The following is a 54,243-nucleotide window of genomic DNA, read 5'->3' as shown; positions in this document are numbered from 1 at the left end:
TTCCCGGAGTGGAGGCCTCCGACATCGAGCTTGAAATATCGGACACCCTGGTTCGCATAAGCGGTTTTCGCCGGGAATTCCCCAAGGGGCCGGACGTAAAGTTCCACCTGGCCGAGATCGCCTACGGCAGGTTTGAGCGCAGCATCCGCCTTCCTGTTCCCGTGGACCCGGAGCAGGCGTCCGTCTGCCTGGAAAACGGTTTTCTGCGCCTGACAATGGTGGCAAAAGGGGAGTCGGAGACTTACAGGATCAACATAACTGGATGAAAAAGCGCCTGCGCCCCCCTCTTGCCGATGAAAGCGGGGCGGCGGACCAAAAAGGGCCGGAGCCGACCGTATGAAGGACGCCTTTGCGGCCAGATGTTCCTCATGGAGTAAAACATGGGAGGAAAAATCATCAGGCTTTTTCTTTTACTGATCCTTCTTCTCGGTTCGACAGGCGGGCCGGCCATACCCGGCGACACGCCCCTTATCGAGCTGCCCTATGAGTTGCGGCCCTTTTCCGACATGACCGCAGATTACGATTCAAGCGCCAGGAACACGGAGGGAGACCCATACTTTCTCGTAAGCGGCCAGGAGTCGGTGCATCCGGGCAACATGGCGATACTGGGAATTTCCTCCCTGAACAATTACTTCGCGTCCGGGGATGCCGGGTTTCTGGAGGACGCCGAAACGGTGGCCGAAAACCTGCGCGAAAATTCCGTGATGGTGAACGGCGCGAGGCTTTTTTACTACGATTTCGCCTTTAATCTGCATGATGGGCCGGACGTCATGACGCCGCCCTGGTATTCCTGCTACGCCCAGGGCCTGGCCCTGGCCTTTTTTTCCAGGCTCTACGAATTTACGGGAGATGCCGGGCATCTTGAGACCGCCTCCCAGATTTATGCCTCCTTCCTGCTCAAAAAGGGGGAAAGCGACATCTGGATAACAAGCGTTGAAAACAACGAGACCTGGTTCGAGGAATATCCGCTGGAAAATCCCAGCCACGTCTTAAATGGCATGATCGCTGGCATCTTCGGTCTTTACGAGTATTTTTTGAACACCCATGACCCAGGCGTCGCCGAATTGCTGGGCAAAGCCATTTCCACCATCAAAAATCATGCTTATGATTACCGGAGGCCGGGCGAGCTCAGTTACTACTGCCTGGGCCACCGGGTGGTGGTGGGAGTCGAGTATCACCAGACGCACATAAAATATTTCGACCTGTTATGCCTCATCACGGGCGACGCTTTTTTCCAGAAGGCCGTCGATGATTTTCAGGACGACCTCAATGCCTGGCTTGACGAATTTTACGAGTCCGATTCGGCATGTTTCGTATCGAGCCTGTTTGCCGAGCGCACCACCCACGGTTTTTGATCGGACCAAGGAGGCACAATGACAGACGCCCCAGAAGACGCCCCGCCGCTGGCCAAGGACGGGCTTCCCGAAATATTGCCGATAATTCCCGTAACCGACGTGGCCCTTTTCCCCAAGATGCAGCTTCCCATGGCGGTGGCCCAGCCGGAGATGATCCAGCTCGTTGACGAGGCCATGCGCACCAACCGCATAATAGGCATTCTGGCATCCAGGAAAAAGGACGGGGAAGGCCAGCCCGCTCCGGACGACCTGTACCGGGTGGGCACTGCGGCCATGATACTCAAGATGGCGAAAATTTCCGACAGCTCGGCCCAGCTCATAATCCAGGGCATCACGCGCTTTTCGGTGACGGAGTTCATCAGCGACAGGCCCTTCATCCAGGCCAGGGTCTCCCCCCTTTTGGACAGGGGCGAGAACGATGTTGAGACCCAGGCCCTTCGGGGCAACCTCTTGAACCTTTTTTCCCGCATGGCCGAGCTTAGCCCCGTGATACCCACCGAAATGGCCGACTGGCTCAAAACAATGGAGGACCCCGGCCTTGTGGCGGACGTGGCGGCCTCGGCCACCCAGGAGGACATGGCCCGGAAGCAGGAGGTTCTGGAGCTTGCCGATATCAGGGAGCGCCTGAAGCTCGTGAACCGCATGGCGGCCCGGCAGGTGGAAATCCTTGAGATGGAGCGTAAGATTCACTCCCAGATCAAGGGGGACATGGACAAGAGCCAGCGGGAGTATTATCTGCGGCAGCAGTTGAAGGCCATCCAGTCCGAGCTTGGGGACCGGGACGAGAACAACGTGGAGATCGAGGAGTACCGCTCGAAAATCGAAGGCGGCGGGCTGCCCGAAGAGGCGAAAAAGGAGGCCCGGCGCGAGCTTGACCGCCTTGCCAGGATGCACCCGTCTTCCGCCGAATACACGGTGGCCTCCACCTACCTGGACTGGCTCACGAGCCTGCCCTGGAACACCCTGACCTCAGACACCATAGATATAAAGCGCGCCCAGGAAATTTTGGACGAGGACCATTTCGGCCTGGAAAAACCCAAGCAGCGCATAATCGAGTTCCTGGCCGTGCGTAAACTGAAGCCCGACTCCAAGGGGCCGATTCTCTGCTTTGCAGGCCCTCCCGGAACCGGGAAGACCAGCCTCGGAAAATCCATAGCCCGCGCCCTTGGCCGCAAGTTCGTGCGACTCTCCCTTGGCGGGGTGCGGGACGAGGCAGAGATACGGGGCCACCGCAGAACCTACGTGGGCGCGCTTCCGGGCCGCATCATCCAGGAAATCCGCCGGTCCGGGTCAAGGAACCCGGTCTTCGTGCTGGACGAGATAGACAAGGTGGGGGCGGATTTTCGCGGCGATCCCAGCTCGGCCCTCCTGGAGGTCCTGGACCCCCAGCAGAACGACACCTTTTCGGATCATTACCTGGATGTCCCCTTCGATCTTTCCAGGGTACTCTTTCTCACCACGGCGAACGTTTTGGACACCATCCCCCCGGCTCTCCTGGACCGCATGGAGGTGATAAGGCTTTCCGGCTACACCCAGGAGGAAAAGACCGCTATAGCCAAAAAATACCTGATTCCAAGGCAGCGCGAGGAAAACGGGCTTTTGGCGAAACAGATCAGCATAAGAGGCGGGGCGGTCACGGAGATCATCACCGGCTACACCAGGGAGGCCGGGCTTAGGAACCTTGAGCGGGAAATCGCCTCGGTGTGCCGGGGCGCGGCCAGAAAGATTGCGGAAGGCGGGGCCGAAAGCGTGATCGTTACCAGGGACGACGTGCGATCCTACCTTGGGCCCCGGAAGATTCCCCAGGAGGAAGCCTGCCGTTCAAGCGTTCCGGGCGTGGTCACCGGCCTTGCCTGGACCCCGGCGGGCGGCGACATCCTGTTTCTGGAAGCCGCCAAAATGCCCGGAAGCAAGGGCCTCACCCTCACCGGACAGCTTGGGGACGTGATGAAGGAATCAGCCATGGCGGCTTTAACCTGGGTGAAAAGCCATTCCGAGGCGCTGGGGCTGGAGAAGGATTTTTTCGACAAGCACGACATCCACATCCACGTACCCGCCGGGGCCATTCCCAAGGACGGGCCGAGCGCCGGGGTGGGCATGGTGACCGCCATAGCCTCCATAGCAACCGGAAAGCCGGTCAAAAAGGGCCTCGCCATGACCGGGGAGATCACGCTCCGTGGCCGGGTGATGCCCGTGGGCGGAATAAAGGAGAAGGTGCTGGCCGCCTACAGGGCCAAAATCCGGGAGGTGATTCTGCCGAAATGGAACGAGAACGACCTTATCGACGTTCCAGAAAACCTCCGGGAGAAAATCACCTTCCACTTCGTGGAGGAGGTTTCCGAGGTGCTTGACATAGCCTTTTCGGGCGGCGGTGGAAAGTGCTGAAGCGCAGCAATTGCCAAAGCAGGTAAGGACTTGCGGGGGAGGGAGGGCAAACCCTTTTTGAAAAAAGGGTTCTTCCCTCCCTCCCTTTCCTAAAAACTTTAAACCGTCAGCAAGTATCTCATCCTGTTAATAGGCAGAAGATCAGCGAAAGGAAGCAGAACAAAACATGTCAAACGATGAAATTGCGTCCGTGCCCTTCCGCCAGGGCGCGGCTTCGGTGGAAGGGGCGGAACTCGTATACATGGAATGGGGCCAGGAAGGCCCTCCGCTTTTGCTTCTTCATGCAACGGGTTTTTCGCCCCACCTGTGGCACCCGCTGGCAAGGGAGCTTTCAAAAAAATTCCGGGTGATCGCGCCGTATTTCTGCGCACACAGGGAATGCGACCCCTATGACGGCGGCCTTCCCTGGCCGACGCTTGCCCAGGACGTCACGTCCCTTTGCCGGTCCCTCGATCTGAAACGCCCCTTCGTCGCCGGGCACAGCATGGGCGGCACCGTGGCGGTGATCGCGGCTGCGGCCTGCGGCCTCAATCCTTCGGCCATAATCCTCATCGAGCCCATATTTTTGCCGCAGATTCTCTACACGGCCCCCTTGTCCGTGGAGCACCATCCGCTTGCCTCCAAGTCCATCAACCGCCGCAACCACTGGGAAAGCGCGGCGGATGCCAAGGCATATCTGCGGGGCAAGGCCCTTTTCGCCAACTGGGACGACGAGATGCTTGACCTCTACGTTTCATACGGCATGGAGGGCGCGCCCGAAGGCGGAATAACCCTGGCCTGCCACCCCAAGCGCGAGGCGGGGCTTTTCATGGGCGGAATGCGCCTCGACCCCTGGCCGCTCCTGGAAAAGGTGTCGGCCCCGGTGTTGGTTGTGGAGGGCGGAACCAGCGGCAACCGGGCCTACATCGATCTGAAAAAGGCGACTTCCATGTTCCCTGACGCGCAGTACCTGGAAGTCCCCGGCGCGGGGCACTTGGTGCCCATGGAAAAGCCTTCGGAAACCACCCGCATCATGACGGACTTTTTCACCGGGGCGGCCCGGTGAAGGGCCTTTGAATGCAGCCCGGCACAAAGCCTGGATAAAAACGATGAAGCGCAAGGAAGGCGAACGGTGCGGGAGCAAGCGTACTTTTCGTACGTGGCGGACCGCGCCGTGAAGCCTGACACAGCGATTCGCGTTTTTAGACGGGCGCTTAGAAAGTTTTGTTGTTCCAGCCGAAGAGAGCCCCGTCTAAAGGGTTGAAGTCTATGAAGGCCCGGTCGGGCGCGACTCCAAGCTCCTTTTCCAGAAATCCGCAGATGGCCTTTGAAAGATCGGCGCAACGCTCCTTTTGAAGGTCGATGCTTTTAAGGCACGCCAGGGCCGCCGGAGCGTCAACGCTTCCTCCGAAACTCATGGATACCGAGTGGACGACGGCGGTCATCACGTAGGCTTCGGGCTTTCCCAGGGTCTTAGATATGAAGTCCGAGGCCTTTACGGCCAGGTCGTCGGCTGAAGTTTTATCCAGGGCCTTGCTGGTCTGAATGGAAAAATACGGCATGGCTCATCCTTTTCGTTTTTGGTGTTTGCCTTTGAATGCCCCTAAATGAGACAATAGCCGAAAAACCGCCTGAAAATCAATGGTGCCCGAAATGTCCCAAAAATGTCCCGCTTTGTCCATAGGCCCGTGGCGGCCCGGCGTCATAGGGCGCATAACCGCCCTTCACTCCACCTATTACCACGAACACTGGGGCTTCGACCTTTCCTTTGAAATCCAGGTGGCGGGCGAGCTTGCCGCATTTATGGACAATTTTGACCCGAAACGGGACTATTTTGGCGCGGCCTTTTCGGGAGGGGACTTCGCCGGGGCCGTGGCCGTTGACGGAAAGGACGCGCAAGGGCAGGGCGCTCGCCTTCGCTGGTTCATAGTGGACCCGAAGTTCCAGGGCCGGGGCCTTGGGCGCGAGCTTTTGAAGGAGGCTGTCTCCTTCTGCGACCGGGCAGGTCACGACAAAATGTTTCTCATGACCTTCAGGGGCCTGGACGCGGCCCGGCGGCTCTACGAGAAGGCGGGTTTTACGCTGGCGGAGGAGGAGGCCGTGGGCCAGTGGGGAAACGAGATCATCGAGCAGAAGTTCACAAGGCTCCGTCCGAAGGGATACTCGCCATGAAGCCGCCCTTGCGCCTGCGCGCGGTTTTTTCCGACAAGGTGAACCACGCCCAGAAAAAAATCTATCAGGCGGAAATCCACCTTGTGGCGGATTGGGACGAGCCCCTGGACAGGCCGCGTTTAAAAAGGGCGCTGCGATTGGTGCTGGACGCAGAGCCCGTCCTTGGCTGCCGGTTCCGGGACTCCTGGTTCCGCCCCTTCTGGGAGCGCCTGGACGAGAAGGCCCTGGACGAGGCTGAAATTCTCTCCGAGCCCGGCCCGGAAAGCGATGTCGAAGCCGCGTCCCAGGCCTTTTACGCGCAAATCATGGACCCGTCCGCCGGCCCCCAACTCAGGGTGCTCATCCTTTCCCTTAAGGGCGGCGGCGACCGCCTGATACTAAAAATATCCCATCTCACCTGTGACGCCGGGGGCCTTAAAGCGGTGTTCTACCGGCTTGGGGAGATTTACTCGGCCCTTTCCGCAAACCCGGATCACGCGCCTTCGCCCGCCACCGGCACGCGCAGCATGTCCCAGGTATATTTCAGGTTTCCTGTCCGGGAGTGGCTGGCCATATTCTGGTCCGGGCTCGTCAACATGTGGCGCATGGTGGCCCCCTTCCGCTCATACCAGTTCCCGTCCGGCATGGTGGAAAAACCGCCCCTGGTGTTCGTGTTCAGGCATCTTTCGCGGGAGAGGGTTTCGGCCTTTTCCGGCTACGCCAGGATGCGCGGGGCCACCCTGAACGACCTTTTGACCGCCGCCCTTTTCAGGGCCTTTGCCGCCCTGGAGGGTGGAAAGGTGAAGGGAAAGCTTCGGGTGGCCAGCACCGTGGACCTGCGGCGCTATCTTCCGGGGCGCAGAACCGGCGCGCTCTGCCAGGTGTCCGGGCTCTGGGCCGTGGGGATAGATTACAGGCCGGGCGAGGATTTCGCGGCCACCCTGGCCTCGGTCAAAAGGTCCGTGGACCCCCAGAAGGAGCGGTATTTCGGGCTTGGAATGATGATCGGCTTCTGGCTGATGGGGGTGGGCCAGCCCTATTTTCTGCCCAAGTTCACGATGAGAAACACCTTCGCGCTGGGGGTGAGGGACGGCAACCTGCCCCCGGCTTTCACCAACATGGGGCCGATAGAAAGGGAATCGTGCCGCGCCTGGGGAAAGGCCCCGGCTTCCGCCTTCCTTGGGGTGCCCACGGCCCGCCCGCCCTGGTTCGCGGTGGGGATGTCGGGCTACGACGGGAGCCTTTCCCTTTCCGCAGGTTTCTACCCCTCGGCCATTGCCCCGGAACGAATCGAGGCCCTGTTTGACGGAATCGAGGCGGAACTGAACGCGGCAATGGATAAAGCCGGGCAGTGAAAAGCGTTAGCCTTTATGACAGAAAGTGCTGCCAATGAAAATACAGGTTTTTATAATAATCGGTTTGCTGATACTGTTTATTATGCCACCTGACTTATGCGGAGCTGTTAAGAGGAAAGAATATACTTTCATCACTTTCGATTATGAGAGAATGCCAACTTCCAATGTAATTGATAAAATAATCATACCATATATGAAAGAGTTAACTGGTAATAAATATAATTTTAATATTTTATACACTGGTAATACGTATGATGATAAATTTATTTTTCATATTTTTAAAAATAAAAAAGTGAAAGTAACACGTGATGAAAAAAGAATTGTAAAATATATTGATGGCGGCTTTCTTGGTAGCGAGATGATGATAAAATTTTGTCCTGATATATCTGTTCTTACACTTCCATTTATTTTTAATTCTTATGATGAAATAAGATATATATGTAATATATTACGAGAAGATTTTAACAGTGAGATGTTGAAAAATGGATTTTTTATGCCATTTATTGTTGATCAAGGCTTTGAGCAAATATATTCAAATATTAGGCCTGTCAATAGTTTATCTGCATTTCGTAGTTTAAAATTTGGAAGTTACCAAGGCCCAATAGAAAAAATGGCATTGGAAAATATTGGTATTCAACATATTAAAGAAATTCAACGTTTTGAAATCGGATCAACGATTAGATCAGGCGAAATGAATGCCGGTATTGGCCAATGCCTGCATTTTGGTCTAGAATTTATTTCTGTAATACATTATTACAGCATGACAAATTTTCGAGTTATGCCTGCCGGAGCGGTGGTTTATACATCAGTATGGAACTCCATGGATCCTTTCCTCAGAAACACTATTATACAAAATCAAAAAATTATAGAAGACAGATATTGTAATGCGATACATGATGCAATAAGAAAAAAAATGGAAAGCATGGAAAAGTATGGTTTAAAAAAGGTCGAATTCAGAAAGGAAGAACTGTTAAAAGTAAAGGAAATAACCAAGCCTGTCTGGAACAACATGGCTGGCAAACTTTACTCAAAATTCATTTTGGGCAAACTTCTTAATGCATTATCCGAATACAGGCTGAGAGTTGCCAAATCGTAACTGCAAGCAGATATAATTTGGGGGTGGATGTGGTTTTTAGAAACAGAACCGGGGGTTTTCGCGTAATGGTGCGAAAGCCCCCGGTTTTGTTTACGATTCCGTGCGCCCAGGGCAAATGCCGCACGGGTGCTGTGAAGGAAGGCGCGGGAGCCGGGCTTGGCCCGGAGGTCCCGTCAGTCCTGGGGGACCACTTCCACGGTGATTTCGGTTTTCACATCGGCGAAGAGCTTTATGGGCACCTTGTAGGTTCCAAGGGCCTTTATGGGCTCTTCCAGGCGCACGGTGCTCTTGGAAAGCTCAAAGCCCATTTCCGCCAGTTTTTCCACGATGTCCTTCACCGCCACGGAGCCGTACAGGCGCTTGTCCTCGTGGACCTTGCCCGCGATCACGCAGGTGACGGAGGAAAGTTTGGCGGCGAGGTCCTGGGCGAAGGAGCGGTCCTTGGCCACCTTGGCCTCGTAGCGGATGCGCTTTCTTTCCAGGGCCTTCATATTGGCGTCGTTGGCGATGACCGCAAGCCTTTTGGGGAACAGGAAGTTTCGGGCGTAGCCGTCGGCCACGTTCACTTCCTTGCCTATGATTCCCAGGGTTTCTATGTTTTCGGTAAGAATGACCTTCATTGGTGGAGCCTCCCATTTTGCGCACCGGCGTTTTTTGCATCGCGCCGAAGCGGGGATGTTTCAAGCCTTTTTAAACTCGTTTCAGGGGCCATAAGCCCAAGCCTGACCGAGTTTTTCAATCCGTCTGAACAGGCCGCGCATCAAGCCTTGTCATCAGACCGCCTCAACAAGCCGGGCACCGAGCCTGATCAAAAACGATGAAGTGCAAGGCGTGCGAGCGAGCGGCGAGGGAGCGTACTCTTTTCGTACGTGACCGAGCCGGGACGCGATGCACAACGCAGCAATTCGCGTTTTTGGACAGGCGCAATGTCGCTACTCCGGGGCGGTGCCGACATAGGGCATCAGGGCTATGGACCGCGCCCTCATGATGGCCGTGGTGAGGGTCCGCTGATGCTTGGCGCAGGTACCTGAAATGCGCCTGGGGATTATCTTGCCGCGCTCGGTTACGAAGTGCTTGAGGGAGCGGGGGTCCTTGTAGCTGATGGCAAGGGTCTTGTCCGCGCAGAAGCGGCAGACCTTCCTGCGATGAAAAACCCTCTTGCGCTTTTTTACCGTGCGTCCGCCGCGTGATGGTGCTGGCATGGATGATGTCTCCTTTATATGAGCGGGCTTGGCCCGCCTTTCGAAACAGGAAAATTTCAGGGGCCGGTTTGAAAGAGCCGTCCGGTCCCCGGCAGGTTGACCCCGGAGTTATTCGGCTTCTTCCTGGGAATCGCCAAGGTCTCCCTCGTCGGAATCGCCGGAATCCCCGGACCGGAAAGAGTCGGCTTCGCGCCTGGCCCTCTCCTGCTGGATGGCCTGGGCCTTCTTTTCCTTTTCGGCGGCTTCGTCGGCCAGCTGTTGCTTCAAGGATTCCACGCTGATGTCGTCGGCCAGCTGCACCGTGAGGTAGCGGAGAATGCGGTCGTCGATGCGCATGACGCGTTCGAGTTCATGCACGAGGTTGCCCTTGGCGCAGTAATCCATCAGGATGTAATATCCGCGCTTTTTGCGATTGACCTCGTAGGCCAGCTTCTTTGCGCCCCAGTCCTCCACCGCTACGATGTAGGCTTCCTGGGTCTCCATGATTCCCGTGAATTTCGCGACGAGGCTCTTGCGCTCCTCCTCGGAAACATCGGGATCCGCGATGAAAATGGTTTCGTAACGTCTCATTACCCCTCCTTGTGGATATAGCCCCGCCCGAAGTTACAGGCGGAGCAAGGACGGCGCCGGGACTGTCCCGGCTTTGCCCGTGTGCGCCGTTAAGGCGCGTGTCGGAAAGAGGCGCCCGCCCCTTTCCGGGCGTACCGCAAAAATTACGGACGCCAAACCCGAATCAATTAGTCTGTCGTAAAGTTTGTGTCAAGCGGTTTTGACGGACGTTTCGACAGCCGTTTTAACAAAAAGCGCCGGGGACCGAACAATCCCCGGCGTTTCAGGCGGAAAAATTTTTTATTGGAGGGCGCTTACTTGGCCTTGGTGAAGAGGCTCCGGCTCCATGAGCGGTATCCGAAAAACACCCCAAGCCAGAACAGGACGCCCAGGCACCAGAGGATGACGCCTTCCGGGATGCTGGTCCATATCTGCCTGTACGAAAAAACCGTGTTGACCAGGGTGAAAAAGAGCAGAAACGGGAGAGGCTGCCACAGAAGGGCGGGTTTTTCCTGGGTGGTCACCTGTCGGGTGCGTGAGAGGATGTCCGCAAGGCCCGATTTTTCCTTTGAGTAGAAGCAGGCGAATAGGGCGAGACCGAAGGTGAGAATCTGGAGTGTATGGCCGATGAAGCGCATGAACCAGATGTCCAGGCCCTGGGCCTCCTGGCCGTCTTCAGTCACCACCCGGACGCCCGCGAGCTTCTGGCCCAGGGTCTGGCCTCCGGGCTTTTCGGATAAAACCTCTATGTAGATGGCGCAAAGGGCGGCGGCCACCAGTAGAAGCCCCCGTGCCGCCGGAACGCCCGGCAGGTTTTCGCGGAAGGTGGTGATGATGCCGCTGCCGCTGTGGGCCAGCATGTAAAGGTCTACGGGTATCCACATGCACAGGAAAAGGGAGGACGTGATAAAAAGGGTGTGGCTGGACGCCAGGATTCTTCTGCACAGGGGCGCAGCGGGCGCGCGGGCCGTTATCATCTCAAGGGACGGCCCCCGCCAGTGGTCCTTCACCTTGTCGGTTTCGGGCTTAAAAAGGCTTTGGGGGGCGGGCTTGGGCTTTTCGGCCAGAACCCTTTCCCAGGCTGCGGCAGTCTTGGATTCCTTTTCCGGCACGGGCAGGCGCTCGATCTTGGCCAGGGCCTCCGGGGTTTCCAGGGCCTTTCCAAGGCTGGTGGCGAGAGCTATGGGCTCCGGCTTTAAAAGGAGCGGGGCCGCACCCTTGAGGAAATCGTAGGTGGGCTTGTCCAGCATGACCTGTGGAGCCTGGTGAAGAAGGTGGTGCAGGAATTTCCTCAACGAGGAAAAAAGCATCTGGCATTTCACGTCCGGAAACTCGTTGAAGGCGATCTTGCTGGCGTCCACCAGAAAGGGCCTTCGCTGGCCCGCCAGAAAGAAGAAGACGAAATGCTGCTTGTCCTCGCCTGCGGCCTTGCTGAAAACGGTGGCGAGCCTTATGTCGGCGAAGTCCAGGTTGGGGTTGTCCATGCGGTTGGTGTCGAAACCCTGGTCCCATGCGCCTATGCGCGGCACCGTGGAGGGGGCGAAAAGAGGGTCGGCGGGAATCATGTTGAGGGGCAGAACCGCGATGGTTTTGACCGCCGGGGTCTTGGGCGTGAAGGGGGCTGCGTGGGCCGCCCTGCCTTCGGCCACCTGCATGGTGCACACGGCCCCCGCCTCCTCGAAGAGCTTCACGAAGGAGAGGGCGGTTTCAAGGTCCGTGCTCTGCCGGATCACCGCGCCCTTGGTTGCGAAAAGTTCGTCAACCTGAGGCGGTTCCAGGGAAAGGAGCTTTCCGAGGTTCCGCTTCACGTTTTCGCGGTTTTTCCCCGGATAGATGACCCCTGAAAAAATCACGTTGTACCGGCTTGCGCCCATTAGGATGCTCCGAGGGAGGCGGAAGAACAATTTTGATAATTATACCAGATACAACGGGATAGTCAACAGCGCCGATTTCAGTCAGCGGTTTCCGGCGCATCCTTTATTTTGACAGCCCCGGCGCGTCTTTCGCGGAAAAAATCCCGGATCAGGCCCTTGCATGGCTCTTCCATGACCCCGGCTGTCACCAGGGGATGATGGTTAAGGCGCAGGTCCTGGTGGAGGCTCGCGATTGACCCGGCCCCGCCCCAGCGGGGGTCGAAGGCCCCGAAAACCACCCGGTCCACCCGTGAGTGAATTATAGCGCTCATGCACATTATGCAGGGTTCGATGGTAGAGTAAAGTGCGCTTTTCACTAGTCGGTAGTTGCCGATTTCACAGGCCGCTGCCCTGATGGCCAGAATTTCCGCGTGGGCGGTGGGGTCGGAGAGCCCTATAACGGAGTTTCCGGCGGAAAAAAACCTGCCGTCGTCGAGGACCAGGACCGCGCCCACCGGGACCTCGCCCCGGTCCCCCGCCTTTTCCGCCTCCCTTAGCGCAAGGGCCATGAATTGAAGGTCGCGCTGAAGGGTTTCGGGCCGGTGGATGGGGTCCATCAGGGGCTTTCGGTTTTGGCGAAGCGTCAGGCCGGGGGATTTTCCAGGACGCCCGGCAGCTTTTCCACGAAGGCGCGGATTTCGTCCCTCACCCTTCTATAATGGGCCAGGGCCTCCTCCTCGGTTTTCGCGTCCTTGGCCAGGGCGGGCGGATCGTCGAAGCCGACGTGGCGCATCTTTATGGGCGGCGGCATCACCGGGCAGGCGGCCCTGGCGGAATCGCAGAGGGTTACGGCGTAATCGAAGGACTCGTCGTCGAACTCCGCCACGTGCTTGCTCCTGGCATTGGAGATGTCGATTCCGGCCTCGGCCATGACCTTCACTGCCAGGGGATTCAATCCGTGGGTCTCCACTCCGGCGGACCTTGCCTCGATGGAATCCCCTTTCAGCCGGTTGGTGAAGGCCTCGGCCATCTGGCTCCGGCAGGAATTTCCCGTGCAAAGAAATATGATGCGGAGTTTTTTTTCCATTTTGTCCTCAAGGTATTCTTCGGAGAGTGGGCCTCATGTCTTCCGGGCATTGCTGGAGAAAGTACTGGTCGGTCATGCCCGCGATGAAGTCGCGCACCATTTCCTCCGGCCTGTGGCCCGTAAGGTAGTCCTCGCTCTTTTCCTTCAGAAAGCCCGAAAAGATCACGCTTTCGCGCCTGTCGCGCACGATGTCTTCCAGGTAGCGCTCAAAAAGCAGGCCGAAGAGCTTTTTCAGGTCGAGATAGTGGAGCTTCACCTCCGGGTGCCTGTAGATGCGCTCCAGATTGAAAATCTTGAGCCTTGAAAGGGCCTCGCTCACCTCGTCGGAAAAGCCCACCCATATTTCGTTTTCGCTGGCGGTGATGACGTCGGTCACAAGGTTATGGACTATGGTTCCGTTGGAGTCGCCCAGAACCTTGACGCATCCGGCGGGTATGTCCGATCGATTTATGATGGAAAGCCGTATGGCGTCCTCGATGTCGCGCCCGATGTAGGCTATTGTGTCGGCAAGGCGCACCACGCAGCCTTCGGGGGTCATGGGAACCAGGAAGGCGGGCTCGCCCTTTACGGTCTTTTCCATCAGCCGGTCAAGCTCGGCGAATGTCCTTAAGGGGTCGCAGACAAGGCGCTTGTTGTGGACCTCGCCGTCGTGGCAGAGGATGCCGTCAAGGGTCTGGAGGCAGAGGTTCCAGCCCGCGCCCTGGCGCTCAACCCGGTCCAGGAACTGCACGCTCTGGATGTTGTGGAAAAACTTCCCTATGCCGTGTTCCTTGCACAGGGCCGAGAGGAAGCTCTCGCCGTCGTGGCCGAAGGGGGTGTGGCCGATGTCGTGCCCAAGGGCGATGGCTTCGATCAAATCCTCGTTCAGCCTCAAAAACCTGCCTATGGTCCTTGCGATCTTGCTTACGAGCTGAACGTGGAGGACCCGGTGGGTTATGTGGTCGTTGACGATCAGATAAAAGACCTGGGTCTTGTCTATGTAGCGGGCGTAGGCGCGGGAGTGGAGTATGCGGTCGGAGTCCAGTGAAAACTCCTGGCGGTAGCCCGACTCCACCACCTCCTCGGCCTTGCGCCTAAGGGCCTGCCCGTTCCGGGTGGCCCTTTTGGCAAGAAAGCCGTCCTGGTTTTCATCCAGGATGCGGCGGATTTCCGTCAAACGGCTCATCGGTGAATCATTCCTTCTATGTTGCTGTAGCGGGGGACCGCGAGTCCCGTTGTTCACCACTATCGTTATTGGGTATGGCTGTCATTGCCTGTCAGTGCGAAGAAAATTGCCATCCCCTGATTTCCTCTCCAAATTCATCCCACTTTTCTTGGGCTTGCTCCAAATCTTCTTTATCGCCCCATTTTTTATCAAGATTTTCCAGCAAATTATACTGAGGAACAGGCAGCCCGCCAATTGCTTCAGATAAAATATTATATGATATGAAACGAGCTACTTGATATATTATTATGTGGTAGCTTTTTAGTTGTGCTAAAGTTACCGATTTTTCTTCAGCGCTTAAAAGTTTTATTGTTTCTGGCGCTGCGGCATGGGCAATAAATTTATCAACAATGGTTTTAACGTTCTCGCATTTATCAATTTCTTTTTTGAACTTATATAGTATATCAACTTTGATAAACTCACCTCGACTTCTCATGCCAGGCTCTGTTGCGGCCAATAAATCAAAATTTTTATGACGTTCATTATGTAATAATTTATTCAAATCATCGCTCTCTGGCGTTAATTCGTAAGGAAGTCCGTTATAACATATATAATTTTCTCTAGTAATTAAGTCGATATGGTTTGAGATATCTTGAATAATTTTAGGCAATGAAATTACAGCGCGCTTTTCGTTTTCTTTGTTCTTTTTTTCATTAAGGCTTGATTTGTCAATAATTCGCCTGATACCAACAGTTTGCATTGTAACAAAACTCCTATCAAAAAAGTCTATTATATCGCTATTAAAACCGATACCTGATTTAGGATTATCTTCAGCAAGTCTTCGTAATTCATTGACAACTAAAAAAATGCCATAATCCCAAACCAATGAAACTATTTGATTTTCTATTGAATTTAAATCATTATATAACCATTTAAACCAATGTACCCTCTTTTTCCTAAATTTTCTTAGCGACTCCTTGTCGATAACATCACAGTCATTTATTTTACAATACTTGATTTTTCTATTTACAGGTTTTTTTGGTTTTCGTTTTTCCGGCATATTGTTCACCATTAATTCTTCCTCATCAGCTTGGCCACCGCCTGGTCGAGGCCGTCCAGGGTCAGCTCGAACATGGGGAAAACGTCACGGACAAGGGCTATTGTGCGGGTGTAGTGCCACATGCGGGAGGGCACGGGGTTCAGCCACACGTTGTGGGGGAAGGTCTCGGCCAGAAAGCGGAGCTGCTCCAACGATGGAATTCCGCTGCGCTCGTCGATGTACATGGAGCCGTCACGGGCCAGAAGCTCGTAGGGGGCCATGCTTGCGTCGCCAAGTATTATGAGCCGGGTGTCCGGGTCGCGGCGGGCGAGGTCGGTTATGCGCACGGCCTTTTTACGCCGGGTGGGGTCTTCCCAAACCGAGCCGTAGATGGTGTTGTGGAAAAAGTAGGTTTTGATGTCCTTGAATTGTGCGCGGGCGTAGTCGAAAAGGGTCTGGACCACCGGGATGTAGGGGTCCATGGACCAGCCGCCGTTGTCGATGGCGAGAATGATTTTCAAGCGGTCCTTCATGGAGCGCTCGAAGATGATCTCGATTTCGCCGCCGTTTTTGGTGGTGCGGTAGATGGTTTCATCCACGTTCACCCGGTCCTTGGGGCCAACCGGGATCATGTGCCGCAAGCGTTTGAGGGCCTCCGCGATGGTGGCTTCCTTCAAAAGCCCTTCCTGGGAGTAGTCCTTGTACCGGCGCTCAAGGGCCAGCTTCACGGCGCTCTTGTTGCGACTCTCGCCCCCCACCCTCATTCCGCCGGGGTGGTGGCCGGAGTGTCCCACCGGGCTTCTGCCGCCCGTGCCGATCCAGCGGTTGCCGCCCTCGTGGCGTCCGTCCTGGTCCTTTAAGCGGTCCATGAAATATTTGATCAGCTCATCGGGTGTGAACTTGGAAAGCTCCTCCTCCGTCATGCCCAGGGCCTGGGCAAGCTCCGCCGGGTCTTTCAGCCACTCGTCCAGAAGCGCCCGCACCGCCTCCGTGAGATCGACGCCCTCAAGGTCGCCAAGCTCCGCCCCCTCGAAATGATGGGCGAATAGCCGGTCGAACATGTCGAACCAGCGCTCGCTCTTGACCAGTATGGCCCGGCTTGCGGTGTAGAAGTCGTCCAGGTTTTCCACCAGCCCCTTTGAAAGGGCCTTCTGGAGGGTTAGAAAGGCCGTGGGGGACACCGGAACCCCGGCGTCGCGCAGCTCGTAAAAAAATGGGATGAACATGGCTCAGCAACCAATAAAGGGTAGTGTTATTCCTCTAAAACTCAATAACTTAAAGTTTTTTGGAAGGGGAGGGAGGGGGTGCGGGGGAGGTGAGGGGAGAACCTTTTTTTCAAAAAAGGTTTCCCCTCCCTCCCCCGCGAATCCTTTCCTCTTTTCCTAAAACCTGCTTCTTTTTCGCGTTGCCGCCTGGGCCTTGGCGAAGTCCGGGCTTTTTTTGAACAGGACTCCCAGGAAGGGCACGTCGCCGCCTTCCAGGGCCTTGGGGGAAAAGTCCGGGTCGGCGGACAGGGCCCGAATCCAGTTGATGAGTTCGCGGGTGGCGGGTTTTTTCTCCACGCCGTCCATCTCGCGGAGGGAGTAGAAGACCGATACCGCGCTTTCCATGAGGCGCTCGGCGATGTCCGGGAAGTGCACCTTGACTATTTTGCGCATCATCTTGGGGTCGGGAAAGGCTATGTGGTGGAAGTTGCACCGGCCAAGAAAGGGGTCGGAGAGGTCCTTTTTGGCGTTACTGGTGATGATGATGACCGGGCGGTGGCGGGCGCAGACGGTCCTGTCGGTTTCGATTATGTCGAACTCCATCTGGTCCAGGACATCCAGCATGTCGTCCTGGAAATCGGTGTCGGCCTTGTCGATCTCGTCTATCAGAAGCACGGTGCGGTGGTCGGCGGTGAAGGCCTGGCCGATTTTCCCCATGCGGAGGTACTCCTCTATGTCGGCCACGTTCCTGCCGGAGTCCCCGAAGCGGCTGTCGTTCAGGCGCGTTAGGGTGTCGTACTGGTAGAGGCAGTCCACGAGCTTCATGGAGCTTTTGACGTTCAGGATAAGAAGCGGCATCTGAAGGGCGTTTGCGATGGCGTGGGCCAGCATGGTCTTGCCGGTTCCGGGCTCGCCCTTCAAAAGGAGCGGCATTTCAAGGCTCATGGAAATGTTGACGATTTTCGCCAGTTCGTCGTCCAGGACGTAGCGGTTGTCACCGGAAAAGCGGGCAGCTTGAGTCATTGTTGATGCTCCGTTAAGCGATATTGTTTTCGCGCCGGATTCTCTCCGACAAAGATTTTGTCAATCCAAGAACCTTCATGGCGCTCTCGTAATCCAGCGACCCCAGGCCGCAGGCAGGGGTTATGAGCGAGTTTTCCAATATGAGCGACCGTTCGAGGCCAAGCTCCGCGATTTTTTGGAGGCAGCTTTCCCAGTGGCTGTAAAGGGAATCCACAGTGGCGTTTCTGATGTCGTTTTTATCAGCCGTGGGAACTATTCCCCAAGCGATGATTCCGCCTTTTTTCATGAATGTGCGGATGGAGTCGCCATAGGCCGCGAAGGGCTCGAAAAAGTTGAAAGCGTCGAAGTTCACTATGTCGATTCCGCTTTCCAACACAAGGGACCAGTCGGTGTTGCCGCAGACGTGGATGCCGCAGTACTCGCCGATCTCGTGCACGGCGGCTATGGGCTCGGCAAGGCAGGAGAGGGCGGCCTGTCTGGATATGGAGATGAGCGCCGATGAGCCGAAACCGGAGAGCCCCGGCTCGTCCAGAAAGATTATGACGGGAAGCCCGAAAGCGGCCAGCTTTTCGACCTGCCACCTCGTCTGAAGCGCGATGAGCTTTGCCGCGCAGTCGCCAAGGCGCTCATCGTAGAAAATGGCGCGGCCATCCTGGTCCGTAACCGAAACCGCCAGGGTGAAGGGGCCGGTGACCTGGCCCTTTACGGCGATTGGGGCAAGGTCGCCGGATTCCAGGCGTTTTTCGAACTCGAAAAAACCGGGTGCTATTTCGGGAGCCAGGGCGAAGCGGGAGGCGTCCGGCACGGATTCCAGCCCCGCAACTTCCAGGTATTCCTGGTAAAAGGCCAGGAGGGCGTCCTCGAAACCGGGGGATTTCGCGTCAACGTAAACCTTTTCCGGCGTAATCACGATGCCCGGAAGGCCGTGGGAAAACTGGGGAATCATGTACTCGCCGAGAGCCGGAAGCTGAACCCAGGAGGGTATGGCCGGCGCGGTTGCGGCCACGTTGTCCAGGGCCTTTGCGTGGTCCGTGATGGGCTGGGTTCCTATGAGGCAGACCCGGCAGGCGGGCGAAAAATCAATATCATTCATGGCTTTCTCCGAAGAATGTTATTCCTTTTTCGGAAATTATCATGAAGCGCCCGGAAGGGCAAGCCGTCCTTCGGCTTCCTTTGAAAGAAGGAAGCGCAAAATTTCATCGGCGGCTATTTTGTGGCCAAGCTCGTTCGGGTGATGGTCCGTGGGGTGCACCCAGAGGTCTTCGGCCCGGCAGGCTCTAAAGGCCGGAAGGAGATCGATGAGCAATATTCCCTTTTCCCGGCAGAACATTTCGATTTTTTTGTGGATTTCCGAGAATGGATAATTTTGGAAATCGTAGAGGAGCGGAAAAAGCGCCACCGCGAGCCTGCCGCCCTGAACCGAGACGGTGGAGTCGATGGCTGAAAGGGCGGCAAAGCCCACCTCTGCCCGCTGGCCTGTGAAGGATTCCAGGTAGGCTTTTGTGGTGACTTGGGAGAGCCTCTTGCGGTCGATGCGGTTCATCAGAAAATCGTAAAGGGCGAAGTGGGCCCGCAACGGGCTGTAGCTGAAGCCCCCGTTGTTCTGGTCTATGAAATCGGGGCCGACTATGGGGAAGCGATTTTTGTCCAGCCCGAAGTCGTTTAAAACGAATCCGTAGATGACCAGGGGAAAGGGGCCGTCCTTCAATGAATAATCAAGAATTTGAAGGACATCAGAAATATTCGCCCCCACCTTGCCACGGTTTGACACAGCCGCTTTCGGGTGGCTTTTCCTTAAGCCCTTTTCCAGCAGAAAGGGGTAGGAGTCCTCGTAGCGCACGCCCCTGCCGAAGGTGAAGCTGTCCCCCAGAACCAGCACGTTGGGGGGGTATTCGGGCAGATTTTTAACGTCCGGCCGGTCCCGGTCCGGGAGCCGGAAGCCTTCCGGGGTGCCGTAGTAGGGCAGGCCGTAAACCGGGTCGTTTCCGGCCCGGCCAAGAAGCACATGGTAGCCCCTGGGGTTTGAGAAATAGATGTCGCTCCGGTTGGAGAATTTTTCGTGGCGGGTGTTGAGAAGAGTCCGGGCCGCGATTTCCAGCACTGTAAGAACCGCCGCAAGGGAGAGCGCCACGGCGAGAATTTTGAAGGCTGCTGGCTTGAGTTTTCCGTTTTTCATGCCGGGCTCCCGTTTTTCGCGGAGACGGCGCTTTCGTGGGCGGGCCCCTGGGATTCCAGCTCCTTCAGGCGCCTGCGGGGGGGAAGGTAGCCCGGAGCCCATCGGACGGCCTCGCGGTAATGCTGTACGGCTTCGTCCTTTTGGCCTTGGGACTCCAGCGCCTCTCCAAGCCGGAAAAGGGCGACGCTGTTTTTGGGGTTGGATTTGAGCGCTTTCCGCAGATGCTCCATCGCCTGCGCACTTTTTCCCATGTCAAACAGCAGGCAGCCCTTATTCAGATTCACGGTGTCGTCATCGGGGTTTATGGACAGGGCCTTTTCAAAGGCCTTGAGCGCTTCTTCCTGCTTTTTCCGCATGGCCAGTATCATGCCCAAATCGTTCCACCTCACATGGTTCTCCGGAGCCTTCACCGTTCCCTGGCGGGCGAAGTCCTCGGCCTCCGCAAGCCTTCCGCTCCTTACATAGGTGTTGAACACTATGCTCCAGAACTCGTTGCGTTCGGGGGCGAGCCTCACCGCCTCCTTGAGGTGGACAAGCGCCTCGTCATACAGGCAAAGCCGGGCGTACTCAACGCCCAGATAGCGGCGCACCAGGGCGTTATTGGGGCTTTGGGACACGCAGTAGCTGTGCAGCGTGAGGGCGTCGGACCATACCGGAAGGTGGACTGCGGCCCTTGCGGACAGGGCGGCGGCCCAAAGAACGAACAAGGCCCCCGCCCACCGGCGGGCCGCAGGCTTTTCGGCCTCATGGGCCATTACCGAGGCGAAAAGGCCGAATCCCACAAGGGGCAGGTACAGAAACCTGTCCGCCCGGAAGATGTGGTGGGGGATGATCTGGGCCGAGGGAAGAAGGCTTATGAGGAACCAGGCAAGGCCGAAAAGGGCCAGGGGCTTTTTGCGGGCCATGCGGAAGGCGAAGGCGGCCAGCGCCAGGGCAAGGAAGCCGATGAGCATCCGGGGGGTGAAAAAGGAGCCCGGATAGACGTTTTCGTACATCACCGGAAGCCTTGCGGGAAAAAGCACCTGAAACAGGTTGGACCCGAAAAGGCTTACCACCAGCCGCGCGCGCTCTATGGCATCCAGGGTGGCGGCCTGTTCGGCGAATCCCCTGCCGATCAGGTGTCCCGCGTTTTTTATCGCCGAAGGCACGTAGGGAAAGAGAATCGCCTGGGTGGACTGGTCGTAAATCCCAAGGGACACCAGCTTTATGAAAAAGGCGGCAAGGGCCACGAGCCACAGGTGCCAGGTCTCGGTCAGAAGCCTTGCGGTCCGCCTCTGGCCGAAAACCAGGAATGACATGGAAAGCGCCAGGGGGGCCACCGCCACGCCCAGGATGTTGGAAAGGCACGAAAATGCGGCCAGGTATGCGGTGAGTACGAAAAGCAGGAACCGGGCCGGTCCCCTGGCCCTTAGGGCGTAAATGTGGACGTGGAGGGCACAGAGGAGAAAAAGGAGCATCAGAAGCTCCTCGCGGCCCGAAATCCAGGCCACGGAATCCACCACCGAGGGGTGAAGCCCGAAAAGTGCGGCGGCCCAGAAGGCGGCCCTTCGCCCTCCTGCATCGAGGGGGCCGCCCGATTTTTTCAGCCGGATGAAAAGGGCGTAGGCGAGAAGGGTGCTTAAAAGGTGAATGAAGACGTTGGTGGCGTGATAGCCTCTTGGATCGAGCCCCCAGAATTTATAATCGATGGCTACTGAAAGGAGCCTTACCGGATAGAAGCTCTTGAGGGAAAAGAAGGTGAAGATGCGTTTCAAGCCGCCCGGTCCCAGGTCCCCTATGAAGGGGTTGGAGCTTACGGTGTCCAGGTCGTCGTAATTGGCGAAATCGTAGAAAAAGGCGGGCCAGAAAAGGGCCAGCACCAGAAGGGCGAGGCAGGCGGGGCGCAGAATGGAGTCAAGCCCTGCCGGAAGCATCCAGGTTCCGGCGCCCCGTGTTTCCGGCTTTTCGTGAAGGGCTGGCGCGGCTTTTTCCATCGATGGCCTAATCCGCCCGGTAAAGGAGCCGGGGCGGCTCCCGCTCGTCGGTGGAAAGCCCGGTAAGAAAGGAGAGCTCGTCCATGGCCCGCTCGGTGTTTCTTATAGTGGCCGCCGCCGCGTCTATCTCGTTGGAAAAAAGCTGCGGCCCCTGGCGGCCCACGCCGAGTTCGGCCAGCCCCGCGATCTTGCCGTGAAGGCGCTCCAGCTCGATCACTATGAACTCGTGGTTGTCGCGGGCCTTCCGGTGGTTGGCAAGGCGAAGCCCGGCGGTGGCCCTGGTGTCTTCAAGGCTCTTGCGGTAGGATGCCTCCTTTTCGTCGTCCTCGGATTCCGGCCCCAGGGCGGCCAGCCGCTCGGTGGCGCGGGTGACGGAATTTTCTATCTCGACCGGGTCCACGGTCTTGAAATAGCGTTCAAGGGCGGTCTTGGAAAAGAGGAGTTTGAGGTATATCCACAAGAGGCGGTTCACGCCGTCGGTCTGGAACTTCGCCACGTCCTCGGGCCTGTCCTCCCTGGCCCCTATGCGGTCAAGCTCCAGGCACAGGCTCCTGAGTTCCTCGAAGTCCCGCCGGTCCTTCTGTGAAAGGGCGGAGATGAGCCTTGTGGCCTCGGCCTCGTCGGCGATTTCATCCTGGTCCTGGCCTTTCAGCCCCTCTGCGTCAACGGCGTCCTGGAACCTGGGCCTTGTGGCGAGCCCGGCAAGAAAGACGATTTCCGCAGCCGCCACCAGTGGAAGGGCCACGTCGGGCCTTCCGGACAGAAGCCCGTAAACCACGCCCGCGCCCAAGGCCAGGAGGTTCCAGTGAAAGAGGAATGCCTTTTTGACGTAGCGGAGGATTCCGCCCGTCGTGATTTTCGAATTATTCAGTTCCACGTCAAACTTTCGCCGGTAATTGAATCAATGGCCGCCTAATATTACTCTTGTGCTGTCGCACCACGTCAGCGAAAAAGCCAGGGCCACCCGATAATCGCCGCCTGCAAGGAAAGCTGGATTTATCTTTCTTTCCTCCACCCAAGCCCCTGGCGGTTTGAAAGCGATGAAATGCAAGGAACGCGAGGGGCGTGGGAGGGAGCGTACGCTTTTGTACGTGACCGATCCACAACCCGATGCGTGACACAGCAGTTCGCGCTTTCAGGCCGCCAGGTTAAAAATTTGCCGAGAGTTCACGATAGGTCTTGGCGATTTCTGAGGCCGAGCTCTCGAACAGCCTCGCGTTGGTCTTGTTGGAAATCTGGGCCAGGACGTCCTTGCGCACCTCGTCGCCGTAGGCGATGGTGTAGACCTTGGGAACGTCGAAGTCCTCGCCCTTGGGGAAGACGTCCATCAGGTCTTCAAATGACATCCGGCTTTTGGTGTCGTCGCCGTCGGTCAGGACCACCAGGGCGTAGCGGCGTTTTTCGCCGGAGCGTTTACGGGCCGCCATTTCCCTGTAGTAGGTTGCGATGGAATCGTAAAGGGCGGTTCCGCCCTCGGCGAAGACCGTGGAGATTTTCTGGCCCATGGATTCGCCGCACGAGGCTATTTCGCACATGTCCGAAAGAGGGGTCACCTGGTCGGAAAACACCACCACCTGCACCCGGTCGCGGGGTTTCATGGCCCTTATGAAGCTGATTGCGCCGAGCCTGGCGTTTTCCATGGCCTCGCCCTGCATGGAGCCGGAGCGGTCCAGGATGAGGACTACCGTGGCCGGGACCTTTACCGATTCCCAGGTGTCGTGCAGGCGCTTTAAAACGTCCTCGCCGGGCACCTCGAAGGACTTGACGCCGGAGACATCTGCCATTACGCCGTGTTCCGCGTCAAAGGGGGCGGCAAGGGGCATCTGTGCTATGGGGCGGACTCCCAGTTCCATGGCCGCCTTCTGGGCCTCGGCTGAAAGCAGGAACTTCACGAAGGCGTTGGCGGCTTCCTCGCGTTCCGGGGTCATCCATTCGCCCTTGATGACGGCCACCGGGTGCCGGGCGAAGAAGCAGCCTTCGGAGGGATAGATGGCCACCAGTTTGAAGGGCTTGTTTCCGTACTTGGCGTTGCCCTCGATAATGGTGTTTTCGTACTGGACCGTGGCCGAAAGATAGCCGGGGCCCTTTTTGCGCATGAGATCGTCTATCCAGGAGTTGGAGAGGCCGTAGTGCTCCACCGCGCCCTCAAAGCCCGTGAGGAATTGCAGAACCACGGGGTTGGCCAGGTCCTGGGCGGTCATGCCGCTTGTTTTGCCCAGTATGGCGTAAACCTCGCTGGCGACGGTGAGAAAGCCGGAGTTGGCGTCCGGGTGGGCGTGGCCCCAGCGGAAGGCCCCCCACTGGGGGTTGCCCGCCGATTTCCAGCCCTCCGGGTTCATGGCCACCCTGGCCACGTCCTTCCAGGCAATGGGCTTGGGATAGCCAAGGGCCTGGGCCATCGGCTCCCACATGGCGATGACCAGGGGGACGTTGACCAGGGGCTTGTAACCGTCCATGACCTTCACGCTCTTGACGTCGCGGAACCATGCGTCGGCAAGGGCCAGCCAGGATTCGTCGCCGGGGCTCCACAGGTCGGGCCTGGTCCTTCCGATTTTGAGATCGTCAAGCTGTTCGCCGGAATTGCCGTGAAAGGCTTTCACCACCACGGTCTTTTTGCCCACCTTGACCCCGCTTGCGTTGAACCGGGCGGTCATGGCCTCGATCCAGGTTTTCTTGGCGGAGGACGAGTAAAAGTAAAGTTCCAAGAGGTCCCCCGAAGGAAGGGAGGCCGTGGCCGACCGGCCGGTGGGGGAGGATGCGCCCTGCCTGAATTTGTCCACCACGCCCGCCCTCATGAGCCCGTAATAGGTGAGGCCGGCCGCAACGAGCAGGACTATGAACCAGAATGCAGGTTTCGGTTTTCCCGCCATGTTTTTTGTCCCCCGGAGTTATAGAAACGATTAATGCACAGGCCTGGATTTCTGGATCATCTGTAGTAAGAGGGCCGACTCCTGCCCCGGCTTCCGCTGCCGGGCCAGGACCGGTAGCGGGTGTCGCTGGGAGGCGGGCGGAACTCGGTGAACATCTCCACTATCTTCCACTTGCCGTCATAGGCCTTGCCGATCAGGAGGGAAAAGCGCCCGGTGAACTGCTCCGAAGGCTCGTAGCGCCACGCGTCCACCTTCACCTTGTCGGTGACGCGGGCGAATTTGACGTCGGTATATTTGCACGCCCCGTATTTTTTGGAAAGGCCCCTGTCCTGCAGGAAAGGGAAAAGCGCGGTTATGCTTTCCTTCAACTGCCTGCCCCCGATTTCCGGCATGGGGCTTCCCACGTTGTTCTGGTCCACCTTAACCGATTTTATCACGGCGTCGTCGTCGAACAGGTCCTTGAACCGCTCGTCGTAGGCCTTTTCGTAAGCCACGTACTGATCGAACAGTTTCTTCGCCTGAACCACGGCGGGGTCTTCCGCATAAGCCCGCGCTGTGGAAAGGCATAGAAGGACGGCCAGCAAGGCGGCGCATTTTAATGAAATGCGGTGCATGGAGAAGGCTCCTGGGTGAATGGTCGATAACAGCCTGTCTAAAAACGTGAATTTAAGTGTCGTGCATCAAAGCCAATTCCGCCACGTAAGAACATCCTGATTTATCCCAAGAACTCTGTGATTTCTTGGGCGGGTACGCTTGGCTCTTGGCTTTTCGCACTCCTTGCACTTCATCGCGTTTATACGGATTGATATCAAGGCTTTTTCAAATAGATTGCGTTTTTTCCATGAGGGCGGCAAGCTCGCCGCCCTCCATCTTTTCCTTTTCAAGCAGAAGAACGGCGGCCTTGTCCAGCACTTCCCTCCGGCCTTCAAGGATTTCCCTGGCCACAAGATACTGGGCGTCGAGAATTCCCTTGATCTCGGAGTCGATAAGGACGGCGGTTTCCGCGCCGTATTCCGGGGCGGCGTCCATGCCGACGCTCAAAAACTGCTGGCGGCGCTCGTTTTCAAGGTAAACTGTGCCGATTTTTTCGCTCATGCCGTATTGCTTCACCATGCCGCGCGCTATGTCCGTGGCCCGTGCAAGGTCGTTGTGCGCACCCGTGGAAATGTCTCCGAAAACGATCTCTTCGGCTGCCCGGCCTCCCAGAAGGACGGCTATCCTGTTCAGAAGCTCGGTCTTTTTCATGATGAACCGGTCTTCCGTGGGCAATTGCAGGGTGTAGCCCAGGGCCGCAATGCCTCGCGGGATTATGGATATCTTCTGCACCGGGTCCGCGCCCGGAAGGGAAAGGGCCACGATGGCGTGGCCAAGCTCGTGAAAGGCCACGATTTTCTTTTCTTCGTGGTTGATGAGGCGGTTGCGTTTTTCCAGGCCCGTCACCACGCGCTCCACGGCCTCCTCGAACTCCGCCATGCTCACGGAGTCCCTGCCCCGGCGCACGGCGAGAAGGGCGGCCTCGTTCACGAGGTTGGCCAGGTCCGCGCCCACCATTCCGGGGGTCATGGAGGATATTTTCTCGACGTCGAGCCCCTCCTCGGTCGTGACGCCCTTCAAGTGCACCTTAAGTATCGCCTCGCGCCCCTGCTTGTCGGGCCGGTCCACCAGTATCTGGCGGTCGAAGCGCCCAGGGCGCATGAGCGCGGGATCGAGGATTTCCGGCCTGTTGGTGGCGGCGAGAAGTATCACCCCCACGGTGGGATCGAAGCCGTCCATTTCCGACAGGAGCTGGTTCAGGGTCTGCTCGCGCTCGTCGTGGCCCCCGAAGGAGCCTATTCCGCGAGCCTTTCCAAGGGCGTCCAACTCGTCGATGAAGATGATGCAGGGGGCCTTTTCCTTGGCCTGGTTGAAGAGGTCGCGCACGCGGGCCGCGCCCATGCCCACGAAAAGCTCCACGAATTCCGAGCCCGAAAGGCTGAAAAATGGGACCTTCGATTCCCCCGCCACCGCCTTGGCCAGAAGGGTCTTGCCTGTTCCCGGAGGCCCCACCAGGAGCACCCCTCGCGGCATCTTGCCCCCAAGCCGGGTGAAGCGCCCGGGGTCGCGCAGAAACTCCACCACTTCCACCAGTTCGGCCTTGCTCTCGTCAACCCCGGCCACATCGTCGAAGGTTACCGAAAGTTCATCCTGCATGTAAATCCGGGCCTTTTTGCCCAGCATCATGAAGCCCTGCTGGCCGCCCGCCATCTTTTTCATCATGAAGGCCCACACCCCCACGAAAAGCAGCACGGGCAGCACCCAGGACAGAAGGTCGTGAAGCCAGCGGGATTCGATCTCGCCCTTGAAGGTGACCTTGTACTCGGACAGGAGCTTGGAAAGCTCCGGGTCAACGCGAACGGCGCGGAATACCAGGGTCTTGCCCTCCGGGCCTCCGCCGTCTACGGTCTTCCCCTGTATCTGGTTTTCGGTGATGGCGACTTCGGCGATTTTTTTCGACTTCAAAAGGTCCAGAAACTCGGAATAGGGAATGCTCCTTATGGCCATGGCCGAAGACATCATGTTGTGGATGAAAAACACAACCCAAATGCCGAACAGGACGTACCAGAAAGAGAATTTGTGATGTTTTTCCATAAGCCTTGCCATTGAGGGGGACGGAGTTTCTGTGAATTATAATACCTCGCGGCGCAAAAGGCAAGGCGCGCGCTCCTGCGGGTTTTCATCAACCCGCTTGCGGCATCCTGTTTTATAGGCGTCCGGCCCCGGATGTTTGGCTTGACAGCGCGAGCATGAAAAAATAGACTGAAAAAGGCGCAAGGTGCTTTTTCAAGCACAAAAAGGGAATCCCGTGAAAATCGGGAGCGGTCCCGCCGCTGTATACGGGGACGGCGTTCGCAAGAAACCACTGCCGGGGCTGACTTCGGCGGGAAGGGGCGAGCGCCCGGATGATCCGTAAGCCAGAAGACCTGCCTTGCCGCCGAGCCTTTTGCGCACACGGGAGATGCAGCGCATGGGCCAAATTTAAAAGGGCCAAGAAGCAGGGTGCAGCCCTTCAGACATATATGTCTGAAGGGCTGTTTTAATTTTGGAGACAGGCCGTCGAAAAACGCGATCCGCTGTGTTGTGCATCAAAGCCAATTCCGCCACGTACCTTCAGTACGCTTGCTCATTGGCTTTTCGCACGCCTTGCGGCTCATCGTTTTTCATCGGTCTGTCCGGATTGGGGTGTCAACTGGCGGGGAAAGGAAAGTTCATGCACTTATACTGGCGAATTCAGCAGGATTTAAGCTGCCTGGGGGAGATATTAATGTTTCACGACCCCGGCCTCATCCGCTCCATAAGGGAATGGGCCAGGAAGAACCGCGCCGCCCTGGTCATGGCCGAGGGCTTTTACGAGGAGGAATCCCTGCGCCCGAACCTCAACTGATCCGTCTTCCGCCGGGTTTTTTCAAAAGGCCGCCATTCATCAGGCGGTGCTGCATAGACCATAAAATAATAATAATTCCTATTGACAATAAGGTTTCCGATTTTATATTATTCTTCAAGGAAAAGGTTCCGAACCGGCTCGAAGCCTTTTCCCGCATAAAAGGACCGCCCTTAAGCCCCCATCTTAAAGGTTGCGGTCCCGATTCCGAAAGCGGCCTCCGGGTTTTCCTCCTCCCTCCCGGAGGCCTTCTTTTCTCCGTTCGGGAAACCGCCAAAAAATCGAATTTTACCGGAATTTCGCAAAAACCTTGCGCTCAATCCGAAAATCCGTTCAATCAACGCAGAGACCTACAGCGAGCCGTCCAGGTCGTCGGCGACGTTTCGCTTGCAGTTGCGGCAACGCTGGGCTCCCCGGAAGAGCGGGTAGCCGCAGTCCGGGCAGTGGTAGCGTTCGCATTCGGAACGCGCCCATTCCACGCTTCCGGCCTCGTCGCCAAGCTCCGCGACCTTTTCCCGCCAGCTTTTTATGGCCCGGTCCATGACCCTCCGGCCAGTCGCCAGGGGAAAATTCTTGAAGTGGTCGCAGGGCCAGTTTTCGCACTGGTGGCAGGAGTAGAAGCCCCGGCCCCTAACGCAGTCGCGTATGGCGCAGGACCGGCAGAAAGAGTAAAGCTCGCGGGGCGGATCGGGCTGCATACAGCCCAGGCACCTGGTCTCCTCAGGCTTGGTTCCGTACAGGTTTCCCATCACCTGCCGGAACTTTTCGTTTCCGTCGCGGTTTGAGATGTAAACCCCGCAGGTCCCGCAGTACAGCCCGCACGGGGCCATAAGCTCCCTGTTCGCAAATTCCTCTTCGGTCCAGCCTTGCATGTTTTTCCTCCAGGGCAAAAGGATCGAATTTTCACATACCGCATTTCTATGGTTCAACCAGGAAATCGTCGGGATAAGGCCCCACTACCGGCCGTGCGCTTTTATGGCGGTACCATGTCACGGGCTTATAATCTTCCGCTCCGGCGCCTTGATCGCGCTCTTTTTCATGGCTGAACAGATAGCGTCGATATATGACCGGATGGTCACGGTCATAAAGAACCGAATGCCAGTTGCCATTTTCGTATCGGTACCATACTCCCAAAAGATATTTTCCAAATCCACGATCTGGTTCGGTTCCTCCCCGCCATTGGGTGGCCAGCATGAGCGCCCCCGGCTCGCCATTGGAGCGGGTGGGAAAACCCATCCGGCCATAATCTTCGACCAAAAGCCCGTCTGATACGCCGTCCTCGGATAAGGCCCACACGGTCCAATACGCGATACATATGCCCGAAGTCATCATCCTCATCACGCCCAACAAAATGACTTCATGCCCGTTCCCGGCAAAATCAACTGCATCAAGACGATACTGGAAACCGGATATCTGATTGATATCGAACTTCCATTCCTTTACAGCGCCATTTTTGGCTCTATAAAGGATATTGGCAACGTCGCAAAATGAATCATCCGTCCCCGATTCTACGCAAACCGAAAGCTGGCCTCCGTTGGGCAGTGAGGCCTCGTAGGCATGTTTGCAGTCTGTCTTTTCAACTGATTGCATTTCCGGAAGCCTGCGCCCGCAAGGCACCTCGTTCCGCCAGTTTTCGGCGTTTCCGCCCAAGGCCGGGCGGAGGAAAAAAATAATGAAAAAAATTGCCAAGCATGAGCTTTTACCCGCTTGCGGCTTTTTCATCACGGTGCCCCCTTCAATGATTATGACACCGTACATTATCCCAAAACACGAACGGGATTGCAACGCAATCCCGTTTGTGAACAAAAGAGGGTCCGGGGGAGAGCCATCTTGATGCCGCGCTCCCCCGGACGCCGGAGGCAATCTTTTACTTTTGCTTCTACAGCCCCATGAAACCCGCCGCGATGCGCTTCATGATCTCGTTGGTGCCTGCAAAGATGGGCATTACGCGGACGTCCCGGAAGCCGCGCGCAAGGCCGAAGGCTTCCAGGTATCCCGGTTCGCCAACGAGATCCATGGCCCTGTCGCAGGTGCGCTTGGCAAGGTCGGTGGTCCAGAACTTGGCCATGGATACCTCGACAACCACGTTTTTTTTCTCCATGTGGTCGGCGATCAACTTATCGATGAAGATGCGGCCTATCTTGGCCTCGGTGGCCATCTCCACCAGGGCGAACTGGGTCGCCTGGTTCTTGGAGATGGGTTTGCCGCTGCGCTCCTTGGTGTTTTTGCAGTACTCCGTTACTTTCTCCACCACTTTTTCCGCCGCGCAAACCGCGCCTATTGCACACACCAGGCGCTCCTGCTGGAGCTTCTGCATCAGAATTATGAAGCCGGAGCCTTTTTGGCCTAGCATGTTTTCCTTGGGAATCCGGCACTTGGAGAAGAAAAGCTCGGCGGTGTCCTGGCTGTGCCAGCCCATTTTCTCAAGGTGCTTGCCCCGCCCGAAACCGGGAGTGCCGTCTTCCACCAGAAACATGGAAATGGCCTGGTAGGGGTTGTCGGCGTGGGGGTCCCTGGCCGCAACCACGCAGATTCCGCAGTTGATGCCGTTTGATATGAAGGTCTTGGTGCCGTTTATTACGTAGCTGTCCCCGTCCTCCTCGAAGATGGTGGTCATGGAGGCAAGGTCGCTTCCCACGTCCGGTTCGGTCATGGCCACAGCCGAGATGTACTCGCCGGAGGCGCAGAGCGGGATGTACTTTTTCTTCTGCTCCTCGGTGCCGAAGCTCTCGATGTAGGGCACCACGATGTCCGAATGGAGCGAGGCCGTTAGCCCGGTGAAGCCCGTGTGGGAGCATTCCTCGCAGACGATCACCGTGTAGAGGAAGTCCAGCCCGTGGCCGCCGTATTCCTTGGGCTGGGCGGTGCACAAAAAGCCCGCCTCGCCCATCTTGCGCCACACGCTTTTCGGGACGATGTGCTCCTTTTCCCATTTATCCACGTTGGGGACCACCTCGCGGGCCAGAAACTCCCTAAGTTCCTTGCGGAACTTTTCGTGATCTGCGGTGTAGGTTAAAATATCCATGTGACCCCTTTCGCGGTTTTATGACCGCGTTTGATCATTATTTACCGGAAAACGGAGGGCGTTTCCCGCTCCATCGGTAAAAACGGCGCTTGTAAACCTTGCGAAAACGTCCGAATCAAGGGACGAATACATGGAGGCCAGCTCGCCGGGCTTTACCACCACGCCCCCCGGAGGGTAAACGTTGGTGATCCTCTTGGACTCGGCCCCGTTTTCCAGAACGAACGAACCGGAAATCGCCACTGGCGCGTCTCCGGTGTTGGTGATCCGAATTTCCAGGTTCTGGTCGAAAAGGTTGCAGCATTTCCAGGCCAGGACCTCCTCCACATCGGAGTTAATGATTAGCTTGATCTCGATCATGCTAATTTTCTCCGACGTAAAAGTTCTACAAGGCAATAAGCTACATTAAAGCCACGGCCAGAAGTCCTGAAAACGATGAAATGCAAGGAAGGCGAGCGGGCGGCGGCGGAGCGTGCTTTTGCACGTGAGCACGCCGCCCGCGAAGCCTGACACAGCAGTTCGCGCTTTCAGGACTTCTGGCGCTTAGTATTTGCCGATGATCGATATGGCACATACGTTTTGGAACGGGAAGCCTCCCAGGTTGTGCGTAAGGCCGAAGCGCGGATTGTTCAGCTGCCGCTCTCCGGCCCTGCCGTTAAGCTGGAGGTACATCTCGTAGAGCATCCGAAGGCCGGAAGCGCCTATTGGATGCCCGAAGCACTTCAAGCCCCCGTCTATCTGGCAGGGGACCTGGCCGGACGCGTCGTAGAAGCCGTCCAGGATGTCCTTGATGGCTCCGCCGCGCGGGCTGATGTGAAGGTCCTCGTAGGTGACAAGCTCGGTGATGGAGAAGCAGTCATGCACTTCCATCATGGAGATTTCCTTGCGCGGGTCGGTGATTCCGGCTTCGGCGTAGGCCCTCTTTGAGGCTGCGGTTGTGGTTGCGAAATGATCGCCGTCCCACTCGTCAAAACCGGACTCCTCGCCGGATGAAAGGGCGAGCTGAAGGGCCTTGACCGATACGAAATCCTTCTTGCCGAGCTTCTTGGCGAATTCCACCGAGCATACGATGGCGCAGGCGGAGCCGTCCGACACGCCGCAGCAGTCGAAAAGGCCAAGGGGATGGGCGATGATGGGCGAGCCCTTGATGGCGTCCTTGGATACCGCCTTGCGAAGATGAGCCTTGGGGTTCTTGGTGCCGTTCTGGTGGCTTTTCCATGAAATGTGGGTCATGGCCTCTTTGATCTCTTCATCGCTCTTCCTGTACTTTGCGCCGTAGGCCGAGGCCAGCTGTGCAAAGGAGCCGGGAGCGGAGAGATTCGGCCACCACTGCCACGGAAGGGTTCCGCCGTTGGAGCCGGGGTTGGGAAGGCCGCCGTAACCGGTGTCCTTCAGTTTTTCCACGCCCTGGGCCAGACACACGTCGTAAGCGCCTGAGGCCACTGCGTACACGGCGCCGCGAAAGGCTTCAGTTCCCGTTGCGCAGTAGTTTTCAACGCGGGTCACAGGGATGTAAGGAAGCCTTAAGGTGGTGGAAAGGGGCAGAGCGCTCTTGCCCACGTTGATTTCTTCAAGGCAGGTGCCGAACCAGGCCGCCTGGATGTCCTTTTTTTCGAGGCCGGAGTCCGCGAGGCATTCCTCGAAGGCTTCCACCATGAGCTCTTCAGCGCCCATGTCCCAGCGTTCGCCGAAACGGCAACAGCCCATTCCAATGATGGCGACTTTATCCTTGATTCCGGTTGCCATTCTAATTACCTCCCAGTCGTTGAGGCCCGAAAACCTTACTGGTTGAAGGGCCGACTATGAACGTTTTTTGAAGTGCGGCGGACGGGCGTTTGACTTTTCCGCGTCCGCCGCCGCGCACTCATCAAGCTTTTGAGCGACTCTTATAACTTAAAGAGCTTTTCAATGAGCTGCGACTTCATGATGTCGCCTTCAATGATGAGCTTCTTGGACGTGTAGGCCTTCATCGGGTTCAGCTGCCCGGTGAACATGGCCACGCAGTCATCCGCCGCCAATTTTAAGGTGGTGGTGGGTTTCTCGTGCTTGCCCTTGGTGATGGAAAGCGCGCCATCCGCAACCGCCACTATCCAGTCGCCGCCGCCCGCGCCCGTTACGATGTACTGGAAGATCACGTTGACGCCAGCGGCCTTATCCGCCATGAAATGCGAGGGCATTTCGGCGAAAATCGCCTCAACCGTGACACCGCTTCCGCCTGCCGCCGGGGCTTCCGCCGCCGCAGCCGCGGGGGCCGCCGCGCTCTTCTTGGGCCTGGGGGTGACCAGTTCCATGAGGGCACCGGTTGCGTCGGAGATTTCCTTGCCGCCCTCTATGGAGTTGATCTCCTCCCACTTGTCGGCGATGTCTTCGACAGTGGGCGGCTTGGTCACATCGCCGATCTGGACGCTTCCGCCGGTGACCATTGCTGCCCGGTTGTAGTAGCCCATTCCGGCGTTATAGATGTAGCCCGATTCCTTGCAGACGTGGCTTGCGAGATACATCACCATGGGTGACACGAACTCGGGCTTCATGCGGGCGAAAATATCGGGCGGCATGATGTCTTCGGTGAGACGCGAGGCCGCAAGCGGGGCCACGGTGTTCACCTTTATGTTGTACTTGCCGCCTTCGAGCTTCAAGGTATTCATGAGGCCCACCAAGGCCATCTTGGCCGCCGAGTAGTTGGTCTGGCCGAAGTTGCCGTAAAGGCCCGCAGCGCTCGTGGTCATGATGACGCGGCCATAGCCCTTTTCCCTCATTATGGCGAAGGCCGGCTTGGTGACGTTGTACGCGCCGTTGAGATGTACGGCCAGCACCGCGTTCCAGTTTTCCGGCTCCATTTTGAGGAAGCTCTTGTCCCGGAGGATTCCGGCGTTATTGATGACGATGTCCACCGTGCCGAAGGCGTCCACGGCCTGCTTGATCAGGTTCTCGCCTCCAGCCGCTGTGGCCACGTTGTCGTAGTTGGCAACCGCGTCGCCGCCAAGGGCCTTGATCTCGTCAACCACAGCCTGGGCCGGAGTGGCGGAGCCGCCGCCGGAGCCGTCGCGCGCGCCTCCAAGGTCGTTTACAACGATCTTCGCGCCGCGCTTGGCAAGCTCCAAGGCGTACACCTTGCCGAGGCCCCCGCCAGCGCCGGTGATGACAGCAACCTTGCCGTCAAAGCGGACCTTAGAAAGCTCCGCAAGGTAGGCGGGCATGGCGTCGCGGTCCGGGGTGGCTTTCCAGAAGTAGTTGGTGAAGCCCCGGCCCTTGTCCACGTAGCGCCTGCGGAACATCATCTTCATGGGAAGGCCGACCTTAAGTTCATCCTGGTCGCAGTCGGTAAAATCCGCCATGTAGCGCCCGCCGCCCTCAAACTGGATCATGCCGTACTTGTTGGGCGGGTCCACCGACACCGAGAGCATGTCGCCGGTGAAGGTCTTGATTTTTGCGGTAAGATTGGCGAACTCGTAATCGTCCTGGGTACGATGAGCGTTGCAGGCCGGGTTTACGCAGATGTCCATCTTGGGGAACTGGGCCGTGCCGCACTCCCGGCACTTGCCGCCCACGAGACCCAGAATCATCTTGCGCTTGCGCCACAGGGTGGTCATGGCGGTCTGGGTGGGGGCCTCGGCCCGGATACCCATCTCGTTTTCCACAAGGTTGCGCCAGACCAGGAATTTCGCGTAGTTGTCCACGATCTTCTTGTTGGCTATGCACTTTGCGACACCCTGCCGGGGGGCGAGTTTGGTAATGTTTTCAGTCACCTTGAAGGCCAGCGCGTCCGCGCCCTGGCCGAAGCCCGCCATGATGATGATGTCGCCGGGCTTGGCGGTTTCAAGGGCCGACACCAGCATCACCATGCAGTGGGCCACGCCGGTTTCGCCGCAGACCTCGTGCATGTTGTCCACGACCTTCTTTTCCGCGCCCAGGGCTTTGGCTATGCCCTTGTGCTCGGCCTTGAAGAAGCAGGGGAAGGCGAGCTTCGCAACCTCGTCCATTGTGATGCCGAGCTTGGCCAGAAGGCCCTTGATGGCCTCCGGGTAAATCTTGCTGTAGCCTTCATCACGCGCCCAGCGCTCTTCCCACACGTAGTCGAACTTGTTGGATCCGCCGCGATAATGATCGACGAAATCGTAGGACACGCTGTGGGAGCCCAGAAATTCCGCTATCACGTTTTCGGTTCCCACGCAGACCGAAGCCGCGCCGTCGCCGTACCACATCTCGTAAAAATACGCGCCCTTGGTCTCGCGGCGGTCGGCTGCCGCAACCAATACGTTCTTGCGCTCTCCCGATTTTACTGCGTTCAGGCCCGCGATGAGGGCCGATGAGCCCGCCTTGATTGAGCCGGTGAAGTCGCTTGTGGTGAGTCCCGACGAAAGATTGAGGGCCGTGGCAAGGATTCCGGCGTTCTGCCTGTCCGCAAAGGGGAAGGTTGTGGATGCGAAATACGCGCCGTCAATCTTTTCCTTGTCTATGCCCTTTATGCAGTCCATGCCAGCCGAAACCGCCATGGTGAGGGAGTCTTCGTCCCAATAGCACATGGACCTTTCGCCCTGCGCCACCATCATGATGGCCGGGGCGAACCAGCCCATGGCCTGAAAGATCGCCTGACGATCCAGTCGAAGCCGGGGGATGTAGGCTCCGTAAGCAGTTATTCCTACCATAACGCATTCTCCTTTTTCGCCGGGATGCCGTTTTACGCCCCGGCGCGAAGTGAAATGGTTTTTTATGTAAGCGTTTACAACGCGCTAAAAGTCCTTACGGAGCTACTCTTTGAAAAGCTTTTCGATCAACTGGCTCTTCATGATATCGCCTTCGATCTTGAGCTTGCCGGAGGTATAGGCCTTCATGGGGCTGATGGTTTTATTCATCATGGCCATGAAATCGGCTGACTCCATTATGATGGTGGTGGTGGGCTTTTCGTGCTTGCCGGTGGAGACCGTGCAGGTTCCGTCGGCTATCACGGCGTTCCACTCACCGCCGCCCTCGCCGCTTATGTTGTACTGGAAGACCACGTTCACGCCAGCAGCAGCGGATGCCACGAATTTTGAGGGCATGAGGTCAAAGGCTTCCTTCACCGACTTGGGGGCCGCGCTTGGAGCGGCAGCCGCCGCAGCAGCAGCCGGGGCTGCTTTCGCGGGCTTGGTGAAGGCCATGAGCACGTCGCCCACCTGATCGTTCAACTGGTAGTATTCGGCGGCTTCCGCCATGCTGTTGACGGCGGCCATGTTCTTCTGCACGTCTTCCAGGGTGACGGTTTCGTCTTTCACGAGAACCGCGCCGGGGCCGGTCATCATGGCCACCCGGTTGAAGAAGCCCATTCCGGCGTTATAAATGCGTCCTGAAACGTCGCACTTGTCGGAGCAAAGGAAGAGCACCATGGGGGCCACAAATTCGGGCTTGGATTTCTCGAAGACCTCCGGCGGGAAAACGTCCTCGGTAAGGCGCGAGGCCGCCAGCGGGGCCACGGTGTTGATCTTGACGTTGTACTTGCCGCCTTCGAGCTTTAACGTATTCATAAAGCCGATAAGGCCCATCTTGGCAGCCGCGTAGTTGGCCTGTCCGAAATTGCCGTAAACGCCTGCGGCGCTCGTGGTCATGACAATTCGTCCGAAGCCCTTTTCCTTCATGATGGGATAGGCGGCGCGGGTCACGTTGTACGCGCCGTTAAGATGCACGTCCAGAACCGCCTGCCAGTTTTCCGGCTCCATTTTAAGGAAGCTCTTGTCGCGGAGGATGCCCGCGTTGTTGATGAGAATGTCCACCGTGCCGAAGGCGTCCACCGCCGTCTTCACGATGTTCGCGCCGCCCTCTGCGGTTGCCACGTTGTCGTAGTTGGGTACGGCCTCGCCGCCTGCGGCCTTGATCTCGTCAACAACAAGCTGCGCCGCAGTCTGGCTTCCGCCCACGCCGTCGCGGCTTCCGCCCAGGTCGTTCACCACCACCTTGGCTCCGCGCCGGGCAAGCTCGACGGCGTAGGCTTTGCCAAGCCCGCCGCCTGCGCCGGTGATGATGGCGACTTTGCCGTCGTAGCGGATTTCGTCCTTGGCAAGGGCGCCCCACTCGAAGATGCCGCCGTCAATGCAGACTTCATTGGTCTTGGTGTTCACCACCCGCCACATGGCCTGATCGTCGGCAACCTTCCAAATCTGGGTCTTGATGGGGTCTCCGGGGTAGAGGGGCTTACTGAACCGGCACTTCAAGCGGCGCACGGTGTCGGGAGCGCCGGGGCAGAGCTTGCCGATAAGGGCGCGGCACGCGAAACCGTAAGTGCACAGGCCGTGCATGATGGGCTTTTCAAAGCCGCTCATCCTGGCGAATTCGGGGTCAACGTGGATCATGAACACGTCGCCGGAAAGCCTGTAAACAAGGGGCTGGCTCTCTGAAGGGGCCGCCTCCACCTCAAAATCAGGGGCGCGGTCGGGAATTGCGGCCTTGTCGTCCGGGGGGGCCTCGCCTCCGAAGCCGCCGTCAAGGCGACCGAAGAGCGTCATAATATTGGTGAAGAGCTTCTTGCCGTCGGCGTCGCGGGTTATGCCCTCGCCAACGATGAGCGCGCCTTTTTTGCCCTTGGCGGCCAGATCGTAATAGGCTTTTACCGCGCCTTCGGTTACGAACTTGCCATCCTTGGGGATCGGGTTGTGGAAGATGAGTTCCTGCTCGCCGTGAACCAGGCCCGCAAGGTTCACGTTGCTCTCGGCCCCGATGTGGCTTAAGAAATCGAAAATGGCCGCAATGGAGAAGGTGGGGACCACCTTCAGGTCCTTTTCATAGACGTATTCGAGCTCGTCAAAGCCCGCACCCACGCCCAGGGCGTAAAGGACCACATCCTTCCAGGTGTAGTCCTTGGTGATGGGACCGATTTTTTTTCCCACCGCATTGAGATTTAGAGCCATCCTGATTGCCCTCCTTCTTTTGGCGCTCGACCGTTCGGTCAATTGATGCCGAAGGTTTTACGCCTGTTTGGGATTATGTGATGCGTTTTGCTACGGAAACCTTGAGTGAAATGGATGGGGGTTATTGCTTTGAAGCCGACAAAAAAACGCCTTTGAGCCTGTGCTTCATTTGGGCCTTGGGGCCGAAGCGGGTTTTTCCGCCCTGGCGAAGGCCGGGATAAGAATAAATTTGAGGGTCTCCTTGACCCCCTTCACATAGGCTTCGTGCTCGCTGCCCAGAAGCGCCAGAAAAAAATTTTCGCCCGAAACAAAATTATGAATGGCGTTCATCACCGCCAGCATCTTCATCTTGGCGTCCACCGGAAGCTGGGCCTTGTCGGGAACCAGCCCCATTGAATAGGCGATGCTTCCCATGAATTCGGGTACCCGGAAATCAAGGGGTGAAGCGTGCCTTGTTTTGGCGAAATAGCGAAAAAGAATAAGGTTGGATATTTCAGGCTGCTCGAAAAGATAATCGGTCATTTCATCAATTGCTATGTCAAGGCGCTCGGCCAGGGGTTTTCCTTTTATGTGGCCCTCAACCTCTATCAATTTTTCCCGCAGGTCTTCGTATATGTCCAGCACCACGGCCTCGTAAAGGTCGCCCTTCTCGCCCCAGTGATAGTAAAGGGTGGAGATGTCTATTCCCACCGTCTGGGCTATCATCCGCGTGGTGGTGCCGTGGAACCCGTACTCGCCGAATATGCGGCGGGCCACTTCCAGGATGCGCCCCTTCATGGACGCCGGGTCCTTGCGGGCTTTTTGCAGGGCTTTTAACGTAGGCCGGTACTCCCTTGGGGTGTTCCAATGGAACGCTTCCATCATTTGATGGAAACAAAATATGCAAGCGATCGCTTAACTTGTCAAGCAATTTTTGACGCGCGGAAAAAGAGCGTCAAAAGCGAAGCAAAGTCGGCGGCGGGCAGGGGGCGGAAAAGCACAGAAAGCGGACTGCCGAAGGTTTTATGGTATGCGCCCGCAACGCCGGGGGCATATCTTATTCCAACTGCGTGCGCTTCCAGTCGGTTTTTGCCCTCAATGCCCGGCCCTGCGGCCTCGCTCCAGACGGGCGAAATCAAAAGGGCTTTGCCTGAGAGTGCAAAAATCCTCGGTGTCGGCCCTTGTTTGCCGCCCGCCGCCGACCGCCATTGTGAACAAGCCTGTTTTTAATCTTGACAAAATCTTCGGGCTAAAATATAAATAAAAAATTCACTGCGGGGTGGAGCAGTCTGGTAGCTCGTCGGGCTCATAACCCGAAGGTCGATGGTTCGAATCCGTCCCCCGCTACCACAAAAAAATCAAGGGCTTGCGGTTAATTCCGCAAGCCCTTTTTTTATGCGCCCAAATAGTCGTTTTTAGGTTGAAAAGCCCAATTTTTCACATCCGCCTGCCCGCCGCCCGCCGTCGACTTTTCGGTCCGCATTATAGATTTTTCTGACGGTTGCCATGCATAACCATTCATGATATCTATTGACCCTCCGGTCAGATGATTCAGCGGCCAGGCTTGGCATGGCCGCCCGTAACGCCATCCTACACTGAAGGAGGCCTTTCATGCCAGAACCGACCCTAATGGACAAAACCTTCAACATCATAATGGAGCGCATGGTGGAAACCGGCCAGGCTCCCCATTACGCGGAAATAGCCGCCAAATTGGGCGTGGCTCCGGAGGAGGGCCGGAAAGCGCTGCATAAGCTCTTTTCCACTCCGGGTTTCGCAGGCTGGCTTTATCCCAAGACCGACAACATCGTGTCTTGTGCGCCTTTCAACAACCTGCCCACGCACTACCGCTTAACCATCGACGGTGAGCGGAAATGGTTCGGCCAGTGAGCGTTTGAATCGCTGGCGGTCAGCTGGCTATATCCCGGAAAGACGGTAGAGATCGACTCGGTGTGCCTGGATTGCGGCGAACCTGTCCGCGTCGTGGTGAAGGACGGGAAAATACTGTCCAGGGACCCGGAGGGCCTCATCGGCCACGTCTCGGTTCCCATCGGAAGGTGGGTTTTCAACATCCCATACTCGTGAAGCACCATGAACTTCTTCCGGTCGGAAGAACATCTTCGCAACTGGAAAGGCTTCTCGGATGGAAAAATCGGCGGGATGATCTCCCTTGACTCGCTGATGAGGCTTTTTTCCGGCCCCTACTTTCAAAGGCGCATGGATTTGGACTACATGTCGCACTACGGCGAGTACATGGAGGGCATGATGACCGCGCTTGACGGCCTTGAGGACGCCGGGGCCTACTGGCGGCTGGGGCCTCTGGAAAAGATGGGGTTTTCGCTGGGGAGGAAAATGGGGATCATATAAAAGCGGCCCTGCCTTACGCCTTGAGGGTTAAGGGCCGAATAGTGGCCCCGGCGGCGAGCCGCACCAGAAGGGCCGAAAGCCCCCAGGCCAGGGGAAGGGAGACGGGCATTCCGATTCCCTCCAGAAACGGGCGGGTGTAATGCCAGACCCCCCATCGTACGCACAGGTATTCGCCGGAAAAGCCTATTGCTGCAGCCATCACGAAAAGTATTAAATGAAAGGGCCTGTGGGCGAAAACAAGGGCGAAGGAAAGAAAGAGGAACAGGATGAGGCTCACCGGGCCGCCGGCCAGCGCAAGGGCAGCCCCGGTGAGAAAAAGCGCCACGGGAAGAAGGACGGCGATTCCCGCGAGGCGTGCGCGCGGATAAACCTCGCCCGCCTCATCCAGATATTCGGCCATTTCCAGAAAAGACATCATCAGAATCGGCCACACGAAGCCAAGCCAGACGGGAAGCCCCCCGATTTGCGGATGGGCGTAAACCCACATCCCCGCCTTCACGCAGGACCATTCCCCGAAGATTCCCAGAAGCACCGCCCAAAAGGCGACAGCCGCCTTCAATGGTCGGAACCTGTAATACAGGCTCGCCAGAAAAATCGCCAGGAGGACGAAAAAGAGCAAAGAGTTGCGGTGAAACAGGAGCCTTATGAAAAGGAGGGTGGCCACGGCGGGCAAAAAGGGGACGAAAAGACGGAAAAAGGCCCCGGATCGGGCCTTTCCGGCCTCGGCGGGGGTCATGGGGCACCGGCCTTTTTCGATAAGGCCGCCGATTCCGGCAAGGCTCTCCCGGACGATGGCCTTGCGGCAGGGCCGGGCGCGGCCTCCGGCGGCAGCTTTTCACAGGCCACGCGGAATCCTATGTCGTTCGACCGCACCGCCGGAAAATGCGCGGCCCTGGCCGCCGAGCGCGTTGATTCCGGTATTCCCGCCCACGAGCCCCCCCGAAAAACACGGAAAACCCCGCGTTCGGGGCCTTTCGTGCCTTTTTCCGGGTTTTTGGAGTACCAGGACGGATCGAACCAGTCCGCGCACCATTCGGCGGCGTTGCCGTGCATGTCGTAAAGGCCCGCTGGGTTGGGCGAAAAGCTCATCACCGGCGCTGTGCGGACAAATCCGTCCTCGAACTCAAAAATTTCGCCGAACAGGGGAAAGGTCTTCCGGGCCGTGATGTCCGGGCCGTTGATGAAGCCCCTGCCGCCTTCGGGTGCATCGCCCCAGTGCCAGGAAGAGCTGGTCCCGGCCCTGGCCGCGCACTCCCACTGGGCCTCGGTGGGAAGCGAGAACTCCACGCCGGTTTTTTCGGAGAGCCACAGGCAGAAGGCAGTTGCGTCGAAATGGGTGACGAAGACCACCGGATGGTCGGGCTCCTGGCGGAAACCGGGGTCCTGCCAAGAGTGCCCGCCCGGATCCTCTATCAAAAGCCCCTGGGGCCCCACGGCCAGGCTCCGCACCGCTCCGTGCTTTGCAGGCCCGTAGCCGCTCTGTTTCACGAAAACGGCAAATTGGGCCACCGTGACCTCGGTTGCGCCCAGCCAGAAGGGGGAGACCGAGACCTCGTGCAGGGGCCTCTCGTCCGCCTCCGCCCCCGGCTCCTTGTCGCCAGCCCCCATGAAAAACCGGCCGCCGCCGACACGGGCCAGGGTTAAGCCAACCCCGTCCCCAAGGGTTAGGACCGAGGTCGTGACCCTTGGGACGGCGGACTCGCCCGTTTTCCCGGACGTGCCCAAGACCTGCCGGAAAACCATCACGCCCGCAATGGCCGCAGCCACGGCCAGCAGGAGCACGGCCAGCTTTTTTTTCGCGCTTGCGGTCATTTACAGCTTTCAGGCGCAACGGCGCCGAAGGGGAAAGCCCTGATAAGTTCTAAGATTCCTTGTTTTTTTTGTCCACGATCATTTCACCGAGATACTGGGGAAGCTCCACGCCCGCCATTGAAGCCACGTCGTGCAGGGGCGGAAGGCTCTTGATGAGGCCGGAAAGGAAATTGGCCGTGGCGGTCTTTTCGCCGCTTGAAGCCGAGTCCCAGACCGTGATCTTGTCGATCTTCACGCCCTTGATTGCCTCCACCTGGGCCTGGACTATTTCCACGATCTTTTCCGTCATCAAAAGGGTGGCAGCCGCCTTGGCGTCGCCGTTGCAGCTCTGGATGAGTGACTGGTAACCTGCCGCCTTGCTGTCCAGGACCTGGCGTATGCCCTTGGCCTCGGCCTCGTATTGGAGAAGGATGGCATCAGCCTCGCCCTGGGCTTCCAGGCGGGCCTTTTCGGCGGTTGCGCCTGCCGCGATCTCGATCTTTTTCCGCTCCACTTCCTCGGCGGCCACCACCTCGGCCATGAGCCGTGTCTGTTCCACAGCGTACTGGGATTTCTGGATTTCGGCCATTGCCACGCGCTTGGCCACTTCGCCGACCCTTAAGGCTTCGGCCTGTTTCACGGCCAGGGCCGCGTTGGAGTCGGCCATGAGCACCTTGGCGTCGTTTTCGCCGGTGACGGCCTCGGCCTCCTGCTGGGCGAGGTAGATGCGTTTGTCGGCTTCGGCCTTTTTGCGGCCCTTGTCGCTGCCCGCCTCGTTTTCGGCGACCTTGATTTCCATCACCCGAAGGGCGTCGGCCTCGCCCACCTTGGCCCTGGTTTCCTGGGCCTGTACGTAAACGCGCTTGTCGGCCTCGGCCTGCTTCTTGCCTTTTTCCGCTGCTGCCAGGTTTTCGGCCACCCTTATTTCCTGCTCGCGCACCGCGTCGGACTGGCCTATGGCACCCGACTTGTCCTGAACCGCCACGTCGATCTTGGCCTGGTTCACGGCCTCGGACGCAGCCTTCTTGCCGATGCTCTCGATGTACTCGCTCTCATCCGTTATGTCCGTTATGTTGACGTTGATGAGGTAGAGGCCGATCTTGTTCAATTCGGGCGAAACGTTGGTGCGGATGGCGTCCAGGAAGCGCTCGCGGTCCTGGTTGATCTCCTCGATGGAAAGGGATGCCACCGTTAGCCGAAGCTGGCCGAAGATGATTTCCCTGGCCATTTCCTCGATTTCGCCCTGCTTGAGATTCAAGAGGCGCTCCGCCGCGTTGTTCATCACCTCCGGGTCGATGGAGATGCCCACGGTGAAGGTGGATGGCACGTTGACCCTGATGTTCTGGCGGGAAAGGGCCTTGGTGAGCGGGATGCTCATGGTGATGGGGGTGAGGCTCATGTAGGCGTAATCCTGGATGAGGGGCCACACCAGGGTTCCGCCGCCGTGGAGGCACTTGGCGGACTGGCCCTTGCCCACCTTGCCGAAGACCACAAGGATCATGTCCGACGAGCACCTGCGGTAGCGCGACGCCAGAAAGAGCGCGGTCACCACGAAAAGCACCACCACCGCAACGATGGGGTAAATCCACAATTCCAGGCCCATGGCCTCAAGATCAACGTTCATGGAGCGTCCTTTCCTTGCCGTTTTCTCACATGGAATAATCACTAAAAATTGGATGGTTCAACCACCAGCACGTTTCCTTCAACCCTTATAACGTTCACCCGTGTTCCGGTTTTGATGGCCTCGCCGGATTGGGAGATTGCGTCATACTCTCTCAATCGGCCCGAAACGCTTGCGGTCACGCGGCCCACGCCTTTTTCGGGGATTGAGAGATAAACGTCACCCTTGCAGCCCGCGCAGTCGGTTATTGAAAGGTTGCCAGAAGACTGGAGCCTGGAAAAGGCCATGAACATGCGGCCCACCAGCCACACCGAGGCAAAGCCCGCGCCAAGGGAGGCCACCAGGGAAAGCGAAAGGCCAAGGCTGGGCATGGTTGCGAGCCCAACCAGCCCGAACATCAGGAAAAAGGACATGAGCCCGTGAACGGAAAGGGCGGAAAAGCCCGAATCGCCCAGGGGGTCTCCGTGGTCGCCGAAATCCCCGGTCAGATCGCCGTGGTGGTCCATTCCCAGAAGCATCATGGCAAGGCGCACCACCAAAAGCGCTGCGCCCACGATGGAGCAGATGAGATAGATCGCGTTCATCGGGTTATCCCTGAATGGAGGAATGGCGGCCTGAAAAGCCGCAATTCGGCGGACAATAACACAATATATTGAATATAGGAAGCCCTATACTACGCCATGAGGTCATTTAATCAATTTTTCAAAACAGGAGGCTTGATCGACAGGGAGCCTATCCGCGTACTGCTTAAAATGCAGGCATCCACCAAAGGCTTTACAGGCAGGCCGATCACAAGCGATGATATGCAAGGAAGACGAGCGGCGCGGGGAGGAATAGTACTTTTCCGTACATGACGACCCGCGCCGCGATGTCTGACGCAGCAGATCGCGCTTGTGGACGGCCTGCCGCTAGGGGCGGCGTTTGGTTGAGAAGGCCTTTAGGCGCACATCCAGGGCCGCCCGGCGGGCCTCGTAGCTTTTGGTGGCATCCTCCAGGGTCCGGTTCTTGTACCTGTACTGCCTGCCCATGCGGGGGTTGCGTTTTCTCTTTTCCAGGCTTTCGGTTTCTTCTTTCAGCGCGGTGAGTTCGATGAGCTCCTTTTTGAGGGCCGCATCCTCGGCCTCAAGCCTGGCCTTTTCGGCGTCATAGGCCTTGCGGGCCTTTTCCACGCCCTCCTGCTGGGCAGCCTGTTTTTTTTCCTCCAAAAGGCGCTTGTAGCTCTCGTTGGTCTTTTTACGCTGGGCGTCCCGCCTTTCTGCGGCTGCTTTCTTTTTTTCCTCAGCCGCTTTTGCCTTTTCAGCGGCTGTGGGCGGGGTGATGTCCGCCGGGAGCGCGGGAGCAGTGCTGACGGCAACGCCGCTTTTTTTGTCGTGGGGAATGAGCCTTGGATCATCCGTGTAGACTGCTGCTCCGCCCTCGCCCTTGTAGCGGTAGACCTCGCCGTCGGCCAGGGCCGGAAGGGGGCACAGGGCCAGGACGAGAAACACCAGGGCCATTGCCCGGCTTTTCCGGGCGGGCGGGGACTTAGTCCCGGCCCGTGAAGGAAGGCCGGGGGATTCTGACGGATGATGGGGCGTCATGGCCGGGTCCCGGTCATTTGAGTTTGGCCCGGCTGGCCTCCAGGGCTTCCCTGTCTTTTTCGTAGTCCTGGCGCTTTTTTTCGTAGGCGGTGATGCGCCCGTTAATGTCCTGGATCTGCTGGTTCAAGGTGCGGGTGGCCTGGGGCCTTTTTGCGGATTTTTTCTGTTCCTCCAGTTTTACGGCCTCTTCCTGGAGTTTTTTGTATTCCTCGTCCAGGGCTTCCCGGCGTTTGTCCAGGTCGGCCAGGGCGTCGAGATAGGCTGCGGTGTCAACCGGCGCCTTCAAATCGGAGGACGAGTCCTCGGTCTTTTTTTCGGCGGATTTTTTCCCCGTGGCCTTCTTTTTGGGCTCCCCGGCCTTTTTCTTTTCCTCGGCCTGTTTGGCCTTCTGGTCAGGGGTGAGGGAATCGGATTCTTCCTTGTACTTGGTGGCGGTGGGGCGCTGTTTTTCGGGAACCACGGAGAGGTTGTCCGTGTAACGGACCACGCCCTTGGAGTCGGTGTAGCGGTAGTACTCGGCAACAGCGGGCACGGTAAAGAGGAAACCCGAAAGCGCCGCGACGACAATCAGCTTGATGCCCTTCATTTCACGATCCTTGATTCATGGGTTGCCGCGCCCGATGCAGGCGGCCCGGCCGATCAGTGTCTATCCTGTGAAAAACACGCTTGAAAAGGCCCGCTCCGGGCCGGGTGACGCCTTTCGCCCCTGCTGCCTTTTCAACGTCAACCTCCATCATATCCGAGTCTAAAACAGGATGCAAGCATCCCATCGTTTGAAAAAAGTATGCAGTGGGCGGTGGGCAGAGGGTGGCATTTCCGGCCCTGCCTTATTGCACCTCTTGTGCTGCGCACCCCGGCAACGAGAAAGCCTGCGCCACCCACACCATGCCGATTTTTTAGCCAATTGCTTAATGAATTTAAAATGTTGGGTGAACCTGCACTTCGTGCAGAACCACCCAACCTACAAAAAATTCGCCGTTTCGCGCCGCCTCTTTTTTCTTTCTTGTTCCCCCTTCCCTACCAACGGGGCCAGGGGGGCTGAGAGAGATGAGATGCAAGGCGCGCGAGCGAGCGGGGAGTGAGCGTACGCTTTTGTACGTGACCGAGCCGCGAGGCGATGCCTGACGCAGCAGTTCGCGCCCTCAGCCCCCCTGGCGGCCGTAGTCGTCGGAGAGTCGGATGATATCATCTTCGCCGAGGTAGGGTCCGGTCTGAACCTCAATTATTTCCAAGGGTATGCTCCCCGGATTTTCCAGTCGGTGGACGGTTCCCAGGGGGATGTAGACGGATTCGTCCTCTTTGAGGATCAGGGATTCGTCTCCCCGCGTGACCACGCCGGTTCCCTTCACCACCACCCAGTGTTCGGCGCGGTGGAAGTGTTTCTGGAGTGAGAGGCGCGCGCCGGGGTTGACGGTGATGATTTTGACCTGGAAGCGGAGCCCCTCCTCCATGCTTTCGTAGGAGCCCCAGGGCCGGTAGACCTTGCGGTGGCTGGCGGCCTCCCGGCGGCTTTTGGAGCGGAGCGAGGTGACTATGTGGCGCACGTCCTGGACCCTGTGGCGGGGGGCGATGAGGACCGCGTCAGCGGTTTCTACGGCCACCAGGTCGGTTACGCCCACTGCGGCCAGCATCCGGTCTTCGGCGTAGAGGAAGGAGTCTTTTACGTCGTGGATGAAGATGTCTCCGCTTGTGACGTTGCCGTTTGAGTCCTTGGGGCCGATGCGCCACATGGCCTCCCAGGAGCCAAGGTCGCTCCAGCCCATGTCAACGGGAACCAGCGCGCCTTTTTCGGCCTTTTCCATGACCGCGTAGTCGATGCTGATGGACGGGCTCTGGCAGAATGAGGCGGGGTCCAGGCGGAAGAAATCGAGGTCCTTCGTGCCATTTTCGATGGAGGACTCGCAGGCGGCGAGGATTTCCGGGGCGTTTTTTTCGATTTCGGCAAGGACCGTTTTCGCCCTGAACATGAAGATTCCGGCGTTCCAGAAAAAGTCGCCGGAATCGATGAATCTGCGGGCGGTTTCAAGGTCCGGCTTTTCCACGAAGGAGAGAAGCTCAAAGCATTCTTCCGGGCCGTCTTTTATGGCGGGGCCTTTTTTCAGGTAGCCGTAGCCGGTTTCGGGCGAATCGGGGATGATGCCGAAGGTCACCATGCGGCTTGAAGACGCCAGGGCCACGGCTTTTTGGAGGGCCGCGTGGAAGGCTTTAACGTCCCCCACGTGGTGGTCTGCGGGAAGGACCAGGAGGACGGGGTCGTCGTCGGGGTTGCGCCTTTTTGCCCAGAGCGCTCCCACGGCGACAGCGCCTGCGGTGTTGCGGCCTTCGGGCTCAAGTATTATGGCTGCGGGGCTTTTGCCCATCACCCTGAACTGTTCGGCCACGAAGAAGCGGTGGCTCTCATTGGCCACCACTATAGGGGCCTCCATGCCCGGATAGTCCGCGAGGCGTGCGACGGTGGCCTGGAGCATGGTGTTGTCCCCGAAAAGGGAGAGCACCTGCTTGGGGTAGAGGTCGCGGGAGATGGGCCACAGGCGCGTTCCCGAACCGCCTGCCAGGATTATGGGTATTATGGTCACGGCCTGATCCTGTTTTGGGTATCGGTTTTTCCCGGAAAAGCCGGGCTGATTAAGCCGCAGGGCGATGGCTGCTGCAGCGCCCGCCGGGCCTGGCCGGGGTTTTTCAAGGGTCTCGTCGAACGTGTTTCCTTACAACAAGCCCGTCAAAAACGCCACGAAAGAAATTTCAGGGGCGGGTTTGAAATTCATTACGAAAAAAAATCGAGCCAAATATTCCGATATGTAAAAAAATCGGCAATGACGACTTGTTTTATGTTATTTTTTAGCTGATTGTAAAATTGGATTCATTTTTGCGGGCAACCCATTTTCAAGGAGGGGGCATGAAGATGTCGAGTGCTGCATCAAAAATCATTACGGCGCTTTTTGTATTGATGGCGTTTTGCGGCGGGATGGCGCTGGGCGCTGAGCAGCGCCAGGCTGCGGTGGTTTTCAAGTTCGCCACCCAGGCCCCAAAGGGGATGGGATACGCCAACGCGTTCAAGGACATTTTCATGCCCGCCATGGACCAGGCCACGGAAAAGACGGTTTTCTGGAAGGTCTACTGGGGCGGTATAATGGGCAACGACGACGACTACGTGCGCAAGATGGCCATAGGCCAGCTCCAGGGCGGCGGGCTGACGCTGGTGGGCACCAACATGATAAGCCCGGAATATTCGGTTCTGGCCCTTCCCTTCCTGTTCAACGATTATGAGGAGGTGGATTTCGTAAGGGACAGGATGCACGACACCTTCGACTCCTTTTTCATGAAAAAGGGCTTCAAGCTCCTGATGTGGATAGACCAGGATTTCGACCTCATCTACTCCACCAAGTGGAAGTTCGACAGCCTGGAGGATTATCGCAGGGCCAAGCTCCTTACCTGGTCCGGCCCCATAGAGGAGGCCTGGATGAAGGCCCTTGGCGCTAGCCCCATAGTGCTTGGAATCGTCGAATCCCCCTCGGCCATAAGGAGCGGGATCGCGGATTCCAACATCACCACCGGCATCTGGCAGGTGGGCACCCAGGTCTTCACAACGTCCAAGTACGTCAGCACCATGAAGATCAGGTACACCCCCGCATCAATGGTTCTCACCAAAAAGGCCTGGGAATCGATACCGGAGCATTATCGGGACAGGATCACCGCAACCCGCGCCCGCACCCTGGACCGCTTCAACACGGCGAGCCGCAAGGAGGCCAAGGCTTACTACGACAGCATGATCAAATACGGCGTGACGCCGGTGACGCCCAGCTCCGAAGTGAGGGCCGAAATACGCCGCCGCTGCATAAGCGTCTGGCCCAGGTTCACGGGCAAGCTCTTTCCCAAGTCTCTTTTGGACGAGATCATGGACAACCTGGAATCCTACCGCAAGGGAGGCAAGGGCCGGGTGAAGAAGGAGGTCGTGGAGGCCCCGCCCGTGAAGCCTGTGGAGACTGCTGCGGTTGAGAAGAAGGCGGCGCCTGCTGAAAAGCCTGTTGCGGCGGCGCCCATAAAGGCCCAGCCGAGCCCGGCAAGTCCAAAGCCCGAAGCAAAGGCCCAGCCGAGCCCCTTCACTCCCAAGCCGGAGGCCGCCTTCACGGTGACGAAGGAAACCATAAGGGCGGTGCAGGAGAAGCTGGCCGCCATGGGGCTTTACACCAAGAAGATCGACGGTATTTCCGGGCCCGGAACCCGCAAGGCCGTGAGGGCCTACCAGGGCAGGAAGAGGATGCCCAGAACCGGGGCCATTGACGCGGAACTGTTGAAGAGCCTTGGCGTGAAGTAGTCTCGCGCTTTCCGCCCAGGCCGCTCGGCCTGGGCGGAATCATCCGGCGCATTGAATGAAAAAGCCGCCCCCTACCCGACGGGAAGGGGGCGGCTTTTTTAACAGCCTGCCTAAAAACGCGAACTGCTGCGTCAGGCTTCACGGCTCGGTCCGCCACGTACGAAAAGTACGCTTGCTCCCGCGCCGTTCGCCTTCCTTGCATTTCATCGTTTTTATTCAGGCTTCACATCGGGCCTATTTTAACAGGCTGTTAACGAAACCCGCCTTATGGCGGGTTTTCATCAATAGTCGTCGTAATCCTCATCAGACGCTGCTGCGTCCTTCTTTTTCTTTTCGGGGGCGTCGGTGATCATGGCCTCGGTGGTGAGCATGAGGCCCGCCACGGAAACCGCGTTCTGGAGAGCCGAGCGCACCACCTTGGCGGGATCGATGATGCCCGCTTCCACGAGGTTTTCAAACTCGCAGGTGTCTGCGTTGAAACCGAAGTCATCCTTACCCTCAAGCACCCTGTTCAAAATCACCGAGCCGTCCAGCCCGGCGTTCTCGCATATGCGCTTGATGGGGGCCGTCATGGCAAGTTTCAACACGTTGACTCCATCGGCTTCCTCGCCTTCGAGCTTCAACTTCGAAAGAGCCGCAAGGCAGCGCACCAGGGCAACTCCGCCGCCGGGGACCACGCCTTCCTCCACTGCGGCCTTGGTGGCGTTAAGGGCGTCTTCGACGCGGGCCTTCTTTTCCTTCATCTCCACTTCGGTGGCGGCTCCCATGCGGATGACGGCCACGCCGCCAGCCAGCTTGGCAAGGCGCTCCTGGAGCTTTTCCCGGTCGTAGTCCGAGGTGGTTTCGGCTATCTGGGTGCGGAGCTGGCGGATGCGGGACTCAAGGTCGGCCTTTTTCCCCGCGCCGTCCACTATGGTGGTCTTGTCCTTGTCAATGCGTACGCTCTTGGCCCGGCCCATGTCGTCAAGGGTGATGGTTTCGAGCTTCACGCCCAAATCCTGGCTTATCAGCTGGCCGCCGGTGAGAACGGCCAAATCTTCCAGCATGGCCTTGCGGCGGTCGCCGAAACCGGGGGCCTTCACAGCGGCGGCCTTCAAGGTTCCGCGCAGCTTGTTCACTACCAGGGCTGCCAAGGCCTCGCCGTCAACGTCCTCGGCGATTATGAGAAGCGGACGGGCGGCCTTTGCCACGGCTTCCAGAACCGGCAGGAACTCTCTGAGAGAGCTTACCTTCTTGTCGTAAAGAAGGATGTAGGGATCTTCCAGCACTGTTTCCATCTTCACGGTGTCGGTGACGAAATAGGGCGAGATGAAGCCTCGATCAAACTGCATGCCTTCAACGAAATCAAGCACCGTGTCCATGCTCTTGGCTTCTTCCACGGTGATGACGCCTTCCTTGCCCACCTTGTCCATGGCTTCGGAGATGATCTCGCCGATCAGCTTGTCGTTGTTGGCCGAAACCATTGCGACCTGGGCGATCTCCTTCTTGCCGGAAACGGGCTTGGCTATGCCTTTAAGGGCCGCCACCGCAGCCGCACAGGCCTTGTCCATGCCGCGCTTTAAAGGCATGGGGGCCACGCCGGACGCCACGCGCTTCAAGCCCTCGCGGTAGATGGCGCGGGCCAGGACCGTGGCTGTGGTGGTGCCGTCGCCCGCGATGTCGCTGGTCTTGGAGGCGACCTCGCGCACCATGCGCGCGCCCATGTTCTGGAGCTTGTTTTCGAGGTCGATTTCCTTGGCCACGGAAACGCCGTCCTTGGTGACAGTGGGCGCGCCGTAGCTCTTTTCCATGATGACGTTGCGGCCCTTGGGGCCAAGTGTCACCTCGACGCAGTCCGCCAGGGCGTTGACGCCCTTTAAAATCTGCTGGCGGGCCGCCATTCCGTAGGCAATGCTTTTGGCTGACATGTTATTTCTCCTGATCGTTATATTTTTGACGGGCAGGTTTTAAGCTGCGTCCGGCATGATGCTTTTCGTATTACAGCGCCTTCACCAGAATGTCGCTCTCTTTGAGGATCACGTGCTCCTCGCCTTCCACCTTGATCTCGGTTCCGGCGTAGCGGGAGTAGATTACAGTGTCTCCGGGAGCCACTTCCATGGGAAGCCTTACGCCCTTGTCGCCAAGGCGTCCGGGGCCTACGGCGACAACAACGCCCTTACGGGGCTTTTCCTTGGCAGAGTCGGGTATGAAAAGCCCGCCTGCGGTCTTGGTTTCGGCTTCTTCCCTCTTGATGAGAACCTGGTCGTTCAACGGCTTGAAATTCATGGCGAAGTCCTTTTTTACCGCAGAAAATTGCGGTGTTGAAATGTTGACAGGCGATTGCTGCGAAAAAAAATCGAAAAACCGCCAGAGCGGTTTCAAGTGCGCATTAAGCGGCTTATCCTCAGTGACTAAAAATTGACATGGTTTTTCATTTGTCAATGCCCGGAGCCGGGGAAGCCCGAACCTTTTTTAAACCTTTTTGAAATAGAGCCGGTTGACGGCTTTCACATTCCTGCCCTGGGGCATGGGGCCTTCCATATTCCAATAGCCGTGGTTTTGTGTTATCGTTCGATTGTTGGAGGACCGCCTCCTTCGGACGGAAGCGGCAAAACCGGTCAAACAGCGAGGAACCGTGGAACATCAGTATCTGATAGACGAGTTTTCCATCAAGGAGTCCTGGCGGCTTTTCCGCATAATGGGCGAGTTCGTGGACGGGGTGGAGGCCATGCACCAGGTGGGGCCTGCGGTGTCCATTTTCGGCTCGGCCCGCATGAGCCCGGACGATCCCAACTACGCCCTGGCGGAGGAAATAGCCCGTCTGTGCGTGAAAGAGGGCTTCGCGGTAATCACGGGCGGCGGCGGGGGCGTGATGGAGGCGGCCAACAAGGGCGCGGCCCAGGCCGGTGGAAAGTCCGTGGGGCTAAACATCAAGCTGCCTTTCGAGCAGAAGCCCAACCCCTACGCCAACGTGCAGCTTGAGTTCAAATACTTCTTCATCCGCAAGGTGATGTTCGTGAAATACGCCCTGGCCTACATAGTCCTGCCGGGCGGTTTCGGCACCCTGGATGAGCTTTTCGAGGCGGTGACCTTAATACAGACCAAGAGGATCAGGCCCTTTCCGGTAATCCTGGTGGGATCGGAGCACTGGAACGGGCTCGTCAACTGGATAAGGAAGAACCTTCTGGGCAGCGGCAGGATATCTCCCAAGGATATGGACATCATTCACGTGATGGACGAGCCTGAAAAGATAGTCCAACTGCTTACCCAAAGGATAATTCTGTGATTTGCCGCCGTGGCGGACGGCATGGCCGTTCGGGCGAAGGCGAGGCCGGGCGCTTTTTGTGACAAAAGAATCAAAGGAAATCTTCATTGGGTAACGACGTAATACTGGACGACGCGGCAGAGGCCCTGTTCCGTGAACTGGGCGGCACCGACTCGTCAAAAACCGGTTCAGGCTACCAGGCCACGGGCCTTTCCGAGGTCTTGAACGCCCACGACCGCCGCCTGGACCCGTATCGGGCTCTTCTGGTGACCTTTGCCCAGCTTCTTGCCGAATTTTTCTCGGCCTGGAAGACCGGAGATGTCCGCCGGGTGGAGGAGGCCAGGGAAGAGCTTCATCTTGTATGCGAGAAACTCAACAAGATGCCCGGCCACGACGGGCGCATACTCATAAGGCACCAGGGCCGGGGCATAGCCGGAGAGGGCCGGGCATCGGCGGAATACGACACAGTCATCCTTTTTGCCGGGCTTACGCTGGATCTTTTCCAGGTCAGGGCCGCATCCAGGCGCATAGGGGTAACGGCCTCCGATTTTCCGGGAATTTTCGTCTCGGCCATGAATTCCCTGGCAAGCCTTGGAATAATAAACATCTATTTCAGGCTGGATTTTTCCGATCCCGCCTACTGGGACAGAGTGACGGCGTCCCTCACGGCCATTGGCGCTCACCTGAAACTCGTGGCCGTAACCGAGGCAAGCGCGGCCCGCAACGTCAAACGCAGCACGGATCCGAACTTCATACTTGACGAAAACGGCGCGCCCGACCCCAACCTGGAAGCGCTGGCCATAGTGAACAAGCAGAAAAAGGAGGCTGTGGCCGGTCTGATTCCAAAGATTGCTGCGGTTTTGGACAAACCCGGAGAAACCGGGCAGATCGCCGAGTGCACGGATTCGTATGAGGCGGTATTCGCCTTCAAAAAGCTCAGGGAGGCCCTGGTGCGGCCCCCTGTGGAGATAAACGTCGTAAAATGGTTCATCTGCGCCCATGATTCCGAGATGGCCCTTGCGGAGGAGGTCAGAACGGCCCGGGCCGCAAGCCGGCTTTTCGGCAAATCCTCTCCCAAAACCGCCAGGGTTCTGGACGCGCTTTACGCCCCGGATTTCCGTTACCAGAACCCGTTTCTGATCATGGACCGCATGGCGATGGTGTCCGAGCTTCTTTTGTACATGGAAAACAGCGAGTTGTTTGCGGATTTGTGCGGACACGTTCTGGACATAATGGAACTCCGGCTGGACATGGCGGCAGATTCCGTGCTCTCCCAGGTCTGCCTTTCGGACGGCCGGATTGAAACCCGCATCGACGACGGGGACGTGAGCATACCCATCCATACCGCTTTGGCCGGAATCCTGAGCTTTTTCTGCAACCGGGTTTCCGTAAAGGCCAAGGTCAAGGCCATGATCAAGGATCCCGTGGTTTTCGGCCCCGACGACTATAAGGTCATCGCCGAGGATTTCGCCATCACATCAGTCGCTGCGGAAGAACTCATCGGCCTTCTGCGCGGCTGCTTCGACCCGGGCGGACATTTTTTGAGAGGGGCCTTTGAAAAGCGCATCCCGCTTTTTTCCGAGCACAAG

General features: G+C 57.7%; 49 protein-coding genes, 1 tRNA gene and 1 riboswitch (1 of these 51 running past the window's edge). Of the genes, 15 read left to right on the top strand and 35 right to left on the bottom strand.

Annotated features, from left to right (window positions below):
* The 4 genes from HZB23_02415 to HZB23_02400 form a co-directional block, all read left to right on the top strand.
* Positions 1-266: Hsp20/alpha crystallin family protein (locus HZB23_02415; GenBank protein ID MBI5843506.1), on the top strand; the 266-nt coding region annotated here is incomplete at its 5' end.
* A 114-nt stretch (positions 267-380) separates the two neighbouring features.
* The gene (locus tag HZB23_02410) at positions 381-1,355 is read left to right on the top strand and encodes a hypothetical protein (GenBank protein ID MBI5843505.1); all 975 of its coding nucleotides are present in this window, start codon (positions 381-383) and stop codon (positions 1,353-1,355) included.
* 18 nt (positions 1,356-1,373) lie between these two features.
* A complete protein-coding gene (lon, locus tag HZB23_02405) occupies positions 1,374-3,740 on the top strand; it encodes an endopeptidase La (GenBank protein MBI5843504.1) in 2,367 nt (788 codons plus the stop codon).
* Positions 3,741-3,906: 166 nt separating this feature from the next.
* Positions 3,907-4,785, top strand: coding sequence for an alpha/beta hydrolase (locus HZB23_02400; GenBank protein ID MBI5843503.1), 879 nt, complete (start codon positions 3,907-3,909; stop codon positions 4,783-4,785).
* A 148-nt stretch (positions 4,786-4,933) separates the two neighbouring features.
* Here the strand turns inward: HZB23_02400 and HZB23_02395 are convergent, their stop codons facing one another.
* Positions 4,934-5,281: a hypothetical protein gene (locus tag HZB23_02395; protein MBI5843502.1), complete on the bottom strand. Its 348-nt coding sequence runs from the start codon at positions 5,279-5,281 to the stop codon at positions 4,934-4,936.
* 79 nt (positions 5,282-5,360) lie between these two features.
* Between HZB23_02395 and HZB23_02390 the strand changes: the two genes are divergently transcribed.
* Genes HZB23_02390 through dctP (HZB23_02380) form a run of 3 tightly spaced genes read left to right on the top strand, consistent with a single transcriptional unit; the run spans position 5,361 to position 8,321 of the window.
* Entirely contained in the window at positions 5,361-5,891 is a 531-nt protein-coding gene (locus HZB23_02390; protein MBI5843501.1) for a GNAT family N-acetyltransferase, read from the top strand.
* The gene (locus HZB23_02385) at positions 5,888-7,225 is read left to right on the top strand and encodes a hypothetical protein (GenBank protein ID MBI5843500.1); all 1,338 of its coding nucleotides are present in this window, start codon (positions 5,888-5,890) and stop codon (positions 7,223-7,225) included. Before HZB23_02390 ends, HZB23_02385 begins: the two co-directional genes overlap by 4 nt.
* A gap of 34 nt (positions 7,226-7,259) precedes the next feature.
* On the top strand, positions 7,260-8,321 hold the full coding sequence (gene dctP / locus HZB23_02380) for a TRAP transporter substrate-binding protein DctP (protein ID MBI5843499.1): 1,062 nt from the start codon (positions 7,260-7,262) through the stop codon (positions 8,319-8,321).
* Between the two features lie 173 nt (positions 8,322-8,494).
* Here dctP (HZB23_02380) and HZB23_02375 read toward each other — a convergent pair whose 3' ends face one another.
* From HZB23_02375 to HZB23_02255, 25 genes are all read right to left on the bottom strand, one after another.
* Complete coding sequence (locus HZB23_02375) at positions 8,495-8,941, bottom strand: 50S ribosomal protein L9 (GenBank protein ID MBI5843498.1); 447 nt, start codon at positions 8,939-8,941, stop codon at positions 8,495-8,497.
* A gap of 312 nt (positions 8,942-9,253) precedes the next feature.
* Complete coding sequence (locus HZB23_02370) at positions 9,254-9,523, bottom strand: 30S ribosomal protein S18 (GenBank protein ID MBI5843497.1); 270 nt, start codon at positions 9,521-9,523, stop codon at positions 9,254-9,256.
* Positions 9,524-9,631: 108 nt separating this feature from the next.
* A complete protein-coding gene (gene rpsF, locus HZB23_02365; protein ID MBI5843496.1) occupies positions 9,632-10,093 on the bottom strand; it encodes a 30S ribosomal protein S6 in 462 nt (153 codons plus the stop codon).
* 293 nt (positions 10,094-10,386) lie between these two features.
* Positions 10,387-11,946 carry an RDD family protein gene (locus HZB23_02360; protein ID MBI5843495.1) on the bottom strand — a complete coding sequence of 520 codons (1,560 nt, stop codon included), beginning with the start codon at positions 11,944-11,946 and terminating at the stop codon, positions 10,387-10,389.
* A gap of 77 nt (positions 11,947-12,023) precedes the next feature.
* Complete coding sequence (locus tag HZB23_02355) at positions 12,024-12,542, bottom strand: nucleoside deaminase (protein ID MBI5843494.1); 519 nt, start codon at positions 12,540-12,542, stop codon at positions 12,024-12,026.
* Between the two features lie 26 nt (positions 12,543-12,568).
* Positions 12,569-13,012 carry an arsenate reductase ArsC gene (locus HZB23_02350; GenBank protein ID MBI5843493.1) on the bottom strand — a complete coding sequence of 148 codons (444 nt, stop codon included), beginning with the start codon at positions 13,010-13,012 and terminating at the stop codon, positions 12,569-12,571.
* Positions 13,013-13,019: 7 nt separating this feature from the next.
* Positions 13,020-14,177: an HD domain-containing protein gene (locus tag HZB23_02345; GenBank protein MBI5843492.1), complete on the bottom strand. Its 1,158-nt coding sequence runs from the start codon at positions 14,175-14,177 to the stop codon at positions 13,020-13,022.
* Between the two features lie 91 nt (positions 14,178-14,268).
* Positions 14,269-15,228, bottom strand: coding sequence for a hypothetical protein (locus HZB23_02340; protein ID MBI5843491.1), 960 nt, complete (start codon positions 15,226-15,228; stop codon positions 14,269-14,271).
* Entirely contained in the window at positions 15,228-16,421 is a 1,194-nt protein-coding gene (locus tag HZB23_02335; GenBank protein ID MBI5843490.1) for a hypothetical protein, read from the bottom strand. The genes HZB23_02340 and HZB23_02335 overlap by 1 nt, the downstream gene beginning before the upstream one ends.
* A gap of 156 nt (positions 16,422-16,577) precedes the next feature.
* Entirely contained in the window at positions 16,578-17,423 is an 846-nt protein-coding gene (locus HZB23_02330; protein ID MBI5843489.1) for a MoxR family ATPase, read from the bottom strand.
* 13 nt (positions 17,424-17,436) lie between these two features.
* Positions 17,437-18,516: a hypothetical protein gene (locus HZB23_02325; GenBank protein MBI5843488.1), complete on the bottom strand. Its 1,080-nt coding sequence runs from the start codon at positions 18,514-18,516 to the stop codon at positions 17,437-17,439.
* Positions 18,517-18,555: 39 nt separating this feature from the next.
* A complete protein-coding gene (locus HZB23_02320) occupies positions 18,556-19,599 on the bottom strand; it encodes an SGNH/GDSL hydrolase family protein (GenBank protein ID MBI5843487.1) in 1,044 nt (347 codons plus the stop codon).
* Positions 19,596-21,572: a tetratricopeptide repeat protein gene (locus tag HZB23_02315; GenBank protein ID MBI5843486.1), complete on the bottom strand. Its 1,977-nt coding sequence runs from the start codon at positions 21,570-21,572 to the stop codon at positions 19,596-19,598. The genes HZB23_02320 and HZB23_02315 overlap by 4 nt, the downstream gene beginning before the upstream one ends.
* Positions 21,573-21,579: 7 nt before the next feature.
* Positions 21,580-22,449 carry a hypothetical protein gene (locus HZB23_02310; protein MBI5843485.1) on the bottom strand — a complete coding sequence of 290 codons (870 nt, stop codon included), beginning with the start codon at positions 22,447-22,449 and terminating at the stop codon, positions 21,580-21,582.
* Positions 22,450-22,720: 271 nt separating this feature from the next.
* A complete protein-coding gene (locus tag HZB23_02305) occupies positions 22,721-24,442 on the bottom strand; it encodes a substrate-binding domain-containing protein (protein ID MBI5843484.1) in 1,722 nt (573 codons plus the stop codon).
* A gap of 56 nt (positions 24,443-24,498) precedes the next feature.
* A complete protein-coding gene (locus HZB23_02300; protein ID MBI5843483.1) occupies positions 24,499-25,056 on the bottom strand; it encodes a hypothetical protein in 558 nt (185 codons plus the stop codon).
* A 205-nt stretch (positions 25,057-25,261) separates the two neighbouring features.
* A complete protein-coding gene (locus HZB23_02295) occupies positions 25,262-27,070 on the bottom strand; it encodes an ATP-dependent metallopeptidase FtsH/Yme1/Tma family protein (protein MBI5843482.1) in 1,809 nt (602 codons plus the stop codon).
* Positions 27,071-27,235: 165 nt separating this feature from the next.
* A riboswitch (cobalamin riboswitch) is annotated at positions 27,236-27,425 on the top strand.
* Positions 27,426-28,210: 785 nt separating this feature from the next.
* Positions 28,211-28,732, bottom strand: a complete 522-nt coding sequence (locus tag HZB23_02290) for a DUF3795 domain-containing protein (protein MBI5843481.1) — start codon at positions 28,730-28,732, stop codon at positions 28,211-28,213.
* 46 nt (positions 28,733-28,778) lie between these two features.
* Complete coding sequence (locus HZB23_02285) at positions 28,779-29,582, bottom strand: hypothetical protein (GenBank protein MBI5843480.1); 804 nt, start codon at positions 29,580-29,582, stop codon at positions 28,779-28,781.
* Positions 29,583-29,739: 157 nt separating this feature from the next.
* Positions 29,740-30,885, bottom strand: coding sequence for an acyl-CoA dehydrogenase family protein (locus HZB23_02280; protein MBI5843479.1), 1,146 nt, complete (start codon positions 30,883-30,885; stop codon positions 29,740-29,742).
* A gap of 18 nt (positions 30,886-30,903) precedes the next feature.
* A complete protein-coding gene (locus HZB23_02275; protein MBI5843478.1) occupies positions 30,904-31,242 on the bottom strand; it encodes a hypothetical protein in 339 nt (112 codons plus the stop codon).
* 183 nt (positions 31,243-31,425) lie between these two features.
* Positions 31,426-32,628 carry an acetyl-CoA acetyltransferase gene (locus tag HZB23_02270; GenBank protein MBI5843477.1) on the bottom strand — a complete coding sequence of 401 codons (1,203 nt, stop codon included), beginning with the start codon at positions 32,626-32,628 and terminating at the stop codon, positions 31,426-31,428.
* Positions 32,629-32,768: 140 nt separating this feature from the next.
* Complete coding sequence (locus HZB23_02265; GenBank protein MBI5843476.1) at positions 32,769-35,528, bottom strand: SDR family NAD(P)-dependent oxidoreductase; 2,760 nt, start codon at positions 35,526-35,528, stop codon at positions 32,769-32,771.
* A 102-nt stretch (positions 35,529-35,630) separates the two neighbouring features.
* Positions 35,631-37,760 (bottom strand): SDR family NAD(P)-dependent oxidoreductase, encoded by a 2,130-nt coding sequence (locus HZB23_02260; protein ID MBI5843475.1) that lies wholly within the window; start codon positions 37,758-37,760, stop codon positions 35,631-35,633.
* Positions 37,761-37,925: 165 nt separating this feature from the next.
* The gene (locus tag HZB23_02255; GenBank protein MBI5843474.1) at positions 37,926-38,537 is read right to left on the bottom strand and encodes a TetR/AcrR family transcriptional regulator; all 612 of its coding nucleotides are present in this window, start codon (positions 38,535-38,537) and stop codon (positions 37,926-37,928) included.
* A 69-nt stretch (positions 38,538-38,606) separates the two neighbouring features.
* On the opposite strand from HZB23_02255, the gene HZB23_02250 reads away from it, so the two are divergent.
* From HZB23_02250 to HZB23_02230, 5 genes are all read left to right on the top strand, one after another.
* Complete coding sequence (locus HZB23_02250) at positions 38,607-38,969, top strand: hypothetical protein (GenBank protein MBI5843473.1); 363 nt, start codon at positions 38,607-38,609, stop codon at positions 38,967-38,969.
* 43 nt (positions 38,970-39,012) lie between these two features.
* Positions 39,013-39,089: transfer RNA gene (locus HZB23_02245), tRNA-Met, on the top strand.
* 261 nt (positions 39,090-39,350) lie between these two features.
* Complete coding sequence (locus HZB23_02240) at positions 39,351-39,626, top strand: hypothetical protein (protein MBI5843472.1); 276 nt, start codon at positions 39,351-39,353, stop codon at positions 39,624-39,626.
* A 12-nt stretch (positions 39,627-39,638) separates the two neighbouring features.
* Positions 39,639-39,821: a hypothetical protein gene (locus HZB23_02235; GenBank protein ID MBI5843471.1), complete on the top strand. Its 183-nt coding sequence runs from the start codon at positions 39,639-39,641 to the stop codon at positions 39,819-39,821.
* Between the two features lie 6 nt (positions 39,822-39,827).
* Complete coding sequence (locus tag HZB23_02230) at positions 39,828-40,103, top strand: hypothetical protein (protein MBI5843470.1); 276 nt, start codon at positions 39,828-39,830, stop codon at positions 40,101-40,103.
* Positions 40,104-40,116: 13 nt separating this feature from the next.
* Here HZB23_02230 and HZB23_02225 read toward each other — a convergent pair whose 3' ends face one another.
* From HZB23_02225 to HZB23_02195, 7 genes are all read right to left on the bottom strand, one after another.
* Positions 40,117-40,839 (bottom strand): hypothetical protein, encoded by a 723-nt coding sequence (locus tag HZB23_02225; GenBank protein ID MBI5843469.1) that lies wholly within the window; start codon positions 40,837-40,839, stop codon positions 40,117-40,119.
* Positions 40,836-41,915, bottom strand: coding sequence for a formylglycine-generating enzyme family protein (locus HZB23_02220; GenBank protein ID MBI5843468.1), 1,080 nt, complete (start codon positions 41,913-41,915; stop codon positions 40,836-40,838). Before HZB23_02220 ends, HZB23_02225 begins: the two co-directional genes overlap by 4 nt.
* A gap of 49 nt (positions 41,916-41,964) precedes the next feature.
* The gene (locus HZB23_02215; protein ID MBI5843467.1) at positions 41,965-43,497 is read right to left on the bottom strand and encodes a flotillin family protein; all 1,533 of its coding nucleotides are present in this window, start codon (positions 43,495-43,497) and stop codon (positions 41,965-41,967) included.
* A gap of 62 nt (positions 43,498-43,559) precedes the next feature.
* Entirely contained in the window at positions 43,560-44,099 is a 540-nt protein-coding gene (locus HZB23_02210; GenBank protein MBI5843466.1) for a hypothetical protein, read from the bottom strand.
* A gap of 324 nt (positions 44,100-44,423) precedes the next feature.
* Complete coding sequence (locus HZB23_02205; protein MBI5843465.1) at positions 44,424-45,095, bottom strand: DUF4124 domain-containing protein; 672 nt, start codon at positions 45,093-45,095, stop codon at positions 44,424-44,426.
* 13 nt (positions 45,096-45,108) lie between these two features.
* Complete coding sequence (locus tag HZB23_02200; protein MBI5843464.1) at positions 45,109-45,681, bottom strand: DUF4124 domain-containing protein; 573 nt, start codon at positions 45,679-45,681, stop codon at positions 45,109-45,111.
* Between the two features lie 556 nt (positions 45,682-46,237).
* The gene (locus HZB23_02195; GenBank protein ID MBI5843463.1) at positions 46,238-47,665 is read right to left on the bottom strand and encodes a mannose-1-phosphate guanylyltransferase/mannose-6-phosphate isomerase; all 1,428 of its coding nucleotides are present in this window, start codon (positions 47,663-47,665) and stop codon (positions 46,238-46,240) included.
* Positions 47,666-47,991: 326 nt separating this feature from the next.
* On the opposite strand from HZB23_02195, the gene dctP (HZB23_02190) reads away from it, so the two are divergent.
* On the top strand, positions 47,992-49,410 hold the full coding sequence (gene dctP / locus HZB23_02190; protein ID MBI5843462.1) for a TRAP transporter substrate-binding protein DctP: 1,419 nt from the start codon (positions 47,992-47,994) through the stop codon (positions 49,408-49,410).
* A 281-nt stretch (positions 49,411-49,691) separates the two neighbouring features.
* Here dctP (HZB23_02190) and groL read toward each other — a convergent pair whose 3' ends face one another.
* Complete coding sequence (groL, locus tag HZB23_02185) at positions 49,692-51,317, bottom strand: chaperonin GroEL (protein ID MBI5843461.1); 1,626 nt, start codon at positions 51,315-51,317, stop codon at positions 49,692-49,694.
* A gap of 70 nt (positions 51,318-51,387) precedes the next feature.
* Positions 51,388-51,675, bottom strand: a complete 288-nt coding sequence (locus HZB23_02180; GenBank protein MBI5843460.1) for a co-chaperone GroES — start codon at positions 51,673-51,675, stop codon at positions 51,388-51,390.
* A gap of 412 nt (positions 51,676-52,087) precedes the next feature.
* Between HZB23_02180 and HZB23_02175 the strand changes: the two genes are divergently transcribed.
* Both HZB23_02175 and HZB23_02170 read left to right on the top strand, forming a co-directional pair.
* Complete coding sequence (locus tag HZB23_02175) at positions 52,088-52,675, top strand: TIGR00730 family Rossman fold protein (protein ID MBI5843459.1); 588 nt, start codon at positions 52,088-52,090, stop codon at positions 52,673-52,675.
* Between the two features lie 86 nt (positions 52,676-52,761).
* A protein-coding gene (locus tag HZB23_02170) for a hypothetical protein (protein MBI5843458.1) crosses the window boundary here: on the top strand, positions 52,762-54,243 show its 5' portion. Its footprint extends 774 nt past the window's final position; 1,482 of the gene's 2,256 nt are visible here — the first part of the coding sequence; the start codon lies at positions 52,762-52,764; the stop codon falls past the right edge of the window.

The sequence above is a fragment of the Deltaproteobacteria bacterium genome (genome assembly GCA_016235345.1).
Lineage (GTDB): Bacteria > Desulfobacterota > Desulfobacteria > Desulfobacterales > Desulfatibacillaceae > JACRLG01.
The sequence above is the reverse complement of the archived record's forward strand: the minus strand, read 5'-3'. Positions and strand labels throughout refer to the sequence as shown.

Coding starts and splice junctions, on each gene's coding strand:
- HZB23_02335 (MBI5843490.1), bottom strand. CDS start 16,421: ATGTTCATCCCATTTTTTTACGAGCTGCGCGACGCCGGGGTTCCGGTG.
- HZB23_02385 (MBI5843500.1), top strand. CDS start 5,888: ATGAAGCCGCCCTTGCGCCTGCGCGCGGTTTTTTCCGACAAGGTGAAC.
- HZB23_02395 (MBI5843502.1), bottom strand. CDS start 5,281: ATGCCGTATTTTTCCATTCAGACCAGCAAGGCCCTGGATAAAACTTCA.
- rpsF (MBI5843496.1), bottom strand. CDS start 10,093: ATGAGACGTTACGAAACCATTTTCATCGCGGATCCCGATGTTTCCGAG.
- HZB23_02285 (MBI5843480.1), bottom strand. CDS start 29,582: ATGAAAAAGCCGCAAGCGGGTAAAAGCTCATGCTTGGCAATTTTTTTC.
- HZB23_02320 (MBI5843487.1), bottom strand. CDS start 19,599: ATGAAAAACGGAAAACTCAAGCCAGCAGCCTTCAAAATTCTCGCCGTG.
- HZB23_02325 (MBI5843488.1), bottom strand. CDS start 18,516: ATGAATGATATTGATTTTTCGCCCGCCTGCCGGGTCTGCCTCATAGGA.
- dctP (MBI5843499.1), top strand. CDS start 7,260: ATGAAAATACAGGTTTTTATAATAATCGGTTTGCTGATACTGTTTATT.
- HZB23_02250 (MBI5843473.1), top strand. CDS start 38,607: ATGGAACGCTTCCATCATTTGATGGAAACAAAATATGCAAGCGATCGC.
- HZB23_02180 (MBI5843460.1), bottom strand. CDS start 51,675: ATGAATTTCAAGCCGTTGAACGACCAGGTTCTCATCAAGAGGGAAGAA.
- HZB23_02215 (MBI5843467.1), bottom strand. CDS start 43,497: ATGGGCCTGGAATTGTGGATTTACCCCATCGTTGCGGTGGTGGTGCTT.
- lon (MBI5843504.1), top strand. CDS start 1,374: ATGACAGACGCCCCAGAAGACGCCCCGCCGCTGGCCAAGGACGGGCTT.
- HZB23_02265 (MBI5843476.1), bottom strand. CDS start 35,528: ATGGTAGGAATAACTGCTTACGGAGCCTACATCCCCCGGCTTCGACTG.
- HZB23_02255 (MBI5843474.1), bottom strand. CDS start 38,537: ATGAAGGGGCGCATCCTGGAAGTGGCCCGCCGCATATTCGGCGAGTAC.
- HZB23_02290 (MBI5843481.1), bottom strand. CDS start 28,732: ATGCAAGGCTGGACCGAAGAGGAATTTGCGAACAGGGAGCTTATGGCC.
- HZB23_02410 (MBI5843505.1), top strand. CDS start 381: ATGGGAGGAAAAATCATCAGGCTTTTTCTTTTACTGATCCTTCTTCTC.
- HZB23_02225 (MBI5843469.1), bottom strand. CDS start 40,839: ATGACCCCCGCCGAGGCCGGAAAGGCCCGATCCGGGGCCTTTTTCCGT.
- HZB23_02350 (MBI5843493.1), bottom strand. CDS start 13,012: ATGGAAAAAAAACTCCGCATCATATTTCTTTGCACGGGAAATTCCTGC.
- HZB23_02375 (MBI5843498.1), bottom strand. CDS start 8,941: ATGAAGGTCATTCTTACCGAAAACATAGAAACCCTGGGAATCATAGGC.
- HZB23_02280 (MBI5843479.1), bottom strand. CDS start 30,885: ATGGATATTTTAACCTACACCGCAGATCACGAAAAGTTCCGCAAGGAA.
- HZB23_02210 (MBI5843466.1), bottom strand. CDS start 44,099: ATGAACGCGATCTATCTCATCTGCTCCATCGTGGGCGCAGCGCTTTTG.
- HZB23_02305 (MBI5843484.1), bottom strand. CDS start 24,442: ATGGCGGGAAAACCGAAACCTGCATTCTGGTTCATAGTCCTGCTCGTT.
- HZB23_02220 (MBI5843468.1), bottom strand. CDS start 41,915: ATGACCGCAAGCGCGAAAAAAAAGCTGGCCGTGCTCCTGCTGGCCGTG.
- HZB23_02240 (MBI5843472.1), top strand. CDS start 39,351: ATGCCAGAACCGACCCTAATGGACAAAACCTTCAACATCATAATGGAG.
- HZB23_02355 (MBI5843494.1), bottom strand. CDS start 12,542: ATGGACCCCATCCACCGGCCCGAAACCCTTCAGCGCGACCTTCAATTC.
- HZB23_02370 (MBI5843497.1), bottom strand. CDS start 9,523: ATGCCAGCACCATCACGCGGCGGACGCACGGTAAAAAAGCGCAAGAGG.
- HZB23_02270 (MBI5843477.1), bottom strand. CDS start 32,628: ATGGCAACCGGAATCAAGGATAAAGTCGCCATCATTGGAATGGGCTGT.
- HZB23_02295 (MBI5843482.1), bottom strand. CDS start 27,070: ATGGAAAAACATCACAAATTCTCTTTCTGGTACGTCCTGTTCGGCATT.
- HZB23_02200 (MBI5843464.1), bottom strand. CDS start 45,681: ATGAAGGGCATCAAGCTGATTGTCGTCGCGGCGCTTTCGGGTTTCCTC.
- HZB23_02260 (MBI5843475.1), bottom strand. CDS start 37,760: ATGGCTCTAAATCTCAATGCGGTGGGAAAAAAAATCGGTCCCATCACC.
- HZB23_02345 (MBI5843492.1), bottom strand. CDS start 14,177: ATGAGCCGTTTGACGGAAATCCGCCGCATCCTGGATGAAAACCAGGAC.
- HZB23_02230 (MBI5843470.1), top strand. CDS start 39,828: ATGAACTTCTTCCGGTCGGAAGAACATCTTCGCAACTGGAAAGGCTTC.
- HZB23_02315 (MBI5843486.1), bottom strand. CDS start 21,572: ATGGAAAAAGCCGCGCCAGCCCTTCACGAAAAGCCGGAAACACGGGGC.
- HZB23_02390 (MBI5843501.1), top strand. CDS start 5,361: ATGGTGCCCGAAATGTCCCAAAAATGTCCCGCTTTGTCCATAGGCCCG.
- HZB23_02400 (MBI5843503.1), top strand. CDS start 3,907: ATGTCAAACGATGAAATTGCGTCCGTGCCCTTCCGCCAGGGCGCGGCT.
- groL (MBI5843461.1), bottom strand. CDS start 51,317: ATGTCAGCCAAAAGCATTGCCTACGGAATGGCGGCCCGCCAGCAGATT.
- HZB23_02330 (MBI5843489.1), bottom strand. CDS start 17,423: ATGACTCAAGCTGCCCGCTTTTCCGGTGACAACCGCTACGTCCTGGAC.
- HZB23_02340 (MBI5843491.1), bottom strand. CDS start 15,228: ATGGTGAACAATATGCCGGAAAAACGAAAACCAAAAAAACCTGTAAAT.
- HZB23_02360 (MBI5843495.1), bottom strand. CDS start 11,946: ATGGGCGCAAGCCGGTACAACGTGATTTTTTCAGGGGTCATCTATCCG.
- HZB23_02175 (MBI5843459.1), top strand. CDS start 52,088: ATGGGCGAGTTCGTGGACGGGGTGGAGGCCATGCACCAGGTGGGGCCT.
- HZB23_02205 (MBI5843465.1), bottom strand. CDS start 45,095: ATGACGCCCCATCATCCGTCAGAATCCCCCGGCCTTCCTTCACGGGCC.
- HZB23_02300 (MBI5843483.1), bottom strand. CDS start 25,056: ATGCACCGCATTTCATTAAAATGCGCCGCCTTGCTGGCCGTCCTTCTA.
- dctP (MBI5843462.1), top strand. CDS start 47,992: ATGAAGATGTCGAGTGCTGCATCAAAAATCATTACGGCGCTTTTTGTA.
- HZB23_02275 (MBI5843478.1), bottom strand. CDS start 31,242: ATGATCGAGATCAAGCTAATCATTAACTCCGATGTGGAGGAGGTCCTG.